This window comes from Kitasatospora sp. NPDC127121, assembly GCF_042677305.1.
Classification (GTDB): Bacteria; Actinomycetota; Actinomycetes; order Streptomycetales; family Streptomycetaceae; genus Kitasatospora.
Window position 1 is genome coordinate 431,567 of sequence record NZ_JBHXTQ010000001.1, and the last position, 55,093, is coordinate 486,659.

General features: G+C 71.3%; 54 protein-coding genes and 2 pseudogenes (2 of these 56 cut by a window edge). 29 read left to right on the plus strand and 27 right to left on the minus strand.

Features of this window, described 5'->3' with window-relative positions:
- Nucleotides 1-318: the 3' end of a hypothetical protein gene (locus ACFVHI_RS01745; protein ID WP_380334677.1), read on the plus strand. The gene continues 369 nt to the left of window position 1, outside the view; 318 of the gene's 687 nt are visible here — the last part of the coding sequence; the start codon falls outside the window, past its left edge; the stop codon is at nt 316-318.
- 80 nt (nt 319-398) lie between these two features.
- Here ACFVHI_RS01745 and ACFVHI_RS01750 read toward each other — a convergent pair whose 3' ends face one another.
- Together ACFVHI_RS01750 and ACFVHI_RS01755 are read right to left on the minus strand one after the other, a co-directional pair.
- On the minus strand, nt 399-725 hold the full coding sequence (locus ACFVHI_RS01750; RefSeq protein WP_380334680.1) for a nuclear transport factor 2 family protein: 327 nt from the start codon (nt 723-725) through the stop codon (nt 399-401).
- 73 nt (nt 726-798) lie between these two features.
- Nucleotides 799-1,983: a M20 family metallopeptidase gene (locus ACFVHI_RS01755; RefSeq protein WP_380334683.1), complete on the minus strand. Its 1,185-nt coding sequence runs from the start codon at nt 1,981-1,983 to the stop codon at nt 799-801.
- 165 nt (nt 1,984-2,148) lie between these two features.
- Here ACFVHI_RS01755 and ACFVHI_RS01760 point away from each other — a divergent pair, with 165 nt between their 5' ends.
- The 8 genes from ACFVHI_RS01760 to ACFVHI_RS01795 all read left to right on the plus strand — a co-directional run bounded on the left by ACFVHI_RS01760 (nt 2,149) and on the right by ACFVHI_RS01795 (nt 10,718).
- Nucleotides 2,149-3,240, plus strand: a complete 1,092-nt coding sequence (locus tag ACFVHI_RS01760) for an Lrp/AsnC family transcriptional regulator (RefSeq protein WP_380334690.1) — start codon at nt 2,149-2,151, stop codon at nt 3,238-3,240.
- Between the two features lie 204 nt (nt 3,241-3,444).
- Nucleotides 3,445-4,275 carry a hypothetical protein gene (locus ACFVHI_RS01765; protein WP_380334693.1) on the plus strand — a complete coding sequence of 277 codons (831 nt, stop codon included), beginning with the start codon at nt 3,445-3,447 and terminating at the stop codon, nt 4,273-4,275.
- A gap of 167 nt (nt 4,276-4,442) precedes the next feature.
- A complete protein-coding gene (locus ACFVHI_RS01770) occupies nt 4,443-5,288 on the plus strand; it encodes a PIG-L family deacetylase (RefSeq protein WP_380334696.1) in 846 nt (281 codons plus the stop codon).
- Nucleotides 5,289-5,488: 200 nt separating this feature from the next.
- Nucleotides 5,489-5,791, plus strand: coding sequence for a hypothetical protein (locus ACFVHI_RS01775; protein ID WP_380334699.1), 303 nt, complete (start codon nt 5,489-5,491; stop codon nt 5,789-5,791).
- 295 nt (nt 5,792-6,086) lie between these two features.
- A complete protein-coding gene (locus tag ACFVHI_RS01780) occupies nt 6,087-6,965 on the plus strand; it encodes an oxidoreductase (RefSeq protein ID WP_380334702.1) in 879 nt (292 codons plus the stop codon).
- Nucleotides 6,966-7,229: 264 nt separating this feature from the next.
- Entirely contained in the window at nt 7,230-8,057 is an 828-nt protein-coding gene (locus ACFVHI_RS01785) for a lipase family protein (protein WP_380334704.1), read from the plus strand.
- Between the two features lie 317 nt (nt 8,058-8,374).
- Complete coding sequence (locus tag ACFVHI_RS01790) at nt 8,375-9,409, plus strand: SMI1/KNR4 family protein (protein WP_380334707.1); 1,035 nt, start codon at nt 8,375-8,377, stop codon at nt 9,407-9,409.
- Nucleotides 9,410-9,482: 73 nt separating this feature from the next.
- Complete coding sequence (locus tag ACFVHI_RS01795; RefSeq protein ID WP_380334710.1) at nt 9,483-10,718, plus strand: epoxide hydrolase family protein; 1,236 nt, start codon at nt 9,483-9,485, stop codon at nt 10,716-10,718.
- Nucleotides 10,719-10,833: 115 nt separating this feature from the next.
- On the opposite strand, the gene ACFVHI_RS01800 is transcribed toward ACFVHI_RS01795, so the two are convergent.
- The 4 genes from ACFVHI_RS01800 to ACFVHI_RS01815 all read right to left on the minus strand — a co-directional run bounded on the left by ACFVHI_RS01800 (nt 10,834) and on the right by ACFVHI_RS01815 (nt 15,390).
- Nucleotides 10,834-12,036, minus strand: coding sequence for an alpha/beta hydrolase family protein (locus ACFVHI_RS01800; protein ID WP_380334713.1), 1,203 nt, complete (start codon nt 12,034-12,036; stop codon nt 10,834-10,836).
- Between the two features lie 212 nt (nt 12,037-12,248).
- Nucleotides 12,249-13,643 (minus strand): alpha/beta fold hydrolase, encoded by a 1,395-nt coding sequence (locus tag ACFVHI_RS01805; protein ID WP_380334715.1) that lies wholly within the window; start codon nt 13,641-13,643, stop codon nt 12,249-12,251.
- A gap of 184 nt (nt 13,644-13,827) precedes the next feature.
- Nucleotides 13,828-15,015 (minus strand): helix-turn-helix domain-containing protein, encoded by a 1,188-nt coding sequence (locus ACFVHI_RS01810; RefSeq protein WP_380334718.1) that lies wholly within the window; start codon nt 15,013-15,015, stop codon nt 13,828-13,830.
- A gap of 75 nt (nt 15,016-15,090) precedes the next feature.
- Nucleotides 15,091-15,390, minus strand: a complete 300-nt coding sequence (locus tag ACFVHI_RS01815) for a hypothetical protein (RefSeq protein WP_380334721.1) — start codon at nt 15,388-15,390, stop codon at nt 15,091-15,093.
- A 333-nt stretch (nt 15,391-15,723) separates the two neighbouring features.
- Between ACFVHI_RS01815 and ACFVHI_RS01820 the strand changes: the two genes are divergently transcribed.
- From ACFVHI_RS01820 to ACFVHI_RS01850, 7 genes are all read left to right on the plus strand, one after another.
- The gene (locus ACFVHI_RS01820) at nt 15,724-15,897 is read left to right on the plus strand and encodes a hypothetical protein (protein WP_159398674.1); all 174 of its coding nucleotides are present in this window, start codon (nt 15,724-15,726) and stop codon (nt 15,895-15,897) included.
- The gene (locus ACFVHI_RS01825; RefSeq protein WP_063352091.1) at nt 15,894-16,139 is read left to right on the plus strand and encodes a hypothetical protein; all 246 of its coding nucleotides are present in this window, start codon (nt 15,894-15,896) and stop codon (nt 16,137-16,139) included. Before ACFVHI_RS01820 ends, ACFVHI_RS01825 begins: the two co-directional genes overlap by 4 nt.
- 290 nt (nt 16,140-16,429) lie before the next feature.
- Nucleotides 16,430-16,570, plus strand: coding sequence for an albusnodin family lasso peptide (locus ACFVHI_RS01830; RefSeq protein WP_159398675.1), 141 nt, complete (start codon nt 16,430-16,432; stop codon nt 16,568-16,570).
- A gap of 78 nt (nt 16,571-16,648) precedes the next feature.
- Entirely contained in the window at nt 16,649-18,460 is a 1,812-nt protein-coding gene (locus ACFVHI_RS01835; protein WP_380334725.1) for an albusnodin/ikarugamycin family macrolactam cyclase, read from the plus strand.
- Nucleotides 18,453-19,187, plus strand: coding sequence for a lasso peptide biosynthesis B2 protein (locus ACFVHI_RS01840; protein ID WP_380334728.1), 735 nt, complete (start codon nt 18,453-18,455; stop codon nt 19,185-19,187). Before ACFVHI_RS01835 ends, ACFVHI_RS01840 begins: the two co-directional genes overlap by 8 nt.
- Complete coding sequence (locus tag ACFVHI_RS01845; RefSeq protein WP_079136483.1) at nt 19,177-19,746, plus strand: GNAT family N-acetyltransferase; 570 nt, start codon at nt 19,177-19,179, stop codon at nt 19,744-19,746. The genes ACFVHI_RS01840 and ACFVHI_RS01845 overlap by 11 nt, the downstream gene beginning before the upstream one ends.
- Before the next feature lie 82 nt (nt 19,747-19,828).
- A complete protein-coding gene (locus ACFVHI_RS01850; protein ID WP_380334731.1) occupies nt 19,829-20,092 on the plus strand; it encodes a hypothetical protein in 264 nt (87 codons plus the stop codon).
- A 390-nt stretch (nt 20,093-20,482) separates the two neighbouring features.
- Here the strand turns inward: ACFVHI_RS01850 and ACFVHI_RS01855 are convergent, their stop codons facing one another.
- The 6 genes and pseudogenes from ACFVHI_RS01855 to ACFVHI_RS01880 all read right to left on the minus strand — a co-directional run bounded on the left by ACFVHI_RS01855 (nt 20,483) and on the right by ACFVHI_RS01880 (nt 28,648).
- Nucleotides 20,483-22,162 carry a multicopper oxidase family protein gene (locus ACFVHI_RS01855; RefSeq protein WP_380334734.1) on the minus strand — a complete coding sequence of 560 codons (1,680 nt, stop codon included), beginning with the start codon at nt 22,160-22,162 and terminating at the stop codon, nt 20,483-20,485.
- Nucleotides 22,163-22,499: 337 nt separating this feature from the next.
- Nucleotides 22,500-23,564, minus strand: a pseudogene (locus tag ACFVHI_RS01860) (type III polyketide synthase); the annotation flags it as partial.
- Nucleotides 23,565-23,898: 334 nt separating this feature from the next.
- Complete coding sequence (locus ACFVHI_RS01865) at nt 23,899-25,104, minus strand: cytochrome P450 (protein ID WP_380334736.1); 1,206 nt, start codon at nt 25,102-25,104, stop codon at nt 23,899-23,901.
- A 199-nt stretch (nt 25,105-25,303) separates the two neighbouring features.
- A complete protein-coding gene (locus ACFVHI_RS01870) occupies nt 25,304-27,079 on the minus strand; it encodes a glycoside hydrolase family 3 protein (RefSeq protein WP_380334739.1) in 1,776 nt (591 codons plus the stop codon).
- On the minus strand, nt 27,073-27,876 hold the full coding sequence (locus ACFVHI_RS01875; RefSeq protein ID WP_380334742.1) for a tyrosine-protein phosphatase: 804 nt from the start codon (nt 27,874-27,876) through the stop codon (nt 27,073-27,075). Before ACFVHI_RS01875 ends, ACFVHI_RS01870 begins: the two co-directional genes overlap by 7 nt.
- Nucleotides 27,877-28,045: 169 nt before the next feature.
- A complete protein-coding gene (locus ACFVHI_RS01880) occupies nt 28,046-28,648 on the minus strand; it encodes a TetR family transcriptional regulator (RefSeq protein ID WP_063352100.1) in 603 nt (200 codons plus the stop codon).
- 247 nt (nt 28,649-28,895) lie between these two features.
- Here ACFVHI_RS01880 and ACFVHI_RS01885 point away from each other — a divergent pair, with 247 nt between their 5' ends.
- From ACFVHI_RS01885 to ACFVHI_RS01910, 6 genes are all read left to right on the plus strand, one after another.
- Complete coding sequence (locus ACFVHI_RS01885) at nt 28,896-30,449, plus strand: ABC transporter substrate-binding protein (RefSeq protein ID WP_380334744.1); 1,554 nt, start codon at nt 28,896-28,898, stop codon at nt 30,447-30,449.
- Nucleotides 30,446-31,414, plus strand: coding sequence for an ABC transporter permease (locus ACFVHI_RS01890; RefSeq protein ID WP_063352102.1), 969 nt, complete (start codon nt 30,446-30,448; stop codon nt 31,412-31,414). Before ACFVHI_RS01885 ends, ACFVHI_RS01890 begins: the two co-directional genes overlap by 4 nt.
- The gene (locus ACFVHI_RS01895) at nt 31,401-32,279 is read left to right on the plus strand and encodes an ABC transporter permease (protein WP_380334747.1); all 879 of its coding nucleotides are present in this window, start codon (nt 31,401-31,403) and stop codon (nt 32,277-32,279) included. Before ACFVHI_RS01890 ends, ACFVHI_RS01895 begins: the two co-directional genes overlap by 14 nt.
- Nucleotides 32,276-33,415: an ABC transporter ATP-binding protein gene (locus ACFVHI_RS01900; protein WP_380334749.1), complete on the plus strand. Its 1,140-nt coding sequence runs from the start codon at nt 32,276-32,278 to the stop codon at nt 33,413-33,415. Before ACFVHI_RS01895 ends, ACFVHI_RS01900 begins: the two co-directional genes overlap by 4 nt.
- Nucleotides 33,412-34,434 (plus strand): ABC transporter ATP-binding protein, encoded by a 1,023-nt coding sequence (locus ACFVHI_RS01905; RefSeq protein WP_380334751.1) that lies wholly within the window; start codon nt 33,412-33,414, stop codon nt 34,432-34,434. Before ACFVHI_RS01900 ends, ACFVHI_RS01905 begins: the two co-directional genes overlap by 4 nt.
- 279 nt (nt 34,435-34,713) lie before the next feature.
- On the plus strand, nt 34,714-35,061 hold the full coding sequence (locus tag ACFVHI_RS01910; RefSeq protein ID WP_380334754.1) for a hypothetical protein: 348 nt from the start codon (nt 34,714-34,716) through the stop codon (nt 35,059-35,061).
- A 275-nt stretch (nt 35,062-35,336) separates the two neighbouring features.
- Here the strand turns inward: ACFVHI_RS01910 and ACFVHI_RS01915 are convergent, their stop codons facing one another.
- The 3 genes and pseudogenes from ACFVHI_RS01915 to ACFVHI_RS01925 all read right to left on the minus strand — a co-directional run bounded on the left by ACFVHI_RS01915 (nt 35,337) and on the right by ACFVHI_RS01925 (nt 36,875).
- Nucleotides 35,337-35,645, minus strand: a complete 309-nt coding sequence (locus tag ACFVHI_RS01915; protein ID WP_063352105.1) for a hypothetical protein — start codon at nt 35,643-35,645, stop codon at nt 35,337-35,339.
- A 286-nt stretch (nt 35,646-35,931) separates the two neighbouring features.
- Nucleotides 35,932-36,264, minus strand: a pseudogene (locus ACFVHI_RS01920) (hypothetical protein); the annotation flags it as partial.
- A gap of 233 nt (nt 36,265-36,497) precedes the next feature.
- Entirely contained in the window at nt 36,498-36,875 is a 378-nt protein-coding gene (locus ACFVHI_RS01925; protein ID WP_380334757.1) for a hypothetical protein, read from the minus strand.
- A 752-nt stretch (nt 36,876-37,627) separates the two neighbouring features.
- On the opposite strand from ACFVHI_RS01925, the gene ACFVHI_RS01930 reads away from it, so the two are divergent.
- Both ACFVHI_RS01930 and ACFVHI_RS01935 read left to right on the plus strand, forming a co-directional pair.
- Nucleotides 37,628-37,990: a YciI family protein gene (locus ACFVHI_RS01930; RefSeq protein ID WP_063352108.1), complete on the plus strand. Its 363-nt coding sequence runs from the start codon at nt 37,628-37,630 to the stop codon at nt 37,988-37,990.
- On the plus strand, nt 37,987-39,240 hold the full coding sequence (locus ACFVHI_RS01935; protein ID WP_380334760.1) for an RNA polymerase sigma factor: 1,254 nt from the start codon (nt 37,987-37,989) through the stop codon (nt 39,238-39,240). The genes ACFVHI_RS01930 and ACFVHI_RS01935 overlap by 4 nt, the downstream gene beginning before the upstream one ends.
- A 74-nt stretch (nt 39,241-39,314) precedes the next feature.
- Here ACFVHI_RS01935 and ACFVHI_RS01940 read toward each other — a convergent pair whose 3' ends face one another.
- The 4 genes from ACFVHI_RS01940 to ACFVHI_RS01955 all read right to left on the minus strand — a co-directional run bounded on the left by ACFVHI_RS01940 (nt 39,315) and on the right by ACFVHI_RS01955 (nt 42,703).
- Nucleotides 39,315-39,917, minus strand: a complete 603-nt coding sequence (locus ACFVHI_RS01940) for a group II intron maturase-specific domain-containing protein (protein ID WP_380334763.1) — start codon at nt 39,915-39,917, stop codon at nt 39,315-39,317.
- 861 nt (nt 39,918-40,778) lie between these two features.
- The gene (locus ACFVHI_RS01945; protein ID WP_380334766.1) at nt 40,779-41,216 is read right to left on the minus strand and encodes a hypothetical protein; all 438 of its coding nucleotides are present in this window, start codon (nt 41,214-41,216) and stop codon (nt 40,779-40,781) included.
- A gap of 417 nt (nt 41,217-41,633) precedes the next feature.
- On the minus strand, nt 41,634-42,347 hold the full coding sequence (locus ACFVHI_RS01950) for a cation diffusion facilitator family transporter (RefSeq protein WP_380334769.1): 714 nt from the start codon (nt 42,345-42,347) through the stop codon (nt 41,634-41,636).
- Complete coding sequence (locus tag ACFVHI_RS01955) at nt 42,344-42,703, minus strand: ArsR/SmtB family transcription factor (RefSeq protein WP_380334919.1); 360 nt, start codon at nt 42,701-42,703, stop codon at nt 42,344-42,346. The genes ACFVHI_RS01950 and ACFVHI_RS01955 overlap by 4 nt, the downstream gene beginning before the upstream one ends.
- 378 nt (nt 42,704-43,081) lie before the next feature.
- On the opposite strand from ACFVHI_RS01955, the gene ACFVHI_RS01960 reads away from it, so the two are divergent.
- A complete protein-coding gene (locus ACFVHI_RS01960) occupies nt 43,082-43,672 on the plus strand; it encodes a hypothetical protein (protein WP_380334772.1) in 591 nt (196 codons plus the stop codon).
- A gap of 512 nt (nt 43,673-44,184) precedes the next feature.
- On the opposite strand, the gene ACFVHI_RS01965 is transcribed toward ACFVHI_RS01960, so the two are convergent.
- From ACFVHI_RS01965 to ACFVHI_RS01975, 3 genes are all read right to left on the minus strand, one after another.
- On the minus strand, nt 44,185-44,889 hold the full coding sequence (locus ACFVHI_RS01965; protein WP_380334775.1) for a hypothetical protein: 705 nt from the start codon (nt 44,887-44,889) through the stop codon (nt 44,185-44,187).
- Nucleotides 44,889-45,509: a SigE family RNA polymerase sigma factor gene (locus ACFVHI_RS01970; protein WP_079136487.1), complete on the minus strand. Its 621-nt coding sequence runs from the start codon at nt 45,507-45,509 to the stop codon at nt 44,889-44,891. Before ACFVHI_RS01970 ends, ACFVHI_RS01965 begins: the two co-directional genes overlap by 1 nt.
- A gap of 156 nt (nt 45,510-45,665) precedes the next feature.
- Nucleotides 45,666-46,559: a LysR family transcriptional regulator gene (locus ACFVHI_RS01975; protein WP_380334778.1), complete on the minus strand. Its 894-nt coding sequence runs from the start codon at nt 46,557-46,559 to the stop codon at nt 45,666-45,668.
- Nucleotides 46,560-46,689: 130 nt separating this feature from the next.
- On the opposite strand from ACFVHI_RS01975, the gene ACFVHI_RS01980 reads away from it, so the two are divergent.
- Entirely contained in the window at nt 46,690-47,778 is a 1,089-nt protein-coding gene (locus ACFVHI_RS01980) for an alcohol dehydrogenase catalytic domain-containing protein (protein ID WP_380334781.1), read from the plus strand.
- A gap of 77 nt (nt 47,779-47,855) precedes the next feature.
- On the opposite strand, the gene ACFVHI_RS01985 is transcribed toward ACFVHI_RS01980, so the two are convergent.
- Together ACFVHI_RS01985 and ACFVHI_RS01990 are read right to left on the minus strand one after the other, a co-directional pair.
- A complete protein-coding gene (locus ACFVHI_RS01985; RefSeq protein ID WP_063352115.1) occupies nt 47,856-48,371 on the minus strand; it encodes a PH domain-containing protein in 516 nt (171 codons plus the stop codon).
- 483 nt (nt 48,372-48,854) lie between these two features.
- Nucleotides 48,855-50,090, minus strand: coding sequence for a GDSL-type esterase/lipase family protein (locus ACFVHI_RS01990; RefSeq protein ID WP_380334784.1), 1,236 nt, complete (start codon nt 50,088-50,090; stop codon nt 48,855-48,857).
- A gap of 248 nt (nt 50,091-50,338) precedes the next feature.
- On the opposite strand from ACFVHI_RS01990, the gene ACFVHI_RS01995 reads away from it, so the two are divergent.
- Nucleotides 50,339-51,142, plus strand: a complete 804-nt coding sequence (locus tag ACFVHI_RS01995; RefSeq protein ID WP_380334787.1) for a GntR family transcriptional regulator — start codon at nt 50,339-50,341, stop codon at nt 51,140-51,142.
- Nucleotides 51,143-51,368: 226 nt separating this feature from the next.
- On the opposite strand, the gene ACFVHI_RS02000 is transcribed toward ACFVHI_RS01995, so the two are convergent.
- On the minus strand, nt 51,369-52,244 hold the full coding sequence (locus ACFVHI_RS02000) for an SGNH/GDSL hydrolase family protein (protein WP_380334790.1): 876 nt from the start codon (nt 52,242-52,244) through the stop codon (nt 51,369-51,371).
- A gap of 552 nt (nt 52,245-52,796) precedes the next feature.
- Between ACFVHI_RS02000 and ACFVHI_RS02005 the strand changes: the two genes are divergently transcribed.
- Nucleotides 52,797-53,177, plus strand: coding sequence for a peptidase inhibitor family I36 protein (locus ACFVHI_RS02005; protein WP_063352119.1), 381 nt, complete (start codon nt 52,797-52,799; stop codon nt 53,175-53,177).
- A 97-nt stretch (nt 53,178-53,274) separates the two neighbouring features.
- On the opposite strand, the gene ACFVHI_RS02010 is transcribed toward ACFVHI_RS02005, so the two are convergent.
- Nucleotides 53,275-53,586 (minus strand): terpene synthase family protein, encoded by a 312-nt coding sequence (locus ACFVHI_RS02010; RefSeq protein ID WP_380334922.1) that lies wholly within the window; start codon nt 53,584-53,586, stop codon nt 53,275-53,277.
- Nucleotides 53,570-54,433, minus strand: a complete 864-nt coding sequence (locus ACFVHI_RS02015; RefSeq protein ID WP_380334792.1) for a helix-turn-helix transcriptional regulator — start codon at nt 54,431-54,433, stop codon at nt 53,570-53,572. The genes ACFVHI_RS02010 and ACFVHI_RS02015 overlap by 17 nt, the downstream gene beginning before the upstream one ends.
- A 174-nt stretch (nt 54,434-54,607) precedes the next feature.
- On the opposite strand from ACFVHI_RS02015, the gene ACFVHI_RS02020 reads away from it, so the two are divergent.
- On the plus strand, nt 54,608-55,093 hold the 5' portion of the coding sequence (locus tag ACFVHI_RS02020) for an alpha/beta hydrolase (protein ID WP_380334794.1). It continues 438 nt past the right edge of the window; 486 of the gene's 924 nt are visible here — the first part of the coding sequence; it begins with the start codon at nt 54,608-54,610; its stop codon lies off the right edge, out of view.

Below are 55,093 nucleotides of genomic sequence, written 5' to 3' on the forward strand. Positions count from 1 at the left end.
AAGGCCAAGCCGGGCATCACCTGCACGCTCCCCGCGACCCACCCCACCATCGCGTTCGGCTCGCGCGGCATCGAGGCCGCCAACGCCGAACAGTCCACCGGCGAACCGATCACCCTGAGCGGCGCCAAGGTCGCGTACGCGGGCATCATGACGAAGACCACCAACACCAACCAGGCAATCCAGTTCACCGACGTCATCGTGGGCATCGGCAACGCCGACCCCAACCCGGCCAGCATCGCCGTCGGCACCACGCCGGTCGACAAGCCGATCGTCACCAACTGGCACACCGTTGCGAAGGACGCCGTCCCCGGTCTCTGACGGCCGTTCACCGGAGGGGCGCGGGCCGGCCGTACGACGGCGGCGACGGCCGCCGTACGGGCCTGCGCTGTTGCGCTGGTTCAGCTCAGGAAGTCGACGCGGTCGATGAGGCCTTCGCGCACCCGGTAGGCCACCAGGACGCGGACCGGCTCGTCGGCCAGGCCGTGGGCGACTTCGTGGTCGACCACCCAGTCGCCTTCGCTGAGCCGCCCCACGATCTCCGCCCGGCAGCGGCCCTTGGCGAACTGTCCGGCGTACCTGTCGCGCAGAGCCTGCCGGCCATGGAGTTGGGTGCCGTCGGCCCGGTGGATCGTGATGTCCTCGGCGTAGGTGGCGACGAAGGCGTCGATGTCGTGGCTGTTGTAGGCGGCGAGCTGCTGCTCGACCACGTCGCGCGGTTCGGTCATGTGGTTGATCGTTTCTTCCTCGGTGTACGGGTTGCGGGTTCAGCAGGGTTGCGTGCTACGGGTTCGACCGGGCTCAGGCCGCGAGACGGCGGGTGGCGAGTTCGGCGTAGAGCGCGGCCCCGTCGGGGAGCACCGCGTCGTCGAACTCCGCGTAGGGCGAGTGGTTGACCGGCAGGTCGTCGGGGTCGGTCCCCTTCGGGGCGGCGCCGAGCCACACGAGCGATCCCGGCACGGCGTCCAGGACCCGGGAGAAGTCCTCCGACCCGGTCATCGGGTTCGGCATCGGCTGGAAGCGCTCCTCGCCGAAGACCTCCCGGACGGTGTCCGCCAGGAAGTCGGTCTCGGCCCCGTCGGTCACGGTCACCGGGTACTGGGGAAGGAACTCGACCTCGGCCCGCAGGCCGTGGGCGGCCGCGATGGCCCTGACCAGCTCGACCGTGGTGTCGGCGACCTTGGACTGCGCCTCGGCGGAGAAGGTGCGCACGGTCGCCTCGAAGTAGGCGGTCTCGGGGATGATGTTGCGCTGGGTGCCGGCCTGGATCAGCCCGACGGTGACCACCACCGGATCGAACACGTCGAAGCGGCGGGTCACCATGGTCTGCAGGGCGGTGACCATCTCGCAGGCCGCCGGGATGGGGTCCTTGGCCCGGTGCGGCACCGAACCGTGGCCGCCCGCACCGTGGACGGTGACGTTCAGCGCAGCGGAAGCGGCCATGATCGGCCCGCGCCGGGAGCCGAACTCCCCGTGCCGCATGGCCGACGACACGTGCAGGGCGTAGGCGGCGACCGGGCGCCTTCCTGCCGCGTCGAGCACGCCCTCGGCCAGCATGGCCCCGGCCCCGTCCCACCCCTCCTCGCCCGGCTGGAACATGAAGACCACGTCGCCGTGGAGCTGTTCCCGCCGTGCGGCCAGCAGGTGTGCGGCACCCGCGAGCATGGTGGTGTGCAGATCGTGTCCGCAGGCGTGCATGGCCCCGTTGTCGGCGGCGAACGGCAGCGGGGCCTTCTCGGCGACCGGCAGGCCGTCCATGTCCCCGCGCAGCAGCACCGCCGGCCCCGGTCGGCCGCCGCGCAGCACCGCGGTGACCGAACTCAGCGCCGAGCCCTGGCTCACCTCCAGCGGCAGGCCGTCCAGGGCCCGCAGCACCCGCTCCTGGGTGCGCGGCAGGGCCAGGCCCAACTCGGGGAACCGGTGCAGGTCGTGGCGCAGCCGGACCAGGTCCGGGGCCAGAGCGAGAGCGTCGTCGTGCAGGGACACGGGCACCTCCGTCGATCCCGCGCGTGGCGGGAACTTGTGCAGAGCGATCTTGTTCCGTGATTCTGGATCTCGCGGCGGGATTTGCCCGCGATTTCGCAGGATCACGCCACCAGGAGGCCCTTCGATGCACGAATCCACCGGCAGCCGACGGTGACCGGCTCCGAGATGCCCGACACCGCGACGACCGGCACCGAGGTGACCGGCACCGCGACGACCGGCGCCGAGGTGACGGTGGACGAGCTGGACCTCGCCCTGGTGAACGCGCTGCAGCTGCGGCCCCGCGCACCCTGGTCGCTGCTCGGCCAGACCCTCGGGATCAGCCCGGTCACCGCCGCCCGCCGCTGGCGCCGACTCTCGCAGGCCGGGATCGCCTGGGTGACCGCCTACGGTCTGCCGCACCCCGAGGACCGCGGGTGCGTCGCCTACCTCGACCTCGACTGCGCTCCCGGCCGGCTCCGGCAGATCGCCGACGAACTGGCCGAGGACCCGCACGTGATGAGCATCGAACACGTCGCCCAGGGCTGCGACCTCGTCGTCACCGTGGCCTTCACCGACCTGGCGACGGTCTCCCGGTACACCGCCGAGCGGCTCGGCCCACTCCCCGGGGTCAACGCCGTCCGCGTCCACCTGGCGACCGGCTTCTACGCCGAGGGGATCCGCTGGCGACTGGACTCGCTGGACCAGGCCCAGCGCGTGGAACTGCACGACGATCACCTGGCCGGCTACGGGACGCCGTCCGGCGTGCGAGCCGAAGTCCGGGAAGAAAACCGGGAGTTGCTCATCAGACTGGGCGTCGACGGCCGCCTCGGCCAAGCCGAGCTGGCCGCCGCCACCGGGCTCAGCCCGTCCACGCTGCGCCGGCGCCTCGACCGGCTGGCCGCCTCCGACGCGATCCGCTTCCGCTGCGAGATCGCCGCCCGCGACGCCGGCCGGCCGGTCCTGGCGACCTTCCGGGCCGACCTCCCCCCGGAGCGGCTCGACGAGGTCGGCCCCCAGCTCGCCAGACTCCCCGAGGTCCGGCTGTGCGTGTCCGTCACCGGCCCGCACAACCTCCTGCTCTCCGTCTGGCAGCGCTCCCTCGCCGACGTCCAGCGGCTGGAAACCGCTCTCGCCCGCAGGTTCCCCGACCTGCGGGTGGCCGAGCGCCGCGTGTCGCTGCGCACCGTGAAGCGGATGGGCCGAATCCTCGACGGGGACGGACGCGCGGTCCGCGCCGTTCCGCTGGACATCTGGCGGGATCCGATCCCGCTCTCCTGACGGCCGTTCAGGTCGGTCCCTGCTGCAGCGCGCCGTCACCAGGAGCTGCGGGCCGCCTCGCGCAGGCCCGGCGGCCCGCCCGTGTGTTCCGGCCATTTCCGGGCGTAGGCGCCCGTACCGGCCGCCCCGGTGGGCAGGATGGCCGACGGCCCGCGCCACTGCCCGGCCGGGCCCCGCAGACCGATCGGAAGGCAGGGACCAGCCATGCCCACGAGCGCACGGCGATGCACCGTGGCGGCGACCGTCTGCGCCGCACTCATCGGCGCAGTCGGCCTCCTCGCACCATCCGCCCAGGCCCAGGCCCCGACCTCCGTACCGGCACCGGCGACCGTGTCGTCGGCGGCGGACCGGCCCCGGGACACCACCACGCCCCCGGGCACCGAGGGACAGTCCACCACGGTCACCCGTCCCGACGGCACCCAGGCGCGGTTCGCGGTCTTCTCGACCGCCGACGGCACCGGCGGGACCATCTGGTACCGGACGCAGTCGTCCTCCGGCGGCCCGTTCGGCGCCTGGAGCCAGGTCAACGGCATGAGCCTCAGCTACCGGAACCAGGTCCTCACCGCCGCCGCGGACGCCGACGGCGCCCTGGAGGTGTTCACCATCGGGTACCAGTCGTCGGTCCTGGTACGGATGCACCAGGCGGGCCCGGACGGGCCGTGGTCGGCGCCCGAGCCCTTCGGCCCCGCCGGGGGGCTGGTGCCGAGGTTCTTCGGGGTGCCGGTGGCCTTCCAGCGGGCGAACGGCACGCTGGCCTTCTTCGAGGTCTACCAGGGCTCGGCCAGCCCGCAGTTGTACGTCAACGAGCAGAGCACCCCCGGCGTCTGGGGCTCCTGGACCAACCTGGGCACCGGTCCGCTGTCGGAGGCGGTGGCCACCCCCTCCTCCGTCATCGAGGCGGCCGACGGGAGGCTGACGGTGCTCGCGCACATGTGGAACGGCCCCTCGTTGTCCGCCGAGATCTCCGAGCAGGCCCCGGGCGGCGCCTGGGGCCCCTGGCGCGACTGCCGCAACGGCGGCTGCACCACCGGCTGACCGCCGGCGGCCACGCCCGGAAGCTCCACGTGGCGGCCGGGAGGCCGAACACACCGCCCCCCACCGGGATGCCCGGCGGCCTCGACCACCCCCGGGCCCGAGCCGCCCGAGGCGCTGGCGCAGACTGGGAGACGAACACCCGACCGACCGACCGGAGGACGACACCCATGGCCGACCGGCCCCTGACGCTGATGGCAGTCCACGCCCACCCCGACGACGAGGCCACCTCGACCGGCGGCGTCCTCGCCCGCTACGCCGCCGAGGGCATCCGCACCGTCCTCGTCACCTGTACCGACGGCGCCTGCGGCGACGGCCCCGGCGGCGCCAAGCCGGGCGAGGAGGGCCACGACCCCGCCGCCATCGCCGAACTGCGCCGCCAGGAACTCGAAGCCAGCTGCCGGATCCTCGGGGTCGACCACCTCGAACTGCTCGGCTACGGCGACTCCGGGATGATGGGCTGGCCCGCCAACGACGCTCCTGGATCGTTCTGGAGCACCCCCGTCGCCGACGGCGCCGCCCGGCTCGCCGACCTGATGCTCCGCTACCGGCCCGACGTCGTCGTGACCTACGACGAGAACGGCTTCTACGGCCACCCCGACCACATCCAGGCCAACCGCATCACCATGGCCGCCCTCACCCAGGCCGCCCTGACGCCCAAGGTGTACTGGACCACGGCGCCGCACTCGATGATGCAGCGCTTCGGCGAGCTCATGCGCGAGTTCGGCACCGACGGGGGCGACGGGGGCGACCCGGAGCCCACCGGGGAGGCCGTGGAGCTGCCCCCGATCGGGCTGCCCGACGAGGAGATCACCACCTGGGTGGACGCCACCGCCTTCGGCGGGCAGAAGTACGACGCGCTGCTCGCGCACGCCAGCCAGGGCGAGAACATCTTCTTCCTGAAGATGGGCCGGGAGCGGTTCACCGAACTGATGGGCGTGGAGACGTTCGTCCGGGTCCTCGACACCACCGGCGCGGCGCTGCCCGAGAAGGACCTGTTCACCGGCCTGCGCTGAGCCCCAGAGCAGGCCCGGGGCCTCGGACTGAACGATGCAGGCCACGCCCGGAAGGGCGTGGCCTGCATCGCTCCCGCTTGGGGGCAGTTGGCGAGGAATGAGCCTCGGGGCCGATGGCCGCAGCTTCCGTCGTCGTCGCGCAAGGGTCGGACGTCATGGGTCCGGACCCGACACGACCCCTGATCGACAAAGATGAGCGCATGGACAGCGAACCTCTACAGATCCCGCTCGATCAGCTCCGACGCGCCTTCGAGCTGGCACTGCACCACATCGAAGCCTCAGCCGGCAGCACAGTAGCCGTCGAACGTGACTACTTCTGGTCCGTCCCCGGCGACGAACTCTACGACGTCCCCAACGAACCGAAGACGATCACCATAGGGCAGCTCTCCGAGTCCTGGCACCACCTTGAGCACCTACTCACCGACCCGGACCGGATCGTGGGCTACCACCTGGTCTGGCTCGCCGACGTCCTCCGCGCGATCGGACAGGACCACGTCGGATAGCCATCGCCCCAGCCAGCGAGGCGGTGCCGGCGCCGGCACCGTGATCTCTGAAGGTTGTCGAAGTCGATGGCGCCGAGCATCAGCGGGCTGTAGTAGGCCAGGCATGGCGTGTCCGCCCCTGCGGGGCTGCACTCGGTGAGGATGCCGATCAGCCGGGGTGTCCCTGCCACGCCCAGGAACACCGGGGTGCCGCCCCGCCCACCCCCGCTCCCCCAGAGTTAGGAGTCACGCCGGGCTGTCCACGAGCATCCGATTCGTCGGCCCCGGCCTCAGCGAAGCCGACGAAAGGCACGACGTGACCACCAGCGCTCCCGGCGGCACCCTCACCCTGGCCCCCGACCTCGCCCTCAGCCGGATGGGCTACGGCGCCATGCAGTTGGCCGGCCCCGGCGTCTTCGGTCCCCCCAGGGACCGCGACCAGGCCTTGGCGGTCCTGCGCGAAGCCGTCGAGCTGGGCATCACCCACATCGACACCAGCGACTACTACGGACCGTTCGTCGTCAACGAACTCATCAAGGAAGCCCTGCACCCCTACCCGGCCGGACTGCACATCGTCACCAAGGTCGGCGCCCGCCGCGACGAGACCGGCGACTGGATCCCCTCGCAGGAACCCGCGGACCTCAAGGCCCAGGTCCACGACAACCTCCGGCACCTCGGCCTGGAGGCCCTGGACGTCGTCAACCTGCGCCTGGACTCGGTGGAAAACATCTCCGATGCGCCCATCGCCGAGCAGTTCGGCGCCTTGGCCGACCTGCGCCGTCAGGGGCTGATCCGCCACCTGGGCATCAGCGGCGTCTCCGACGCCCAGCTCACCGAGGCGCAGGCCATCGCCCCGGTCGTCACCGTGCAGAACCTCTACAACCTGGCCAACCGGCAGGACGACTCACTCGTGGACCGCTGCGCGGGCCAGAACATCGCCTTCGCCTCTTTCTTCCCCTTGGGCGGCTTCAGCCCGTTCCAGTCCCAGGTGCTCAACGATGTCGCCGCCCGTCTCGACGCCTCCCCGCAACAGGTCGCACTGGCCTGGCTGTTGCAGCGCTCGGCAACCACCGTCCTGATCCCCGGCACCTCCTCCGTCGCCCACCTGCGCGAGAACATCGCCGCGGCCGACCTGGTGCTGCCCGCCGACGCGGTCGCCGAACTCGACACCATCGGCTCCGCGAGATCGCGGTAGTCCTCAACGCGGCTGGCAGCGCTGCCACTTCGACTTCGCCGACGTCACGCCGATCATCGGGGACCACGGCCGTCGAGCCCATGGGCGGTGTTGCGAACGCCGCGGATCCCGCGCCCGGCGGCGGTTCCCGCACAGCCCGCCGGGATCCGGGTTCCGCCGCGGTTGCGCCCGTACGGGTGGCCTTCAGCGCTTCCGGCTCCCCTCCGTTCGCATACGGCACTAGGTTGCTGGGCGACCCGCTGGCCCGCTTCCCGGAGGACACCGATGGCCATCCCCGCTCTGGACCACTCGACGACCCGCTATTCCCTCCCCCACGCCTACTGGATGGCGCAGGCCGCCGGACTGGCCGTGCTGGACCGGGTCGGCATCGAGAACAAGGCCCACGCCTGGGGCTTCGACGAGGTGCGGCACTTCGAGTCGACGCACCAGATGCCGTTCCCGATCGAGGACACCCAGGCCTACACCATGGCCAGCGACCGCATGATCGTCACCGGCTTCCGGGGCACCGAGGTCCTGAAGATCTACGACTGGCTCACCGACGTCAGCACCCCGCCCGTTCCCGGACCGGCGAACAAGGGCTTCGTCCACTACGGCTTCCACCAGGCCCTGCGGTCCGTCTACCCCGAGATCCGCGACACCATCCGGGGACTGCGCACCAACGGGCAGAGCGTCTGGTTCACCGGCCACAGCCTCGGCGGCGCCCTCGCCATGCTGGCCGGCGCCTGCTGGTACTTCGAGGAGCCTCGCCAACTCCCCGACGGCGTCTACACCTTCGGCCAGCCCCGCACCTGTGAACGCCTTCTCGCCGCCGCCCACAACACGGCTTTCAGGGACCGCTGCTACCGCTTCGTCAACAACAACGACATCGTCCCCCAGCTCCCGCCCGAGCCGGCCTTCACCCACGTCAACGCACTCCATTACTTCGACGCCGACGGAGAGCTCCACGAGGCCATGCCGCTCATCGCCGGGCTGAAGGACCGGGCGAAGGGCTACCGCCAGGACATGTTCGCCCCCGAGACCGACGGCATCAAGGACCACCACCTGCGCAACTACCTCGCCGCGTTCGAGAAGAACCTCGCCACAGCCGCCTGATCGCAGGACACCCGGGGCCGACCCCACAGGGCCGGGCCCGACCCGACGTCCGCTCCACAGCCCAACGGGAGGCTGCGGCGGACGGCGAGGAGTCCGGGCTTCGTGGGCGAAGCGGCCGTGACCGGCACGGGGTCTGCACGGTGTCCTGCTTCGCCCGGAGCCGGGTTGATGTCTCGTTGGGCCGACCACCTCGCCGCCCATCAGTACGGCTCAGTACGGCGACGCGTCAGTGCCGCCTGACTCTGCCCTTCTCCGAAGCCGCCGTCGGCCGGGCATCGAACGTACAATCGCCGGACGAGTAGGTGCGGGAGGGCGCAGTGGGACACTTCGAGGGCTTCGACGTCACCGGGTTCTGGGACGACTCGGCCTACGCGCTGGAGCAGTACGTGGAGGAGGCCCCACCCTCGCCGCAGCTGATCGCGTCCTTGGAGGAGGAGCTCAGCGGATACCGTCTGCCCGACTCCTACATCGCGCTGATGACCGCGCACAACGGCGGCACCCCGGCCCGGACCTGCTTCCCCATGCCCGAGGCGACGTCCTGGGCCGACGACTACATCGAGATCACCGGAATCCGGGGCGTCGGGCGGACTCGTCCGCAGTCGCTCGGCGGCGAGTTCGGCAGCCGGTTCTGGATCGACAGGTGGGAGTACCCCGACATCGGTGTCTACTTCGCCGCCATGCCCTCGGGCGGCCACGACATGCTCGCCCTCGACTACCGCGCGTGCGGCAGGCACGGCGAGCCGACCGTGGTGCACGTCAGCCAGGAGGCCGACTTCGCGATCACCTTGGTCGCGGAGAACTTCGAGGCGTTCGTCACGGGCCTGGTCGACGAGTCCGTCTACGACACCTCGGAGCAGGACCGGCTCGCCGACCTGGCCGCGGTGCGCGACGGCAGCTTCTCCCCCGTCCTGCTGCGCGCCTTCCGCGAGGTCGCGGACGTTCTGCCCGACGCGGACCGGCGAATGCGGGCGCTCGCCGAGGCCCTCGTGCACGACAAGGGGTTCTTCGCCCTGCACGCCGACGCGCGCTCCACGCTCATGTACGACTACCTGTTCTGGCTGTTCAGCAGCTTCAACCGGGTCGACTCCTTCGAGCGGTACCTCAGAACGCCTGCGCAGGACGAGCCTTCCTACGCGCTGCCGGACTACGGGCTCATGATCGCCTTCGGCCTCGAGTCCGAGCAGTACGGCTTCCGCACCGGCGGATACGCCCCCGGCTTCCTCGAGGACTGGTGGAACTCCCGTATCGCCTCGGGTCAGATCGTCGAGACTGCCGACGGCTATCGGTTGACCGACGCCACCATCACCACGCTGCTCGACGGACTCGCCACCGTGGCCGGGCAGGACGGGTAGCCGTGTTCGCCGGGCCAGTTGGTGCCCGTCCGGCGGCGGCACCGCTTCCTCCTCCCCGGAAAGGAACCACGCCATGACCGCCCCGCACGCCTTTCCCCTGAAACCCACCCCGATCCATGTGCCCGACGAGGTCCTCGACGATCTGCGCACGCGTCTCGCACTGACCCGTGCCCCGCTGGACGAGGGGAACGAGGACTGGTCCTACGGCGTCCCGGACAGCTACCTCCGTGAACTGGTCGCCTACTGGCGGGACGGGTACGACTGGCGCAAGGCCGAGGCCGCCATCAACGCCCACGAGCACTACCAGGTGAGCGTCGGCGGCGTCCCGGTGCACTTCCTGCGCAAGCCCGGCCGCGGCCCCCACCCGATCCCGTTGATCCTCACCCACGGCTGGCCGTGGACGTTCTGGCACTGGGCGAAGGTGATCGACCCGCTCGCCGACCCGGCCGCGTTCGGCGGCGACCCCGCCGACGCGTTCGACGTCATCGTGCCATCCCTGCCCGGCTTCGGCTTCCCCGGCCCGCTCACCGGCTTTCCGGACGTCAACTTCTGGAAGGTCTCCGACCTCTGGCACACCCTGATGACCGAGACCCTGGGATACGGGAAGTACGCCGCCGGGGGCTGCGACATCGGCGGGATCGTCTCCAGCCAGCTCGGCCACAAGTACGCCGACGAGCTGTACGGCATCCACATCGGCTCCGGGCTGCCGCTCGACTTCTTCACCGGCCCCCGCGCCTGGGACTTCGCCCGGAACCGGCCCCTCACCGACGACCAGCCCGCCGACGTCCGCGCCCGCACCATCGAGCTGGACCAACGCTCGGCGTCCCACCTCGCCGTGCACACGCTCGACGGCGCCACCCTGGCCCACGGGTTGAGCGACTCGCCCGCCGGACTGCTCGCCTGGCTGCTGGAGCGGTGGAACGCCTGGAGCGACAACGGCGGAGACGTCGAATCCGTCTTCACCAAGGACGACCTGCTCACCCACGCCACGATCTACTGGGTGAACAACTCAATCGCCACGTCGATGCGCTACTACGCCAACGCCAACCGCTACCCCTGGACCCCCGCCCACGACCGCACCCCGGTCGTACAGGCCCCGGTAGGCCTCACCCTCGTCACGTACGAGAACCCGCCCGGCATCCACACCGCCGACGAACGCGTCCGGGCGTTCAGGACCGGCCCGCAGGCCGACTGGTTCAACCACGTCAACGTCAACGCCCACGACCACGGCGGCCACTTCATCCCCTGGGAGAACCCCGACGCCTGGGTGGACGACCTGCGCCGCACCTTCCACGACCGCAGGCCCTGAACAGCCCTGCGGGCTCGCCCGGCGACGGGCCGGGCGAGCGTTGCCCCGCGCGTTGCCCCGCGCGGGGGCGGGCGCGGGGCGTGCGCGGGGGCGACGGCGGGATCAGACGGTGGGATCAGGGGTGCTGGAAGGCGACCTCCGGGTCGGCCGGTGACGGGCCGTCGAGCAGTGGCTGCGGGATGCCACGCAGGTGCAGGTCGAAGAAGGCCCCGACGTAGGCGCGGGTGATCTCCTCCGCGCGCTGCGCCGGGATCGGCACGGCGGGGCCGGCCACGCCCAGCTGTGCGGCGAGGACGGGCAGGTCGGTGAAGCTGGAGTGGTCGGAGCCGGCGATGGTCAGCCACCGCTTCCAGCCGTCCAGGCGCGCCCAGTCGCGGTCCCAGCTGGTGTCCGCGCCGCCCGGGCTGTGGTTGGCCAGGGTGCCGAACATGAGGAAGGGGCGGCCCTGGAGGCCGGTGGCGGGGACCGGCGCGAGGAAGGTTCCGTCCATGTTCACCCCGGCTCGTACCCGGTCGTCAACAGCCATGGTCGCGGCGGCGGCGTCACCGCCGATGGAGTGCCCGGCCATGCCGATCCGCCGCGGGTCGATCATGCCGGCGTATCGCCACGGTGAATGACGGTCGGTCAACTGATCAACGACGAAGGAGAGATCCGTGGCCCGGCTCCGGGCTATCGCCTCCAGAGCGTCGAGGGTGGGGGTCTGGTCGCAGACGGCGCAGGTGCGGGTCCGTCCGTCGGGGAAGGTCACACCGGTGGACTCGTAGGTGTGGTCGACCAGCGCGACGACGTACCCGCGACTGGCCAGGTCCTCAGCGAGGCCGGTGAGGGTGGCGCGCGGCAGCCCGAGGCCGGGCGAGAGCACCAGCAGGGGGAACCTGCCGCGCTCCGGCCGGGCGTCGGCGTGCGCGTAGGTGCGGGTGCCGCCGAGTGCTTCGGCCGGGACGGCGCCGCCCTGAGCCGCCTGCTGAAGCAGCAGCCGGGCCTCCTCGGTGGTCATGTAGGGGGCCGGTCCGCCGGTCCCGGGCCGGGCCGGGTAGTACGTCGACACCATCAGTTCCCGGGCGCCCGCGGCCGGCACCCAGGGATCCCGGCGGTGCTGGTCGACGAGGTGCAGGGTGCCGCGTCCGATCGCGTGCGGACCCGTCGGGCGGGGCAGCTCCAGCTGGACGCCGGACCTGTCCGAGGCTGCGGAGGGGGCCGCGGAGGGAGCTGTGGCGGAGGGCCCGGGCGCGGCGAACGCCGTACCCGCTCCGATGATCGGCAGCGGCAGGACGAGCGTGAGCACGGCGGCCAGGGCAGCACGACGGATTCTGGTCATGCCGGCGACGCTAGTTCGCGGGCGCAGTAGTTGACATCCCCTCAGGGGAGGACGGGGAAGGGGACAAGGCATCCCAGCGGAGGAGGGCCGGGCATCCCAGCGGAGGAGGGCGGACGGGCCGGCGCAACAGGCGGGCCGGCGCAACAGGCCGGATGGGCCGCGGCGGCGGGCCGTTCCGTCCCCCGTGCGGAACGGCCCGCCGACGGCTCCCGCTACTTCAGCAGGAAGTCGTACACCGCCTGCCGTCCGGCCGGGTTCGCCGCCCGGTTCTGCACCGAGTGCGCCGCCCCGGGCACGATCACGATCTGCGGGTCGCGTGCCAACTCGGCCTGCTGGTAGAGCACTTCGTACGGCGTGGACAGGTCCCGGTCGCCGCCGAGCAGCAGCACCGGCACGTCCGGCAGCTTGCGGCGTTCCGACGGCGCCGGCGGCACCTGCTCGCGCGGCCAGTCGAGGCAGACCAGGAGGCTGCCGAGCCCGGTCGCGGTCGCCGGGTCGTACGGCCAGGTCTGCTCGGCGGTCAGCCGCTGCCGGGTGCGCTCCAGCGCCGCCGCGCGGCCCGCGACCGGGGTGTCGGTGGTGCCCCACGGGAAGCGCGAGTCGGCGCACAGGGCGGCGGAGTGCAGCCCCTGGCTGAGCTCCTCGGCCGAGGCCGCGTCGACCTGTCGGCGGACCAGGTCGAAGAAGTCCTGGAGCTTCGCGGGCTGCCCGGCGGCGGCCTCGTGCAGGATCTCCGGGACCCCGCCGTAGTTCGGGTCGATGAACTCATAGCCGGTGAGCGCGCTCAGGATCTGCGCCCCGTTGCCGTACCGCCGAACCGTGGCGGCGAGGTCGGCGGCCGGGTCGGTGGTGCAGCCGGTGGCCTGGCAGGCGGCCCGCAGGACCCGGGCGCTCGCGGGCAGAGCGGCCAGGTCGAGGGGGTCGAAACCCTGTTGCGGCACCACCGAGTCGAGCACCAGCCGGGCCACGTGCGCCGGGTGGGCGAGCGCGTACCGCTCGGCGACGAAGCTGCCGTACGAGACGCCGTCCAGGGTGAGGCGCCGGTCGCCGAGGGCGCGGCGCAGCAGGTCGATGTCGGCGACGGTGTCCGCCGTGCTGTAGTGGCGGGCGTTGGGGCCGAGGGCGGCGGCGCAGTCGGCGATCGACTGCTTGCGCGGCAGGGCGAGGTCGGAGGAGCCCATGTCCTCCTGGAGGCCCGGGCACTGGAGCGCGCCCCGGCCGGTGCCGCGCTGGTCGTACATCACCAGGCGGTAGTCCTTGAGGACGGGCTCCAGCTTGCCCGCCATCCGCTTGATCGCCGGGACGCCGGGCTGGCCGGGGCCGCCGGTGAGGAACAGCAGGTCGCCCTTGGGCGCCGTGGTGTTGCCGGTGACGGCCACCTCAAGGTCGAGGGTGCCGGGGGTGGCGCCGCTGTGGTCGAACGGGACGGTGAGGGTCCCGCAGCTGAACTCGGGTGCGTCCGGGCAGGGCGCCTGGCCGGTGATCCCGCCGACGCGGGCCGGTCCGGCCGTGGCGGCGAAGCCGACTGCGGGGGTGGCCAGGGTGGTGCCGGCGACCACCGCGACGGCGCCCAGCAGGGCGGCGATACGGCCGCGCGTGCTCGTCATGTTCGTCCTTCCGCTCGCGCCGCGTCCGTGCTGACGCGGTCACGGAACCAGCCTGCGCCCCGGGGCTCTTCGACGGGGAGCGTTCGGGCGGGATTCGACCTGAACGGACCGTGCGCGACCGGCCCCGCCGGCCGATGGCACCAGGCCCCATCCCCTCCTGAGCGCGGCCCTCGCCATGCAAGCCTTAAGACGCCAGCCCTGCCCGCTTCGCCATAGCGAGCAGACCGGGCTTGGAGCGTTGGTGCATGACGATCAGCACCCGCAGCACTTCGCGACCCATCGGGTGTATCTGTGCCATCTGCGGAGCGACGGCATGGGCGGCGTTGAGAGCTTCCTCGGCACCGGCGTAGTCGCGCACGGCCAACCGGGCGCGTGCAACGTCGATGTACAAGCGGCCTAGGCGGTTTGGCTTCAACCCCGCGGGTGGGGATGCGATCAGTGAACCGGACATCTGGACAGCGCGGTCGGGGGCGTCGAGTTCGACGTGGGACGCCAGCTCGTACAGTGCGGTGTTTCCCCGGCCGAACGTCAGATGGTGCTGCACCAGGTCCCTGCCGTCCGGAAGCGTCTCGGCCAGGGTCCATGCGTGCCGCAGGTGGTCACGGGTGGCGTTGGCGTCCTTGGCTCTCGACGCCAGCACGACGCCGCGCAGATGGAGAGAGCCGAGGTGGATGGTCCGAAAGGGGCCACTCGCGGGTACGGCCTCGTAGCGGCTGATAGCCCTCTCGATGATGGCCAACCCGTCCTCATACTGGCCAGCAGACTGGTACGTGCCCGCCTCATTCCACGCTGCTGCTGCCTCGGCAGACGGGTTCCAGGTCTGCTGTGCGGCCCACATCTGGCGAGAGACGATCATGTCGGCAAGATCGGGCTGTGCGAGTCGGTGTGCAACCGTGTACGCGCAGCTGTACACATCCGCGACGTAGCCCCATGCCGTCGCCTCGCCTCGGGAGTCGAGAGCGGAGGCGGTCGTTTGGCCGAGTAGTGCGGGCAGCATCCGCAGCAATTCCAGGTACTGAGTGCTGGCCCTCAGGTCAGCGGCGGTCTGAACGGCCCCAGTGGTCTCAGCTGGGGAGAGTGGACTCTCTCGCGGAAGAGTGTGGCGACGAACAGTGTTCCGAAGCTCGTTGAGCAGGTCCATCTGCTCGGCCGGGCCGACGAAGGGATTCCCGTAGACGCGGGCGGTGGTGACATGGAGAACCCGAGCGACGGCAGCCACCACCGGAGGGGTCGCAGGCCTGAGCCCAGTTTCGATCTTGGAAAGGTAAGAAAGCGTGATGCCGGCTTCCCGGGCAAGTTTGGCCTGACTCAGGCCGCGCGCTTTCCGGAGTACCGCGATGTTCTCACCAGCTGACGGCGCTGTGCTCCCCATGCGCTCAATCATCCCAGTTCGACGACTAGATGATGGCACATCAGGTTCCGCAAGGGTCGTTGTGCAAGTTTTGTGTTAACTGATCTTGGTCATCCGCCGTTGAATGATTGCAGTCAGTAAGCAAGCGATCACCTTCCAGCCCTCGGGCAACGCCTCGCCGGTACTCGCGTACCGATCGGGAGGCAGCCCGATGCAGTCTCCGTGCGCACAGGCCGGGGCTCCTTCCCGGCCGTACCGGAAGCCGTCGGCCGGGTTGAACGGGTAATCCGCACTGGGGCGTTCGAGCACATCGAACGCCCCAGCGCGGAACCGAAGGCTAGGACAGATCCAGCAGGCGTCGTGGTCGTCGTCGTTGATGAACGGCTCGGCAGGCATGACCGCAAAGTAACCCCTTCCCCTGCGGCCTCGACGAAGGAGGACAGACCGATGGCCAGACGCACCACCCCTCGGGTGTACCGCGAAGTCGTGACGGGACCCACGAAGGTCGAGAAGGCCAGCCCCCCACCCGCTGGACGACTACAGGGCGGCTCAGGTCCTCGACAGGGGCCGCTCCCCGGGCGACATGCTTCAGATCGCTGCCGTGAAGTCCACGTGCTCCTGCAAGGACTGCGTGGCGTACAGGAAGTCCGTGCGAGCCAGGCTCTGACGACGCACGTGTGACGCGTGGCTAGACACCCCCATCCAACTCCCCAACGGAGAAGTGCAACTGTGAAAGTCAGTGTGATCCAGGGCGACCCGGTCCGGCACCGCACGGACGGTTGGACGGGCACCGTCGCGGGGACCCCGAGCAGGCTGGCCAACCACGCCTGGGTGAACCGGGACAGCTCCGCCGACCCGTACCCGGAGATGGTCCTCCTACGCGACTTGGAGTCCGCGGATTGAGCACCCCGCCGACCGGTTGGCTCACGGGCGATGGGTACGTCGTGGACCGGCCCGACGGCTACCGCGAGGGGACCTGCTGGGTCTGCCGCCGGGAGACGCTGGTCTGCGCGGGCACCTCGCTCCAGGCCCCCGGTGACGCCCAAAGCACCTGCCACGCGATCTGTAGCGACTGCATCATCCGCGCCCGGACGCCCCACCGCCGTGCCGCGTTGCGGGCCGCGCTCGACAAGCACCCGGCGTAGGTCCCGTGTCGAGACGAGGAGAACCCCCGTCGATGATGGCCAGGACGACTGCCGGGACACAGCCAGGCAGTGCGCCCATGGGGACCCGACCCCCGTGACGGTCGCTGTCGCCTACACGGTCTCACTGCTCGCGGCAAGACGGTTTACGCGGATCTGCACCTCGGTCGGCGGCCTCGAAGCCGCTGATCCCTAAAGCTCCCAGCCCAGTTGGATGAGGAAGTCCTCTGGGCTGGGCTCCACCGGGAATCCCCGGTGGAACGTTGCACCACCTGGCAGGAAGGAACCGAGAGATGAACGTGTACGAGCCCATCGTCACCGCCGACGAGGACGAGATGACCGTCACCGTGATCGGCGACGCGGCGGCCCTCACCATGGGCGGCACCTCCGACGGCGGCGAGGGCAAGCGGCACGTGTACCAGTACGCCGGCTGATCCTCCTTCTGCGGTGCGGCCCTTCGGGGCCGCACCGCTCCCGCTTTCCGCCATTGATTCGCCAAGGAGAGGGCCACCATGGCTTTCGGGGGCTTCAGCAGCTCCGCAACGAGCACGCCACACCCGTTGGGAGCGACACGGCTGCATCCGCAGTCGAGCGTATGGATGACCGGCATGACGCCGGCTCAGCTCTACCGCACGGAGGGTGGCCCGGCCCGCCGGCTGTTCGTCCTCGGGCCGAGCGGTGCGCGGCTGGCGGATCTGAAGGCGTTGGGCGCTGGGCCTCTGCCCGCCGATCTGGCGTGGCGCTGGCCGGGGGCCTACGCGGTGGTGAGCGAGGCCGGACACGAAACCGTGATCTTCACCGACCCGGCTGCCGCGCAGCCGGTCTATGTCTCCCGCTTCGGTTCGGGGTGGGCCTGGTCGTCGTCGGCGCGGCTGCTCGCGGGGCTCAACAGGGCTCCTGTCGATACGCGGCGGCTCGTGACAGCGGTATTCGCGCCGCTGCTCCCCGCTCTCGTTGCGGGACGGTCGTACTTCTCCGGGGTCGAGCAGTTGCCGCCGGGCGCGCGTATCCGGCTCGCTCCGGGCACAGCACCCCAGATCACGAACCTATGGCTGCCGCAGCCGGACATCGGACCCGAGCCAGCCGGGCGCTTCCGGGTCGAGCTTGAGAAGGCGGTGGGCCTAGGACTGGGCGACGGCCCGTTCAGTACTGACCTGTCGGGCGGACTCGACTCATCGTCCATCACCCTCCTGGCGGCTCGCCAAGCACCCGACAACGTGTGCGTCACCGCCGTCACGGTCCACCCTGAAGGGGACGAGTCGGGGGCTGACCTTCGGTTCGCTCGGCTCGTGGCGAACTCGATGCCCGGCAGGATCAAGCATCACCTACTACCGGCGCAACGCGAGCATCTGCCCTACACCGGGATCACCGACGTGCCCACCGCTGATGAACCGGCCCCGTCCACAATGGCCTGGGCTGGGCTGCTTCGGCAGTTGGAGTGGATGGCCGAGCGATTCGACACCACGCTTCATCTGACCGGTGATGGCGGGGACAGCGTCTGCTCGCAGCCGCCGGTCCACATCGCGGATCTGGTTCGACACCGACAGCTCCGGGCCGCCTTCCACCAGGCCGCGGGCTGGGCCCGGCTCCGGCATCTTCCGCTCTCGAACATCCTCCGGCAGGCAGTCGCGTCGGCTCGACTCTCCCGGACCGACGCGCTGTCCGTACTCGCCGCACAGATCGTTCAAGGCTCGCCCCCGGCGGCCGGCACCGTTCACTGGTTCCCGCCCGTGCAGCTCCCTGCCTGGGCAGGTGTCGAGACCCTGCCGCAACTGCGGGGTGAGATCGAGCGGGTGGCCGCCACCCCGGACCCGCTCGTGGGACTCGATGCCGGGGTCCGTACGGTCATAGACGAGATTCGTGAGGTGGCCCGGACGGCGCAGGCGGATGCCGCGCTGGCGGAGGAAATCGGTATCCGACTTCGCAACCCGTTCCTGGACGCCAGCGTGGTCAACTCCCTGCTGCGCGTCCCGCTCGAAGCCCGCCCACCCGTGTACGCCTACAAGCCGCAACTGGTGCGGGCGATGAGTGATCTGCTGCCGGCCCCACTCTCCGCCCGCAGTACCAAGGGCTCGTTCAACGCCGACTTCTACACCGGTCGGCGGGAGAACCTGGATGCCCTGCTCGGCCTGGCGAACGGATTCCTCTCCGCCCTCGGTCTGGTCGATCCCCGAGCCCTTCGCCGCGTGCTGAAGCAGGCCGCGATGGGCATGCCCGTGCCGATGGGGATTCTGGATCGGACACTCGCCGTCGAGGCTTGGCTTCTGGCGCTTGACCGCGAGTCGGAGCCGCAATGGATCGAGGGAGTGGGCGACCGTGACTGACTCGCCTTCGTTCGTGAGCATGCCCCGCCATGTCCGTGGTCTGGACTTCGGGCACGCCGTTGTTCTGGTGAACTACTACAACGGCCAGGTCAGCACGCTCCCCGCGTCGGCCGGCGCGGCTCTCCGTCACGCGGCGGAGTTCGGCAACGCCCGGCACCTCCCGGAGCCGCTGTTGAAGTCGCTGCTGGCGGCAGGCTTGCTGGGCGTGGCTGACCGGCCTCGGCCGTGGCGGAGCGTCCGCGAGGTGGAGGCGCCGAAGGCAAGCTGGGGCGGCGACGAGTTCCGGGCCGGGCTGGCTCCTCCCGTGCCCGTCCCGCGCACCCGGACACTGGCGGCGGCTGCCGCCCTCTCGGTGGTCCACGCTGTGAAGGCCGCAGGCCCGGAGCATGAGGCGATGGGCCGTGTTCTCAAGCTGGTTCACTCCGCCAGCACGACGGGGCGGAGAAGGCCGGCGACCGCCAGCGAAGCCGAACAGGCCGTCCACGCGGTACGTAGCGCGGGCTGGTACTCGCCCGGACGAACCAACTGCCTGGAGGAGTCGGCTGCCGCGATGCTGCTGCTCCAGCTGACGGGTAAGGCCGCAGTTTGGCGTCATGGCGTCGCGCCTGACCCGATACGGTTGCACGCCTGGATCGAGACCGTTGACGGCACGCCCGTCGCCGAGTCCACGTCAGTTGGGTTGTTCACAGCGATTCTTAGCGTCCCCGGAGCACACCATGTCCGTTGAACAGATGATCTGGCTTTCCGATGGCATCTGCGGGCTCGGCCCCCTTCGGTCCGACCTGGCAGAGCAGTACTGGCGCTGGGAGGAGGCCCCGAGTTCCCTGATCGGGTTCGGCCGCCCGGTTCCCGAGTCGCTGCAAAGCCGGACCCAGGGACTTCAGCAGCAGCTCGCCGGCAGGAACATCAGGTTCACCGTCTACGACCTTACGGACGCCGAGAACCCGGTGCCCAGCGGCATGACCACGCTTCAGCCCGACAACTACGTCCGCACCGCCGAATACATCCTCGTCATCGCGCCCGAGGCGCGCGGCAAGGGCCTCGCCACCCGAGCCACCCGGCTGACGCTGGACTTCGGGTTCCACGTCGCCAACGTCCGGTCCATCTGGCTCAAGGTGCTCGCGCCCAACAAGGCCGCAGTCCAGGTCTACGCGAAGGCCGGCTTCAAGCACGTCGGCGCGATGCGCCAGGCCGGGTACTGGCGCGGCGCGGTGTGCGACGAGCTGATCATGGACGCGTTGGCCTCGGAGTTCTCGGGTCCCAGCGTCTTGGCATCCGCGGACTGACCGGCGAGCCCTGACCATCTCGCACCCCCGCCGCCCTCAACCCCCAACGGCGGGCCCGCCTCCGCCCTCCTCAGGAGTAGCTATGTGGGCCACCACTGAACAAGACCGGCAGGCCATGCTCAAGGCACTCGTGATCGCCGCGCTGCCGGCCATCGCCCTCCGGTACGACTCCGGCGTCGGCGTCAGAAGGCTCGCGACGGTTTACGGGTGCGATTCCAACTGGCTCCAGGCCCAGATGATCAAGGCCGGGTACCGCGTCCGCCCGCTTGACGAAGCAACCGGGCTGCGCCCCGCCCCCTGGCCGTGGATGCCTATCAGCATGCCGGGGCGGAAGACGATGCCCTGACTGAACCCCCGCTCAAACTGGGGCTTCCTAGCTCATGCGGCGAGCGCGTAACTGGCGAGCTACTTACGTTCCCGAAGGCGTAGAGGAAGACGCCGGACTCGACGAGTTCGCGGGCGCCGGCCACCGGGTCGCGGGTGTCCGGGTGCAGGCCCGCGCGGCGGAGCATCTCGGCGAAGTGCGGCGCGCCGGAGGGATCGTCCGTACTGATCCTGGACGACGGTGGCCGGCGGTATCCCGGACTTCTGGGACGCCGCCGGTTCAGCATCGGTACGTCGCCAACCGTCGGGACGGCGAGCGCGGACCGCCGCCCGGGGCCGTCCCGGGGCCGTCACGGAGCCGTCCGTCGGGCTCAACCCCTCGTCCGGACCTGCCTGCCGTTCGGTTCCGGATTCACCGCAGTCCCCAGTGCCGGCGGTGGCGGCCCGCGTGGTGGTGGTGCCGGTTGCGCCGTCGCCACCGCCGTCGACCGGCTCCGGCCGCCGAGGCCCCGGACGCCGACGCTCCAGTGGACCGGGACGAGTCGGCGAAGGCGTCCTCCGACTCCCGACCGGAGTCCTTCGATCCCGCGGGCAGCACGTCGATCCGGCCCATCTGGCCGTGCGAGGAGTGCACCATGTGGTGGCAGTGGTAGACGTACTCGCCCGGATATTCGCCCCAGGTCATGGCGATCCGGACGCTCTCCCCCGGGTGGACCGTGATGGTGTCCTTCAGCCCGGCCTCGGCCGGGCCGACCGGCACCCCGTCACGGTCCAGCACGCGGAACTGCACCAGGTGGGTGTGGAAGGAGTGGGGGGCGTGGAAGACCCCGGCCGGCGGGCGGGTGAGGTGGTTGCGGATCGTCCAGATCTCGCTGCTGCCGACGGTGGTCCGCACGTCGGTCCGCTTCGGGTCGTACTTGCGCCCGTTGATCCTGGCGTCCGGGAAGGTCGTCAGCGCGAACTCCCGGTGCACCGTCGCCTTCGGGATCGGCGGCAGGGTGGCGAGGACGTCCGGAATCCGGCTCCGGTCCTCGGCCGTCCGGGTGATGTCGAAGCGCAGCACCTCGGTCCGCTCGCTCTCCAGCGCGGCCGTGTTCTCCAGCACCACCGATCCGCCGACCGGGTAGCGGGCGAAGTCGACCACGATCTCGGCGCGCTCCGCGCCGGTCAGGGTCAGCTCGTGCAGCGTCACCGGCGCGGCGAGCAGTCCGCCGTCGGAGGCGATCTGGGTGAACGGCTGGCCGTCGGCGAGGCGCAGCGACACATGCCGGTTGGGCGAGACGTTGAAGACCCGCAGCCGGTACTTGCGCGCGGCCACCTGGAAGTAAGGCCGCTCCTTGCCGTTGACCAGCATGTGCGGGCACGCGTACGGGTCGGTGTAGACCAGCCTGCCGTCGGTCTCGATCCGGGCGTCCCGGATCAGCAGCGGGATGTCGAACTCGCCGTTCGGCAGCGGCAGGCCGCTCTCGTGCGGGTCGCTGAGCAGGTAGGCGCCGGCCAGGCCGCGGTAGACGTTCTCGGCCTCCAGCTCGTGCGCGTGGTCGTGGTACCAGAGCGAGGCGGCCACCTGCTCGTTGGGGTAGCGGTACTCGCGGGTCTCGCCGGGCTTGACGAGGTCCATCGGCAGGCCGTCGTAGCGCGAGTGCACCTGGCCGCCGTGCAGGTGGACGGAGGTGTGCACGCGCAGGTCGTTGGTCTGCTGGACCACCACCTCCCGCCCTCTGACCGCCCGGATGGTCGGACCGGGGAAGCAGCCGCCGAAGGTCCGGACGGTGGTCAGCAGCCCCTTGACGATCTCCGCCTGGGTATCGGCCATCCGTAGCCGGTACAGGTCCGAGGAGTCCGTCCGCGACACCGGGTTCAGCACGGGGGGCACCGGCATGGCGTGCTCGAAGGGGGTGATCCGGGCGGCCGACCGCTTGGCCTCCGACCTGGGCGGCGCGGCGTGCGCGGCCGGAGCGGCTTGCGTGGCCGGCGCGGCCGACAACGCCAGGGACGAGACCCGGGCCCCGCCCGGTGCGCGGTCCCAGGGGAAGAGGACCGCCGGGCCGCCTATCGCGGCGGCTTTCAAGAGGTCTCGTCGGTTCAGCATTCCCGGTCTTTCCGTCCAGGGCCGGGCGGTCGGTACGCCGCCGGGCCAGTGGTCGCCGGTCGTGGCTTCCGGCGGCCCTGCTCGGTGGCCGCCGCGCGCACGCCGGCGCGGGCCGGGCGTGTCGGACCGTAGCGCCGACGCGACGTTCCGTCACTGCCCGTTGGCTCAGTATCGGCGAGCTTCGCGCGCTCCGCAGCGCGACCGCACCTGCCCGGGCCCTGACCCGGCGCCCGGCGCCCGGCGCCCTGCCCCCTGCCCCCTGCCCCCTGCCCCCTGCCCCCGGCCCCCTGAACGACGGACGCGGGGCCGGGCACCTGGTGCCCGGCCCGGCCGCCGTTCAGGATTCCGGCGACGCCCAGGTGCCCAGGGACATCTCGGCGGTGATCCCCGGGCCGAACCCGGCCAGCAGCCCTTGGTGCCCGTCGAGGGCCGACTTCTCGTCGAACATCCGGGCCAGGGCGTCGAGCACGACCGCACTGGCGATGTTGCCGTACTGGGTGAGGGTGGCCCGGCTGAAGCGGAACGCCTCTGGCGGCACCTCCAGGAAGCGGCTGAGGTCGTCCAGGATGCGTGGGCCGCCGGCGTGGACGATGTAGAAGTCCAGCGTGCCCACGTCCCACTGGTGCTGCTCCGCCACCGCGCGCAGGGCCGGGCTGAGCGGCTCCATCGTCCCCGGCACCCTCTTGTCCAGCTGGAAGTGGAATCCGGTGGGGCGGACCGCGTAGGAGATCCACTCCTCGGTGTCCGGGATGAGGTACGAGCCGTTGCGTTCCAGCCGCATTCCGGTCCCGCCCTCGCCCCGGACCACGGCGGCGGCGATCCCGTCGCCGAACAGGCCGTTGGACAGCAGCGAGCCCACGCCCAGGTCCGTGGGCTGGTAGCACAGCGAGCAGAACTCGCAGGCCACGATCAGCACGTTGGCGCCCGGGTAGGCCGAACAGAAGTCATGGGCCCGGTTCACCGCCGCACCGCCGCCCGCACACCCCAGTTGGGCGATCGGCAGCTGCCGGGTCTCCGGCCGGAAGCCCAGCCTGTTGATCAGCCACGCCGTGAGCGACGGCATCATGAAACCGGTGCACGACACATAGACGATCAAGTCGATCTGGGACGCCTCCACTTGGGCCTGTTCGAGGGCCCTGATCACCACCGCCGGGACGCGGGCCTTCGACTCCGCCGCGAAGACGGCACTGCGCTCGTCCCACCCCGGGTGCTTCAGCACCACCTCGATGGGCTGGATCAGGTGCCGCTTGCGCACTCCGGTGTTCTTGATGAGACGCAGCGCCAGTTCGAGCTGTGGATGGTCGGGGTGGAGCCTGCGCGCCAGCTCGATGGTCTCCTCGTTGGTGATGACGTGCTCGGGTACGTCTATCGCCGGTTTGCACAGAACTGCCACGGCACTTCCTCCAGACGAGCGGTGTTCCCGGTGCGACCCTGGCGGGGCGGGATTTCACCACTCGACGGCAGCCGCTGCGAGCCGGACGCGCGGAGGGCGCGGGCGGCGGGACGCACCGGGCGGGACCCAACTCAGCGGCCGACGAGCCGACCGAGCGAGGATCGGTTGATCGCGGTGCGGACGGTCGTACTGGCCGCAAGTTGGTTCAGGCCACCTAGCCCAATTTACGGAAGGCGGGCCCGTCCCGCATGTCGGCCCGCACACCCCGGGGTGTGCGGGCCGATGTACGCGGTGTTTCCGGCAGCGGGTGGCTGCGGGCGGCCGCCGGAGCGTGGGGGCACCGTCACCAGGTGACCGGCAGCGCCAGCGGATAGCGCCAGATGGACGTGGTGTTCCACGCCAGCTCGGCGGCCGGCTTCGCCAGCGCGATCCTGGGGAAGCGCTCCAGCAGCGTCCCGAGGGCGACTTCGAGTTCGGTGACGGCCAGCGGCGCGCCGAGGCAGTGGTGCGCACCCCAGCCGAAGGTCATGTGGGAGGGGCTGGTCCGCTCCAGGTCCAGCTCGTCGGGCCGGTCGAACCTGCGGCCGTCCCGGTTGGCCGTCAGGTAGGAGACGTGCACGATGTCCCCCGCCGGGATCGTCACCCCGCTCAGCTCCACGTCCTCAAGGGCCACCCGGGGGATGCCGACGCCCTTGCGGAAGGGGATGAAGCGCAGCAGCTCCTGGAGCGTCCGGGCGAGCGTCTCGGGCCGCTCGCGCAGTGCGGCGAGCACGTCGGGCCGGCTGAGGATGGTGTACGAGAGGTTGCCGAGCTCGTACGTCGTGGTGTCCTGGCCCGTGATCAGCAGGACCATGGCCATCACGGTGAGTTCCTGCTCGTCGAGGACCTCGTCGCCGTCGCGGGCTGTGGCCAGCACGCTGATCAGGTCGTCGCCGGGGTTCCTGCGCCGTTCGGCGGTCAGCTCGGCGAAGTACGCCCGCAGGTCGGCCTTGGCCCGTACCGCGTTCGGCTTGTTGGCCAGGCTCACGTCCATCATCGTCCGGGCGTTGGCGCGCAGCTGGGCGCTGTCGGCCTCGGGGATCTCCAGAACCTCGCAGATCGTGATCAGCGGGAGCGGATGGGCCAGGTGCTCCATGAGGTCGGCCGGGGGGCCCTGGTCCCGCATGCGGTCCAGCAGCCCGTTCACCACGTGCTGGGTGCGCTCCCTCATCCGCTCGATGTGGTCGGGGGTGAAGCCCTTGGACACCAGGCTGCGCAGGCGGGCGCTGGCGGGCGGGTCCATGACGTTGATCGCCTCGGCCTGGACGATCGGCTCCGGGGTCATGCGCGGGAAGTCCCGGCCGACGATGGCGTGGCGGCTGAACCGCCGGTCGGTGGTGACCGTGCGCACGTCGTCGTACCCCGTGACGAGCCAGGCCTCCCCCTCGCCGTAGGGCAGGCGGATACGGCTGACCGGTGCGTCGTTCATGAGCTGCCGGAGCGTCGGGTCGAACTCTAGGGTCTCGGCGAAGTCGAACGGGCAGTTCCGTGCGCTGGAGTCGGTGGACATGCGGACCTCCAGGTCTGGGCCGCGCGGGCCGGATGGGGGAGGCGGACGAAATGCACCGGTACCCGATCGCGCAGCCGCACACACCGGTGGAGGGGCGAGAGCGCCGGTAATTCATCCGGTCTGATCAGCGGCTCGGATCCACCCGCACCGGGGCCTGCCACTGGTGATGGCAGGCCCCGGCGGCCCCGGCCAGGGTGCCTCAGATCTCCCCGGTGGCCCGGTGCCCGTGCCGGAAGAGCGGGGCGCGGGTGTCGAAGGGCACGTCCTCGCGGCAGGCGGCGACGGCGGCGTCCGAGCGGGGCAGGTCGAACGGGAGCGTCGCGGTCATCGGGGCCCGGCCGAGCGCGGCGTCCAGCACGACCTCGTCCGCGGCGCCGAACTCGCCGATCAGCAGCGCCGCGTGCGGGGCGAGCGGGGTGAGCACGGCGGGCCGCTCCAGCTGGGCGGCGAACACCGTGGGCACGGCGGCGGCCAGCGCGGTGAGGCGGTCGACCTCGGCCGGCTCGAACTCCAGCGAGCCGCTGTGGAAGTGCTGCTCCAGCATCCCTTCGCGCCGCTCGTACGGGGTGGCGAGGCGGATCACGGCCAGCTCGGCCCGCTCCGGGTCCTCGACGAGGGTGCCGTACCCGGCGGCGACGGCGGGGTCGACGCCCTCGACGTACAGCCGGGTGGCGGTGCGCGGCCCGCCGGCCAGGTGGACCACCGAGCGGCGCTGGACCTCGCGGCCGAGCGCCCGGCCCTCCGGGGCGCCGACCAGGTCGGCGGCGGCCTCCGGGTCGACGTACGGGTCGGCGAAGAGGCCGAGGCGGAACTTGTCGCGCAGGATGCGGCGGACCGACTCGTCGAGCCGGGCCTCGGTGACCGCGCCGGAGCGGACGGCGGCCAGGATCAGCTCCGGGTCCGTCTCGCCGCCGAGCTGGTCGGCGCCCGCGTCCAGGGTGAGCACGACCTGCTCGGCGACGGACAGCTCCTCGACGCCCCAGTGCCGCGGGGGCAGTGTGACCACTCCGGGGACGTCCATGCCGGTGATGGCGTTGAAGTCGGTGCAGACCACGCCGTCGAAGCCGTAGCGACCGCGCAGCAGGCCGGTGATGACGTCCCGGTTGAAGTTGGCGCCGACCTCGGCGAGGCCGCTGCCGGAGGGGATCGCGTAGGCGGGCATGATCTGCGCGGTGCCCGCGGCGAAGGCCGCCTCGAAGGGGCGCAGGTGGGTCTCGAACTCGCCGCCGGGGTAGACCAGTCGGCGCCCGGCGGCGAAGTGCGAGTCCTCGCCGCCGGCCTGCGGGCCGCCGCCGGGGAAGTGCTTGGTCATGCAGGCGACGCTGTCCGGGCCGATCGGCCCGCCCTGGAGACCCTCGATGTAGGCGGTGATCATCCGCGAGGCACGCTCCGGGTCCTCCCCGAAGGTGCCGCTGATCCGGGCCCAGCGGGGCTCGGTGGCGAGGTCGGCCATCGGGTGGATGGCGACCCGGATGCCGACGGCGCACAGCTCGCGGCGGATCAGGTCGGCGTAGCGGCGCACCAGGTCGGGGTCGTCGGTGGCGGCGAGGCCGATCGGCTCGGGGCCGGTGCTGAAGCCGCCGCCGGTGTGGGCGGTGGCCGGGTTGGCGGTGAAGCCGTGCCGGGGGTCGGAGGAGAGGGTGACGGGGATGCCCAGCCGGCCGGCCGCGGCGAGGTCCTGGACGTGGTTGTTCCACTCGGCCATCGCGCGCGGGTCGGGGACGGCCATCATGGCGAAGTGGGTGAGGCCGCGCTCGGTGATCAGGCGGGCGCCGGAGGGGAACGGGCCCTGGTCGCCGGGGAGCATCCGGCCGTGCAGCATCAGCGCGGCCTTCTCCTGCAAGGTCATCCGGGTGAGGAGGTCCTCGACCCGCTCCTCGACGGGCAGCCGCGGGTCCTCGTAGGGCTCCATGGTGCCGTTGTGGTTGAGGTCGCGGAAGGGCGTGCCGTCGGTGTGCCGCAGCAGGGTCAGCATGCCGTCACCTCGGCGGTGTTCGACGCGGCGGTACGGGCGGCGGTACCGGCCTCGGTACGGGCAGCGGTGCGGGCGGCGGCCTTGGCGCGGAAGGCGTCCAGGGTCTCGGCGCCGACCCCGCAGGCGGTCAGGAAGCCCTCGGCACCGCCGTGCTTGGCGCGGACCAGGTCGAGGAAGGTGCTCATCGCCCCGGCGGGAGCCTCCAGCAGCGGGGCGGGGACGACCATCCGGCCGGCCTCGACCTCGTTGAGAGCGGCCCGGTTGCGGTCGGCGAGGCCGGCCCAGATCTGCTCGATCGCCTCGTTGGTGCGGGCGTAGTCGGCGACGATCTCCTCGGCGGGCACCCCGAGCAGCTCCAGCAGCAGCGCGGTGAGCAGCCCGGTGCGGTCCTTGCCGGCCGCGCAGTGCACCAGCACGCCGCCCGGGCGGACGGCGGCCTCGACGGCGGCGGCCAGCCCCTGCGGCGCGGACTCGGCCATCAGCAGGTAGAAGGCGCCGAGGTCCTCGGCGGTGGTCATGGCCCGCATGGCCTGCGCCAGTTCGTCGTTGGTCGGCTCGATCCGGGCGGGGACGACGGCGATGCCGGCGGCCTCGGCGGCGGCCCAGTCCTCGGGGCGGCTCTCGGGCTCGCCCCGGAGGTCGACGACGGTGGTGATGCCGTGCTCGCGCAGCTGGGCGACGACGGTCTCGTCGGCGGCGGGGAAGGGCTGGGCGGAGCGGAACAGGGTGCCGGGGCGGATCCACCGGCCGGCGGGGTCGGCGAGCGCTGCGGGGTCGCGGAAGTTGACCAGGGACATGCGGGGGCCTTTCGGGAAGTGCGAAGCAGGTGGTGAAGGTGCGCGGCGGGCCGCGCGAAGGGGGGGGAGGGGAGCGGAAAAGGGCGTGCGGTGCCGTCCGGACGGCCGGCGGCATCGCCCAGGGGTGTCGCGGTGACGGGGTGTAGGGGTGTAAGGCTGTCGGCTCGGGTCAGCCGGCGGTGTCGAGCACGTCCCGGTAGGCCTGGCGCCATTCGGCCACCGTGCCGGTCTCGGACGCGATCAGGACGTGGTGGCGCACCATGCCGCCGAACTGCGCGCCGAGCGCGGTCGGGCGCAGGTCGGTGGCCGGGTCGACGCCGAGCCGCTCGGCCGCGATGGTGACGGTGCGTTCGGTGAAGCCGTCGATCACGACCACGGCGTAGTTGTGCACGGAACCCTGCACCTCGATCAGGCTCCGGCGCAGCCGGCGGCGGCGCTCGGTGTGCTCGACGGGCTCTTCGAGCCGGCCGCCGGTGGCGGTCAGCGCGTGGTCGAGCGCGGCCCAGAGCGGGAGTTCGGCGGGGGCGGCGGCGAAGGCGTCGAGGATGGCCTGGCCGAAGTCCCAGCCGAACAGCAGCGCCTCCTTGGCCGGGTAGTAGCGGAAGAACGTGCGGTGGGCGATGTCGGCGCGGCGGCAGATCTGGTCCACGGTGGTGCGCTCGAAGCCCTGCTCCTCGAAGAGGTCGAGTGCCGCGGTGCGGATGCTGTCGCGGGTACGCGCCTTCTTGCGGTCGCGCATGCCCTGCTCCGCCGCGGTGTCCGTCCCCTGCATGGTTCTTCCGTTTCCTCTCGGTGAGTTGAGTGTGGATGGGGCCGCCGAGGGGGCGGCTGTCAGTACCGAATCACGTCCGACCGTGCTCGCTCAAGGCGAGTACCGACTCTTCCGGGTCTCGTCATCTGAAATTTGCACAACTGCCTTTTGGCAGTACTGCCACTTCCGGAATGGTGTGGGGCGTCGGCGGCCGCACTCCCCCAGGCCGCCCCCGCTCCCCTCCCCCCCTCCCCCGAACCGAGGAACCATGAAGCGGCACACCCACCTCCTGGTAGCGGCGGCCTGCACGGCCGCGCTCACCCTCACCGCCTGCTCCGCCTCCGACGACGCGCTCTCCGGCGCCGGCGCCGGAAACACCGGCGCGGCGAACGACGGGCCGGCCGTGGACGGCGGCACGCTCAAGATCGGCCTGGACCGGCCGTTCGCCAAGCTCGACCCGGCCGACGGCACCCTGACCTCGATGCCGATGATGGTCCTCGCCAACGCCCTGTACGACCCGCTGATGGTCAACGGCGACAACGGCGCCGTCCAGCCCTACCTCGCCAAGTCCTTCACCCCCAACGCGGACGCCACGGTCTGGACCCTCGACCTGCACGAGGGCGTGAAGTTCAGCGACGGCAAGCCGCTGGACGCCCAGGCCGTCGCCGACCACGTCACCCGGCTCGCCAAGCCGGAGAGCAAGTGCGCCTGCGCCATCGACGCAGCCACCATCGGCGCCACCACCGTCTCCGGCCCGACCACCCTCACCTTCACCCTCAAGGCGCCCGACGCCGCCTTCCCCAACCTGTTCACCCGCTCCCTCGGCTACGTCTCCGAGGCCCCGGCCGGCGACTCCCCCGCCGTCGGCTCCGGCCCGTACACCGTGGAGAGCGTGCAGCCCGGAGTCTCCGTCACCCTCGCCCGCAACCCCGCGTACTGGGGCGCCAAGGGCCACGCCGACAAGCTCGTCTACCGGGTGCTCACCGACACCGACAGCCGCTACCAGTCGCTGCGCTCCGGCGACACCGACCTGATCTGGACCGAGACGCCCGGCCAGCTCAAGCAGGCCGCCGCCGACGGGCTGCGCAGCGCCACCGGGCCCGGCGGCACCACCACCATCGTCTTCAACACCACGTCGGCGCCCTTCGACGACGTACGGGTCCGCCGGGCCGTGCAGTACGCGATCGACCGCGAGGCCCTGGAGAAGGTCGTCTCCCTCGACCAGGGCGCCGTCTCGGACGGCCCGATCGGCTCCCGCTCCCCGTACCGCACCGCCGCCGAGTACCCGGCCCACGACGTGGCCAAGGCCCGGGCCCTGCTCGCCGAGTCCGGCCACCCCGACCTCGCCTTCGACTACCTCGTCGACAGCCGCCCCGAGGGCCAGCAGCGCGCCACCGTGCTCCAGCAGATGCTCGGCGAGGCCGGGATCAAGGTGACCATCAAGCCGCTCGACGCCACTGGCCTGGGCACCGCGATGCTCCAGCGCAAGTTCCAGGTGATCGACTTCCCCACCAGCATGTTCGGCGACACCGACACCGCGCTCACCAGCCTCTACCTTCCCAACTCGCCGTACAACTTCATGAGTTGGTCCGACCCGGAGACCTCGAAGACGATCGCCGAGGGCCGCGCCTCGACCGACACCGCCAAGCGTGCGGCCGCCTACCAGCAGGCCGCCCGGCGGGTCGTCAGCGAGGTGCCGATGGCCTTCCTCACCGAGAACACCGTCGGCTTCCTCGGCTCCGCCAAGGTCGGCGGACTGCCCGACCTGTCCAAGCGCACCGTCCTCAACGTCTCCCCCGCCCCCCTGTGGGTGAAGCGATGACCCCCCGCACCCGCACCGCGCTGCGCCACGGCGGGCGGCTCGGCCGCGCCGCGGCCGTGCTGCTGCTGGTCACCGTCGCCGCCCTGTACCTGCCCCACCTGATGCCGGGCTCCCCCGCCGTCGCCGCCCTCGGCCCCACCGCCACCCCCGAGCAGATCTCCGCCTACGAGGCCGGGCTCGGCCTGGACCGCAACCTGCTCGCCGCCACCTGGCAGTGGATCGCCGACGCCCTGCACGGCGACCTCGGCCACTCGCTGTCCACCGGAGCCGCCGTCACCACCGAACTCGCCGACCGCATCCCCGTCACCCTCGAACTCTTCCTCGCCGCCCAGCTGGTGGCACTCGCCCTGGCCGTGCCCGTCGCCCTGCTCTCCGCCTGGCGCCCCGGCGGCACCTTCGACCGGATCGCCACCGCCGGCACCTTCGGCTGGCTCGCCGTCCCCGGCTTCGCCCTCGGCCTGCTGCTCATCTGGATCGCCGCCGTCCAACTGCGCGTCCTGCCCGCCACCGGCTGGACCCCGTTCACCGAGGACCCGGCCGAAAACCTGCGCCACCTGGTGCTGCCCGCCCTCACCCTCGGCCTCACCGAGGCCGCCGTGTTCACCCGCACCCTGCGCGGACAACTGCTCGACACCCTCGACCAGCCGTACATCGCCGCCGCCCGCAGCCGCGGCATGGGCACCACCCGGTTGCTGCTGCGCCGCGCCCTGCGTCCCTCCAGCCTGCCGCTGGTCACCCTAGTCGGCATCGGCATCGGCACCTCGCTGGGCGGCTCGGTGCTGGTCGAGTCGCTGTTCGCGGTGCCCGGCGTCGGCAGCCTGGCCGCCGGGGCCATCTCCGGCCGGGACTTCCCCGTCGTCCAGGCCGTGGTGGTGGTCAGCGCCGTCGGCGTGGTCGCGGCCACCTTCGCGGTCGACCTGCTGTACCGCACGATCGACCCGAGGATCGCCCATGAGCACCGCTGAGACCACCGCCGTGACCGCCGAGGCGGCCCCGGCGCGCACCGCCCGCCGGCGGCCCCCCGCCGGCGTCCTCGCCGCCGGGGCCTGGCTGGCCGTGGTCGCCCTCGCCGCCCTGCTGCTGCCCCTGCTGCCCGGCTTCGACCCGCTGCACGGCGACTTCGCCCACCCCGCCGCCGCCCCCGGCCCCGGCCACTGGCTGGGCACCGACAGCGCCGGACGGGACGTCCTGCAGCGCACCGTCGCCGGCGCCCGCGCCTCCTTCACCGTCGCCGCCCTCACCATCCTGGTCGGCCTGCTCGGCGGCGGAACGCTCGGCCTCGCCGCCGGCTGGTTCCGCGGCCCGCTCGACAAGGCGATCGGCTTCGCGACCGACCTGCTGATGTCCGTACCCAGCCTGATCCTGGTGATGATCGTGGTCTCGCTGCGCGGCCCCAGCCTCACCGTGATCGGCACACTGATCGGGCTGTTCACCGTCCCCCACTTCACCCGGGTGGTGCGCGCCGTCGTGCTCTCGCTCAGCGAGCGCGGCTTCGTCCAGGCCGCCCGCATGCTCGGCACCGCCCCGCTGCGCATCCTGCGCCGCGACATCGTCCCGCACGTCGTGCCGGCCGCCCTCACCTTCGCCTTCACCGCCACCACCGTCGCCATCGTCGCCGAGGGCTCGCTCAGCTTCCTCGGCTTCGGACTGCGCCCGCCGGAGCCCTCCTGGGGCGGCATCATCGCCGAGGGGCGCACGGCCCTCGGCACCGCGCCGTGGATCTCGCTGGCACCCGCGGCCGTGCTCTGCCTGACCGTCCTCGCCCTCAACTACCTCGGGGAGCACCTGCGTTCGGGTGGCCCCGCCGGCCCGAAGGGAGCGCGCGGATGACCTCCGCCCCCGACCTCGACTCCCCTGCCCTTGCCGTCCCGGCGCTCGACGAACCTGCCCTCGACGTCCCGGTGCTCGACGTCCGCTCGCTGGACACCGTCCTGCACACCCCCGACGGCCGCGCCCTGCACGTCCTGCACGGCGTCAGCCTCACCATCGCGGCCGGCGAGTGCCTCGGCGTGGTCGGCGAGTCCGGCTCCGGCAAGTCCGTGCTCGCCCGCGCCGTCCTCGGCGTCGAGTCCCGCACCACCAAGGCCGTCGCCACCGGCGAGATCCGACTGAACGGCGAGGACCTGCTCGCCGCCTCCCGCACCCGCCGCGCCGAACTGCTCGGCACCGGCATCGCCATGGTCCACCAGGACCCGATGACCTCGCTCAACCCGGTGGTCCGGATCGCCGACCAGGTCACCGAGTCCCTCACCAACCGGCGCCGGCTCTCCCGGCGCGAACGGCTGCGCACCGCCACCGAGTTGCTCGCCGCCGTCGACGTCCCCGACCCCGCCCGGCGGGCCCGCGCCCACCCGCACGAGCTCTCCGGCGGCCTGCGCCAGCGCGTCGGCATCGCCGCCGCCCTGGCCGGCGAACCCGCCCTGCTGCTCGCCGACGAACCCACCACCGCCCTCGACGTCACCGTCCAGCGCACCGTCCTCGACCTGCTCGACCAGCACCGGCGCAGCCGCGGCCTCGCCACCCTGCTGATCACCCACGACATCGGTCTGCTGTACGGGCGGGCCCGCCGGATCGCCGTCATGTACGGCGGCCGGATCGTGGAGACCGGCCCCACCGAGGCCGTCACCCGCCACCCCCGCCACCCCTACACCGCGGCCCTGCTGCGCTCCGTACCGCGGGTCACCGGCCCGCTGCGCCGTACCCTGCCCGCGATCCCCGGCTCGCCGCCCGACCTCACCCGGCCCACCCCCGGCTGCCCCTTCGCCCCGCGCTGCGAACTGGCGACGGACCTCTGCACCACGACCGCGCCCCCCACCCACACCGCGGCGGACGGCCACACCGCCGCCTGCCACTTCCCGCTCACCGCGCCATCTGACGCGCCTTCGTCCTCGCATTCGTCCTCCCCTTCGCCCTCGCCCTCGTCCTCGCCCGATTCCTCGCCCGACGAACTGGAGCCCGCGGCGTGACCACCGCCCCCGACGCCGCTGCCCCCGCAGCCGTCACCCCCGACGCCGCCGCTCCCGGAACGGCCGTCCTGGAGGCCACCGGCCTCAGCGTCGTCCACCGCACCCGCTCCGGCCCGCTGCACGCCGTCAGCGGCGTCGACCTGGCCCTCCACCCGCGCCGCACCCTCGCCCTGGTCGGCGAGTCCGGCTCCGGCAAGAGCAGCATCGCCAAGGCCCTGCTGCGGCTGCCCCCGCCCACCACCGGCACCGTCACCCTCGACGGCACCGACCTCGCCACCCTCTCCCCGCGCGCCCTGCGAGCCGTCCGGCCCCGCCTCCAGATGGTGTTCCAGGACCCGCTCTCCTCCCTCAACCCGCACCGCCGGGTCCGCGACCTGGTCGCCGAACCCCTCGACGCCCATCCCGACCCGGCCCGCGACCGCGAGCAGGTCGTCACCGAGCAGCTGTCGGCCGTCGGCCTGCCGCCCGCCCTGTTCGGCGACCGCCGCCCCCACCAGCTCTCCGGCGGGCAGGCCCAACGCGTCGCCATCGCCCGGGCCCTGGCCGCCGGACCGCGCGTCCTGATCGCCGACGAGGCGGTCTCCGCCCTCGACGTCTCGGCCCAGGCCACCGTGCTCAACCTGCTGCGCGGGCTCACCGAGGAACGCGGACTGGCCGGCCTCTTCATCTCCCACGACCTCGGCGTGGTCCGCGCGGTGAGCGACGAGGTGGCCGTGCTCCAACTCGGCCGCATCTGCGAACGCGGCCCCACCGAAGCCGTCCTCGCCGCCCCGGCCCACCCCTACACCGCCGCCCTGCTCGCCGCCGTCCCCGAACCCGGCCGCCCGCTGCGCGACACCGGCCTCCTCCCCACCGACCCGCCCTCCCCCCTCGCCCCGCCCAGCGGCTGCCGCTTCCGCACCCGCTGCCCCCTGGCCGACACCCGCTGCGCCACCGAGGAACCGCAGCTGCGGGAGGTGGCACCAGGCCGCACGGTGGCCTGCCACCGACCGCTGATCGACGCTGCCACAGCGTCCTGACCAGCCGGACGCACCACGGGCCCCCGGGCCGGGAGCCCCACTCCCGCCCCAGGGGCCCGTTCTGTTCCGTTCCGTTCCGACCGCGGACGGGCCGGCGTCCAGGGCGCGCCGTCGGCGGAAGCGACGGACGACGCCCCTGCCGGGCTGTCACCTGGCAGGGGCAAGGCCTTCGCGCCCCGTTCGCACCCCTTCACGCCGGTGACGATTCGCGTACGCAGCCTTACCGTTGGCTGCGATCACGGGCCGCACCCGGCGACCCGGCGTACCGGAGGTCCCATCATGCGACGCCTCGTCACGACGATCGGTACCCTCATCGCCGCGGGGACGCTGGCCGTGGCCGTCCCCACGTCCGCCCAGGCCGCCACGGGCACCCTGACGTTCTACAACGTGATCTTCCCCGACGGGTCGGGCAGCGGCCCGGACGTACCGTACCTCGACCCGGCCCCCGGCTGCTACGACGTCCCGAGGGAGGCGCACGGGCCCCTGTCAGGCGTGAACAACGCGACGGACAGCACGGTCCGCTTCTACTGGGGCGAGGACTGCACCGGCGGATCGCTGTTCAGCGTGTCGGCCGGCCGTTCGGTCAGGTTCAACTCGCACCCGCGCTCCTTCAGGGTCGAGAGCTGACCGCAGACCCGAACGCAGCCACTCCGGCCCCCGCGGCCGAAACGCGGGCAACTCGGAGACAGAACCGGCCAGTTGGACAGCGACGACGCCGCTGTCCACACCGTCCGATCTGCGGCAACGAGAGCAAGCCGACCGAGCCGGGCGGCCCGGCTGGAGCCTCACCATGTAGTTGTCGGGCGTCTCGTCGTAGCACGTGGCCAGGCTCCGCCACGCTCGGATCCCGTGGGAGACCGGTTTCCCGCCCGCGCTGCCGCGCCTCTTTCGGTACGTCCCGGTCAGACAGCGGAGAGGTGCAGCTTGAACGGCGAACCGTTGGAGCTGGGCGTCCAGCCGTTCGACCGCCCGGCCCGAATACCTGCGGCGACTTCGCGCGGCAGGACGACCTCAGCCGGCAGCATGTTCGGTTCGAGCACGGCCGGCCGACCGGTCTCCACGACGAGCGTCGTTCCGGGACAGGCCGCGTCCTCCACCATGTAACCCAAGGTGATGCCGTCGTAGTCGCAGCACGGTTTCCTGCTCACTCGCCAGCGGTACTCGACGCCGTCGACGACAATACGACGGGACCCTTTCTTCGCCAGTGCCACTCTTTGCCCTTCGGCCTTCGACTGCTCGTATATGTGAATCGCCAGTCTCCCTGTACGGCACACGCGTGTCACCGGGTTTGGCCCAGAGCTGATCACGCAAGGCCGAGGAGCGCGAGGGGGCGGTGTGCGTCGCGCGCGTTGCGGCGGAGGCCGGCCGCAATGTTCCTGACGCCGCTCAGCCGTAGGGCTCCAACAGCGAGATTGCGCCAGGTCGCCATGGCGCGGGGGCGTTCCCGGTCCGCAGTTGGGAGGCGTCCTCGGCGAAGGTCGTGTCGCGGACGTGGTGCAGGGCCTCGATCTTCCAGTGGTTCCGGATCAGTTGCGCGAGCTGGGCGGGAGTGGCCTGTTCGGCGGTCAGGCTGGTGACCGCGCAGATGGTCGCGATGGTGGTCTTGCCGGTCTTGCGGTCGGTGCGGCGGCGCTTGACCTGGACCGCCTGGCAGGCGCCGGGGAAAAGCAGGTTGTTGACAGTGGCGACCTTGATCCGGCGGATCTCGGAGCGGCCATGTCCCGTTCCCCGGGTACGTCCCTGGAGTGGAATGTCCTTCCGTCGAACAACCCGGCCAGCGGCTATTGGGGGGCTGGCCAAGGCGCCTGCGACACCCACCCGGGGCAACATCCCGGTCTCGCTCGTCGTCGAGTAGTCGCGGGGATTTCTGAACGGCGGGCGACCGCAGGCCCCTTCGGCCTGTCGGCCGCCCGTCGTCCGCGTTCGCGCCCACGGCGGCGCTACGACAGCGATGGCGCTACGACAGCGGCAGCGCCCGTCTGAGCGCACCGAAGGCCTCGTCCAACAGGGCCCGATGGTCGGGGTCGACCGCCGCCGCGCTCTCCCCCACCCCGGCGCAGGGGTCAGTTCTCGGGTGGTGGGGCGGCGGCGAGGAGTTCACGCTTCACGTGCTCGTAGTCGGCCCGGGCCCGCGGGTCGCCGTGGTCGTAGTCGGCCCAGAAGCCGGGGCGCTGCCAACGGGCGTCCGCGAGGCGGGTACTGCCGCCGTCGATGACCAGGGTCCAGCCAGGTGGTATTCGGGTGTCCACTGTCTCGAAGTGGGCGGGGTCCCAGAGCAGTCCGGGATCGGGCACCTCGGGGCCGAGCACGCGAATCTGGCAATCGATGTCGTATGCGACCATCTCCGCAACCGGGTAGACACCGCCCACCCGGATCCCGTCGAACTCCGCGACCGGAACGTCGGCCGCGGGGTGGATGATCTGCAGGCATCTGACTCTCATGAGAGCAGTCTCGCCCCGGCCGGTCCCCGGCCGTTGTCCGGGGCGCCGCGACGGATCCAGCGAGGCGACCAGGCTCTGCCTCGGGAACAGGCGCGGCCGGCCCGGACCGGATCATCCGAGATGACGGACGAATCGGACCGGATCACCTGAGACAGGGACCGGATCGATGGACACGGGGCACTGGTCGAGCCCGGCAAGCGGTGGGATTCTCACCGAGCGCGGCAGCTTCGGCGCGCGAGTCAGCTCCAGTAGCTGCCGCTGATCGCTGCTGCCTCCCACCTCTGGAGCTTGAGTCGCTGCCTGCAGGAGGTGGTGGCTGCCGTCGCCCAGTCCCGGAAGGCTTCGGAGTCTCCTGCCAGTCCGTGGAGTTGCCGGGCGCAGTCCTGAGCTTGGACCGTCCAAGGCGCGAAGGCATCCTCGGCCAGGACCTGGTCGAGGCGATACCGCGCGATGGAGGTATCACCAGATAGCCCGGCAGCGATCCCGGCGTGGTAGTTGCCCCAGTAGCCAGCGTACGGGTCAATCTGCACAGTCGGGTACGCGCGAACGTGCACCGGTGCGGGTGGCGGTCCCTGGGCGGAGGGCGCCGGGTAGGTTGATCGTTTGTGCGTTCGGGCGGTTCAGCCCGCCACCACGGTTCGGAAGAACAGCCGACGGAATTGTTTCGTGCCGGATGTCGAGGACCTGTGCCCGGCTCCGACTGAGGGGTGCAAGCGCGCCGAGTGGGCGCGCGGGACACAAGGGGACACCTGATGAAGTACGTTGCGATGATCTACGGCAACCAGGCCAAGTGGGACTCCTTCCCGGCCGATGCCTGGCCCGAGGCGATCGCCAAGCAGGACGCGTTCAACAGGAAGTACCGCGACAGCGGTGAACTGCTGGGCGCCTACGGCCTGGCGGACGCGGCCAACGCGCAGCTGGTGCGCCGAAAGGACGGCGTCCCGGCGGTCACCGACGGGCCGTACCTGGAGACCAAGGAGTACATCGCCAGCTTCTACATGCTGGACTGCGAGTCCCTGGAGCGCGCGCAGGAGATCGCCGCCGACATGCCCTTCGCGGACATCGAGCCGGTCGAGCTGTGGCCGGTGCTGCACGACGCCGCGACGGACCTGTGACCGAGAGGCCCGGCGTCGAGGACCTGCTGCGCGAACTGGCGCCGCAGGTCCTCGGCGCGCTCATCCGCCGGTACGGCGTCTTCGACGCATGCGAGGACGCCGTCCAGGAGGCGCTGCTGGCCGCCGCCCTCCAGTGGCCCGCCGAGGGAACGCCGGACAATCCCCGGGGATGGCTGGTCACCATCGCTTCCCGCCGGCTGGTCGACCAGGTCCGCAGTGAGCAGGCGCGCCGGCGCCGCGAGGACCGGATCGCCCTGGCCACTCCGCAGGCCGAGCTGCTGAGCCGCGCCGCCGACGCCGAACCGGACACGGACCGGGACGACTCCCTGGCGCTACTGTTCCTGTGCTGCCACCCGGCACTGTCCGAGCCCAGCCGGATCGCCCTGACACTGCGCGCGATCGGCGGCCTGACCACCGCCCAGATCGCCGCGGCCTTCCTCGTCCCCGAGGCGACCATGGCCCAGCGCATCAGCCGCGCCAAACAAACCGTCAAAACCTCCGCCACCCCGCTGTGCATGCCGAGGGCAGCCGACCGGGCCGAACGGCTGGAGGCGGTGCTCCACGTGCTGTACCTGATCTTCAACGAGGGCTACACCGCCACCGACGGCGCCGACCTGACCGCGCCGGCCCTGTCGGCCGAGGCGATCCGGCTCACCCACCTGCTGCACCGCCTGCTGCCCGACCACACCGAAACGGCCGGGCTGCTTGCCCTGATGCTGCTCACCGACGCGCGCCGCCCCGCCCGCACCGGACCCGACGGCGACCTGGTGCCGCTGGCCGAGCAGGACCGCACCCGCTGGAACCGCCGGCTTGTCGCGGAGGGCCTCGACCTGATCAGCCGCACCCTGCCCCGCGGACAGGTGGGCCCGTACCAACTGCAGGCGGCCATCGCCGCCGTCCACGACGAGGCCGAGCACGTCGACGCCACCGACTGGCCGCAGATCCTCACCCTCTACGACCTGCTGGAGCACCTCGCACCGAACCCGATGGTCACCCTCAACCGCGCGGTAGCCGTCGCCATGGTGCACGGACCCGCTGCCGGACTCGACCTGCTGGCGGCACTGGAATCCGACAAACGGACGGCCCGCCACCACCGCCTGCTCGCCGCCCGCGCCCACTTCCTGGAACAGCTCGGCGACCTCGACGCAGCGGCCCACGCCTATCGCGAGGCAGCCCGACGCGCCACCAGCACACCGGAACGACGCCACCTCACAACCCGCGCGGCACGCCTCGCCCCCGAGCAGAACTGACCGGCAAAGCCGAACCACCAACGGAACTCGGGCACCACCGCTGTGCACGTTCGGCTGTACTCGCCTGTGCACATTCAGGTGTACGCCGACGAGGCGTCCACGGTGAGGCGCCAGTGCGCGAACATGCAGGGATATCGCTGGGCGATCTCCCGCAGTTTCGCGATGGCCTTCCGCTTGGCCTTGAGCCGCTTGTACTTCTGGCGGATCCAGCGCACCAGGTAGGCGTTGATGCGCATCAAGAAGGGATGCAGCTCCCACGGCCGGAAGCGGCCGAAGTAGTTGATCCAGCCCGCCACCATGGGGTTGACCCATCGGGCGAGCTCATTGACGGAAAGATCGGAGCGGGTGTGCAGCTGCCAGGAGCGCACCTCCCGGCCGATCCTCGCCAGAGCGTCCTGGCTGACCGCCGGCTCGAACGACAGGAAGAGCCTGCCGTGCCGAGTCCGGTTTCGCCTGGCGCGGAACGTGTACCCGAGGAACGTGAACGCCTCGTGCTCGTAGGAGCCTTGGCGGGATCCGTTCTTGCAGTACACGATCCGGGTCCTGTCCGGGTGCAGACGCAGCCCGACCTCGACCGTCCTGTCCGTGAGCGCGGCCAGCACCTCACGGGCCTGGCGCTCGGTGACGCAGTGCAGCACCGCATCGTCCGCATAGCGTTCGAACCAGACGGCCTCCACCGTGCGACTTGGGAATGACCACCGCGCGCACCGGAGGTGGAAAGCAGGAGCCCGACGACATCCGGTTCCAGACCTTGTACAGATTGTTCTGAAGGTCCTTCTCGAAGTCGGCGATGCTCTGCCCGTCCACCCCAGGAGCGCCCTTGTTCGCCCTGACTTCCTCCCACGCCCCCTTGACTTCCCACTTCGAAATATCAAACGGCTTGACCTGAGACTTCAACTGGCCCATCGAACTCCTCCCGGAGAACATCCGGTTGATGCGATCAACACAGTCACGAACGACCCGGCCCCTTCGCTCCACCCCCGTTACAGGGGCTTCACCGCTACTACGGGCCGGTCCGCCAGCAGGACCCGCGTCGGTACTCGACCCCTCGCAGTGTCCGCTGCTTGGGGCACTCCCTCTCGCCCACCGCTGTGCGGCGGGCAGTATCGGACCTGCCTTCTCCTGTTCCATGCGGAAGCCGCAGACCGAACTCACGTCGCCTACATACCGGACACCACCTGGCCAATAGGCGAACACCCGCCAGGCTCATCCCGGAGTTCGTCTCACACCCCGGTTCTGATGTCATCTGTCTGTCTTTCGACACGTCAGCAGCGATTCACTTGCGTTCGTCTTCCCGGTCCCCACCTGACGCCTCTTACGACACCTTTTCCTCATCGCTCACCACGACGGTCTTCAGCCAACGCAGCATGAGGTGGTTTGGAGCCTCCCCCCGCAGGGCGACTCCGAAGGGCCAAAACCTTCATCATCCGCACAGCACCATTCCTGGAAGCTGTCCTACAACCAACTCCCTTTCATGTTCAGGACACAAGAGACGGGACAACCCTCGCTGCCACTGAAAAGGATCTTGGCCGTGTCGGTCAGTTCGGGATGGACGGCAGCACGGCGACAGCCGAGAGAGCGAACGGCAGGCCCTGGTTCTCGACGAAGACGGCGTCGCGGACAGCCTGCGCGATGACGGGGTGGGTGGGGGCGTCGAGGTAGCGGGCGGTGGAGTCGAGCGGGGCGATGCGGCGTTCGGCGATCAGGTTGCGCAGGGCACCGGGGAGGTTGTCCAGGCTGTCGCGCACCTCCCTCAGGCCGAAGGTGTTGGCCAGCCCTACCGCCGCGGACCGGGCCTTGAGTAGGTTGGTCGGCAGGTTCTGGGCGGTGGCCTTGGCCAGGTAGTAGGTGACGGGCTGGATCGCCCAAGCCAGCGCCGTGTGCGGGTCGCCGTCGTCGGGGCCGGGCGGCCCGAAGGCGCCCGGGCCGAGGTTGAGGCCGTCGCCTCGATGTGGATGGCGTCGGCGAGGCGACACAGGATCGGCTCCACCGCGGTCCGGGCAGCCGACACGTCAGCCGGAGTGGCGACGACGGGGATCAGGTCGAGGTCTGAGGTGATGTGTCCGCTGCGCCCGGTGCGGTGGTCGCCGCGGGCGAGGGAGCCGGACAGCGCCACCGACATCCCGGTCACGCCGTCGAATTCGCGGGCCAGCTGTTGGAGAAGCAGGGGCAGGTCGTGGGATTTCACGGCGTTCCTCGGGTTCCAGGGTCGCCACGATCCGATGTGGACCCGCCAGGCCGGGTTCCGGGCCGGTCGGAGCCCGGAGCCCCGTGATCGGGCAGCGAGTGGCCGAGGAAGCGCCGGTGGCTGGCTGACGTCCCCGCCAACGCCCGAAGGGCGGCCCCGGCCGGGTGGCTGGGACCGCCCTTCGGGCGTTGTTGGTGCTGGTGGTTCAGCAGCCGCACTCCTCGCCGCGCCAGGCCTCGATGCCCTCGCGCACCGCGAGGCCGGCCACCAGGAGGCCGACGACGGGGTCGAGCCACCACAGGCCGAACAGCGTGTTGGCGAGCAGGCCGACCAGGACGGCGGCGGCCAGGTAGGCGCACAGCAGATTCTGGGTGCCCTCGCCGGAGGTGGCGCCGGAGTCGAGGATCTTGCCAAGGCGGCGCTTGGCCCGGCCCAGCAGCGGCATCACGATCAGCGAGGACGCCGACAGCGCGATGCCGAGCCAGCTGGTCGACGGCTTCTCGCCCGCGATCAGGGTCGAGATCGCGTCGTAGGCGATGTAGGGGGCGAGCAGGAAGAAGGTGACCGCCACGGCCTTCTGGGCCTTGCCCTCAGCGTCCTCGGACAGGGTCCGGGAGCCGCTGAACCGCCAGACGATGATCACCGAGGCCAAGCCCTCGATCACGGAGTCCAGGCCGAAGCCGAGCAACGCAACGGAGGAGGCCAGCACCGCGGCGACGATGGCGACCGCGCCCTCGGCGGCCATGTAGGCCAGGGACAGCCAGGACAGCAGCTTGGCCTTGCGGGCGGCGGCGTGCCAGGCGTCGTCCCGCTCGATGGGCGGGCGGCAGCAGGCGTCGGTGCAGCTGGGCTCGCAGTGGCAGCCGCCGGGTTCCTCGGCGATGGTCAGCTCCTCGACGCTGGTCTCGGGGGCGCTCATTCGCCTGCTCCGTCCGGGGTGCCGTAGGTGGGGCAGAGGGCGACCGCGTCGCCGGTCGCGGCCAGCACGGTTTCGGCCGCCGCGAGCAGGTCGACCAGGGACGGCTGGGTCAGTGTGAAGACCGAGGCCCGGCCGACCGGGCGGGAGTCGACGAGTCCGCACTCGCGCAGGCACGCCAGGTGCTTGGAGACCGTGGACTGGGCCAGGCCGAGCTGCTCGACCAGGTCGACCACGCGGGCCTCGCTCACCGCGAGGTGGCGCAAGATCGCCAGGCGGGCCGGATCGCCGAGCGAGCGGAACAGGGCCGCCGCCGGCGCGAGCTCCACCCGGTCGACAGTCGGAGAGGGAGTTGTCATCGTCACATGACGATGTTATCGGATGTCCTGCCTCAATTGATCTTTGTCGGCGGGATGGCGCCTGAACTGGGCTGATGCAACGGGATGTGAGAGCAGGCAAGCTGACTGGTCTCACATCCCGTTGTCGCTCAGGCGGGTTTGCCGCCGAGTTTCTCGGGTTCGGTTGCCGCTGGCCTGTGTCTGCGCACACGGTTGTTGGTCGTCGTGCCGGTCGGTCTGGTCCGCCGCAAGAGACTACTGTGGGGAAGGATTTGCACAATCTGACGGACCGCCAGAAGAGGCGGGGGCGAGCATGCGTTCCGCAGCTCCTGCGACCAGGTGCTGCCGCCCATTCCACCAGCAGTCCACACAGACCACCCACACGAGGAGAAGTCACCTATGTCAGAGGAGACAGCCGAGGCGGCAGCCGACGAGCCGTTCCTGATGTCCGTCGTGGACGTCCACTCTCCCTCGGGGGGCGGAAGCGTTGTACGGGGCCGCATCGAACTCGGCAGCGTCAAGGCGGGGGACGAAGTCGAGATCGTCGGCGGTGGCAAGTCCCTCGTGGCCAAATGTGCAGGGGTCGAGGTGGACCGTACGGCCAACGGAGAACAGGACGGGAAGGCCGTGGCCGTGCTGCTGCGTGACGTGGCCGCCAAGGACATCGAACCGGGCCAGGTCCTGGCCAAGCCGGGCAGCTTCACCGCACGCACCACCTTCAAGGCCAACGTCTACGTGCTGAGCGCGGACGAAGGCGGCCGCGACGTCTCCATCACCACGGGATATCGGCCCAAGTTCGTCATTCGCGAAGACATCATCGACGGATCCATCAAGCTACCGGACGGGATTGAAAGGGCAACGCCCGGCGAGAGCACCGACCTGACTGCCACTCTGGACCGCGGGATTGTCTTGGTGAAGGGCCTGCGCTTCTCGTTCCAGCACGGCCCAGGAATCGTGGCGAATGGAGCCGTTACCGAGGTCATCTCGTAGGTGCAGGGCCGCGTTCGTGCTCCGGTCGGCATCCGCCCCGAAGGCCTTCACCGTCACGGCCTGGCGCTTGAAGTGAACGAAGCCACGTAGCAGACGGTGGCCAGGCTGTCTCAGGTTTCGTTGTCGGCCACCGGCGGATCCGGCAACGGAACCTGAGACAGCGACACCGAGAGGTGAGACGCGACCCCATGGGCTCACCTTGGCTGGACCCCTTCGGAGTCCACGACGAAGACGACCCGGAGCGCGAAGAACGCCTTCACCACCGTGGTGGTGAAGGCGTTGACGCAGGACCCACACCCACTACTCGTCGACGCGCGGCCCCCGCCCTTGAAGTATCGACCGGCGCGGCCGGTGGAGGTCAGTGGTCGCCGAAGAAGATCTCCCGGACCTCGCGCACCGCGTAGAAGGCGATCACGAACCCGCTGGCGGGGTCGGCCCACCACCAGCCGAGCGTGCTGTTGAGGACCAGGCCGACCGGCCGGGCACCGTCGGGATCGCGGCGGCGGTCTGATTCAGGAGGTCAGCGTCTTGCTCGCCAGCACCTTCCCCTGGGCGTCGTACGCGGCGAGCTTGACGCCTTCGAACGGGTATGCCGTCGAACCGTTGGGGGTCTTGCGGCTGGGCGGCCCCCAGACATAGCCGCTGGCGTAGCCCGGGTTGCCGGGAAGTGAGGCAACGGTGGCCCAGGACACCTGGCCGTCCATCTCGATGGTCATCCGGGCCACCCGCCCGGGCCCGTGGTAGATGAGGTTGTACAGACCCTCCTGGTACTGCGGGGGGTTCCCGTAGTACTGCATGACGATCTCGGTCGCTCCGCCCGCCCAGGAGTGCCCGCCGCACCCCGGACCGCTGCGGTAGGCGGGGGCGTCGTGGATGCAGATCTCCTGGTCGTTCAGTTGCATCCACCAGTCCTGGCGGCCCAACGACAGTTGCTGGCCGGGCTCCACCACCACGGCCTCGGGAGCCGGCCCCTCCGGTACGGCCAGGGCCTGCGAGGCCGGCCCGACGGTCTGGACCGCGCGCTGCGCGGACAGTACCGCGCCCGTGCCGGCCACCACCGCGAGCGCGGCCACCACAGCCGACGCGCCCATCGCCACCCGGCGCCCGCGCTGCTGCTTGCGCACCTGGACGTGCACGGGTCCGGCAGACCAGTCCGCCACCGCGACCCGGGCCGCTTCATCTCGCAGAGCGCCGCGCATCATGTTCTCGGTGTCCATCACCTGTTGTCTCCGTTCGTGCCGTCGCTCGTTGAACCGGTGTCCGCCGCATACGGGGCCAGCGCCGGGTGTCCGCGCAGTTTCGCCAGGCCTCGGCTGGCCTGGCTCTTGACGTTGCCCAGCGAGCAGCCGAGCGCTTCGGCGACCTGGTACTCGCTCATGTCCTCCCAGTAGCGCAGGACGACCACGGCCCGCTGGCGCTGCGGCAGTTCCGCCAGCGCCTGGAGCAGCACCGAGCGTTCCTCGACGTCGTGGTGGCCACCGCCCGCGGTGTGCGCCCGATCGGGCAGGACGGGCATGAGCAGTTGCCTGACCCGGCGCCGCCGGTGACGGCTCAGGTTGTTGTTCACCAGGGCCCGGCGGATATAGGCGTCCGGCTCCTCCAGGCGGCTGATCCGGGACCAGTTCCTGAAGACCTTCGCGAAAGTCGCCTGCACCACGTCCTCGGCCTCGTGGTAGTCGCCGGTGAGCAGGTAGGCGGTGCGCACCAACTGCCGCCAGCGCGCGGCGGCGAACCCCTCGAAGTCAAGCTCCCGCAGGCCGGGGCCGCCCGCGGAAGCCGGTGCCGTGACGGACGGGGGCGGGTCCTCTACTGGGATGTGCAATACGCTCACGGTCATCCGATTCCTCTTCGCGTCCGTGCGACGACCCGACCGGGCCATCGCTCTGCCCTACTCACCGCCGCGCCACCGAGAAGGTTGCACACGGGCGCCGACAGCTGGTGCACGGCGAGTCGGTGGTCTCGGCGCCGGGGCCGGGGGCCCCGGCGGCGCGTATCAGGCGGTCGAGGTGATGGCTCGGGTGACGGCCGTGATCGGCGGGGTCGGGCGGCCGGGGAGTCGCGCCACGAGGACCCGGCGGAGCTCGGGAGGTGCGCCTTCGACGTGCAGCAGGCTCACCCCGGGCGGCAGCACCGGGGAGAGCCGGGACGGCACCGTTGTCACCCCGAAGCCGCCGGCGACCAGTTGGAGCTTCGTCAGCCAGTCGCGCGCGCTGTGGACGATGTGCGGCCGTGCGGGCAGGCCGGGCCAGACGCCGAGCAGTGGCTCGGAGTTCGAGGCCGGGGCGGCGATCCACGGGGCGTCGGCCAGTTCGTCGACGTGCACCGCGGTGCGGCCGGCGAACGCTCCGGTCGAAGGCGCCGCCACGACCAGTTCGGTGTCCGCGACGGTCTCGACGTGCAGGCGCGGCGACTCGCCGTCCAAGGGCCGGTGGGGCGGGCGGGACGTCAGGACGGCGAGGTCGATCGAGCCCGCGCGCAGTGCCCGGACCAGGGTGGGGGTGGTGCCCTCGGTCGTCGTGACCGTGATCTGCGGGTCGGTTGCCGCGAGGCGGGCGAGTACGGGAGGCAGGATGGCCGCGCCCGCGCTCAGGAACAGTCCCAGCCGCACCAGTTCGGTCCGCGGGGCGGTGCCGGTGAGGTCGCGCTCGGCCGCCGTCAGGCAGTCCAGGATCGTACGGGCGTGGCGTAGCAGGGTCAGGCCCGCTGGGGTGAGCCGCACCCCGTCGGGGCGGCGTTCGAACAGGGTGGCGCCCGCGCTTCGTTCGAGGGAGGCGGCCTGGCGTGAGACCGCCGACTGGGTGTAGCCGAGCCGGGCGGCTGCGGCGGTGAAGCTGCCGGACTCGGCGATCTGTTGCAGGACCCGCAGGCCCGTGCTGGAGATGTCCATGCGGCATACGCATACCACGGATGCCTGTTCGTCGCTTCCCGCATTCCCCCCGGGCTCCTAGTGTCGATCGCGACGATCGCGACGAACTCGATGAACACGGACGAACGCGGACGAACATGGAGGTCATCACGTGCGAGCAGCAGTCCTGACGCAGTTCGGCGCCCCGCTCACGGTGCGGGAGGTGCCCGACCCCGAGACCGGCGGCGGCGAGGTGGTGGTCGAGGTACTCGCCACCTGCGTGGCCCCGTACGCGGCCGAGGTCTTCAGCGGCGAGCGGAACTACCCCCTGGTCCCTCCCGTCGTGCCCGGGATCGGCGGGGTGGGACGGGTCGTCCACGTGGGCCCGGACGCCACCCGGCTGCGCCCCGGCGACCTGGTGTGGTGCGACTGCACGGTGCGCTCGCGGGACGACGCCCTGACGCCCGACATCACGCTCCAGGGCTGGAGCTCCCGCGGCGAGGGCGGCGCGCGGCTCGCCCGGCACCTGCACGACGGGTCGTTCGCCGAACTCATGCGGGTCCCGACGGAGAACGTCTTCCCGCTGCCCACGGCGGCGGGGGACGACCCGGCGCGCTGGGCCGCGCTCGGCGTGCACGTCATCCCTTACGGCGGGCTGCTGGCCGGCGGGCTCGCAGCCGGTGAGACGCTGCTCGTCAGCGGGGCCACCGGCAACCTCGGCAGCAGTGCGGTCGCGGTCGCGCTCGCCATGGGGGCGGGCCGCGTGGTCGCCCCCGGCCGCAACCGGGCCGCGCTCGACCTCCTCGCCGACCGGTTCGGTCCGCGGGTGCGCCCGGTCCCGCTGAGCGGGGACGAGGCCGGCGACCGCGCGGCGATGTCCGCGGCGGGCGGCGGCCCGATCGACATGGTGATCGACCTGCTGCCGCCGAGCGCACCCAGCTCGGCGGCGCGCACGGCAGCCATGACCGTGCGCGAGTACGGCCGCGTCGTTCTCATGGGCGGCGTCGGCATGCTCGGCGGCGACGACCTCGCGCTCCCGTACCCGTGGATCATGCGCAACTCGGTTACCGTGCGCGGCCAGTGGATGTACCCGCGTACGGCGAACGTCGGCATCATCCGGCTCCTCGCCTCGGGCACCCTGGACCTCGCCCCCGAACGGGTCCGGTCGTTCGGCCTCAGCGCCGTCAACGACGCCGTCACGTACGCCGCCTCACACGGTGGCCCGTTCGACCGCACCGCCCTCACCCCACCGGCTCGCTGACAGGACCGACCGATCTCCCCATGGCAGCGCCACGGCCCAACGCCCGTCAGGAGAACCGGGCCGACGCATCCAGGTGGCTACTGGGCCAGCACTACGGTGAAGACGAAGAGGACGACGGCGAGGGCGATGGTGCACAGCACCGCGACCCTCACGGGCGTCAGCCGGTCCCGGAACCGCTTCTCCGGCAGGACGCGCTGGCTCGGACTGGTGTTGTGCTTCCACCAGTCGACGACCCGCCGGAAGTCGGCGTCGAAGTCCTCCGACGGGTGGAGGTCGCTGGCCATCACAGTGGACATCCAGTGGCGCCGGCCATCGGTGGTGTGGATCCGGGCCACACGTGTGGGCGCGCCGCGGCCTTGGAACTCCGACACGTCGATCCAGGAGATCTGTTGCCAGGAGTAGGTGCGGCCACGGCCGAACCCCCAGCAGATGGTGACTCCGTCGGTGCCGACCCTGCTCCAGTACCGCATGGAGATGAGGCGGCTCGCGGCGGCCAGTACCACGGTCCCGCCGACGAGTAGGAGCATGGGGCCGAGGCCGAGGTGGAACTTCAGGTGGCCGGCGACGAGTTCGACCGTGACGACGATGAGCACCGGCCCGAGATCGGACCAGTCTGGGCGGAATCTGTCTTTTCCCCGGAAGATCAGTTCTTTCACACTGCGCACACTACGCCGCCCTCAACCCGGCCTCGCAGGGGGATGGTTCGACGGCCGCGTAGCTCCCGTCAGGGCCGGTCGAATACCGACAAGTCGGCTGGTACCGCACCTGGTTGTGCCGGCTCGCGCTGAACCTCGCGCTGAACGACGACGCTGCCCGGCTTCCCGGCTTCTCCGAGAATCCGCCCCAGGCCCGGTCAGCCGGCACCGGCGCATCGCCCTGATCCGCAAGGTCGTGATCAGCGACGAGCTCCCGCCCATGGAGGGGGTCGCCACCGCACTGATCCTGCTCTATGCCCAGCCCATCCGGCGGCTGGTCCGGCTCACCCATCCGCGAGGTCCAGCACGAAGCCGATCAGGTCGCACTCCGGCTCGGCGATCCACCCACCCCAGTCCCCGAGCCCTTCACCGGCATACTCCTCAACTACATCCACACCGCACGGCCGAACCGGCCGAACAGCACCGCTCCGGCCAGTGGCTGAAGGGGCCCGGGGTGGTGAAGGTGAGGGTGGCGAAGCGTTGGGCCATGTGCTGGTGGGTAACGGCGTCCGGGTGGAGTTGGTCGGGCAGCGGGAGGCCGGCGGCGTCGGCCGGTCCGTAGAGGTCGCGACCGTCGAGGTAGTGGAGGTTCGGGTCATCGGCGGCCCGCTGTTCGACGATGCGGGCCAGTTCGTCCCGGATGACGCCCAGCGTCAGCTTTCCGCTCGCGCGCTCCGCGGGGTCGCCCGTTGCCCGGAAGCGGAGTTGTCCGGTGCTGAGAGCGGTGAGGTCGATCGTGCTGGGGCCGGGTGTGTCCTCGACCATGGGGCACAGGATGGGCGAGACGACGAGCAGGGGCGTTCGGGGGTGGCCGTCGCGGATGGTGTCGAGGAAGCCGTGGACGGCGGGGGTGAAAGCACGCAGGCGCATCAGGTCGTGGTTGACCACGTTGATGCCGATCTTGACGCTGATCAGGTCGGCGGGGGTGTCCCGCATGGTGCGCGCGGTGAAGGGGTCGAGCAGGGCGCTGCCGCCCAGGCCCAGGTTGATCAGTTCCACGTCGCCGAGGGCAGCGGCCAGGGCGGGCCAGGTGCTGGTGGGGCCGGCGGCGTCGGAGCCGTGGCTGATGGAACTTCCGTGGTGCAGCCACACCTTGCGGCCTCGGTCCGGCACGGGCTCGATGGGGGCGTCGGTCCGCAGTGCGACGAGTTCGGTGGTCTCGTTGTACGGCAGCCAGATCTCGACGTCCTTGGCCCGGTCGGGCAGGTCGCTGAAGCGGAGGGTGCCGGCGGTGCCCGGGAGGCGCTCGGCGGTCCTGGTGGTGATGTCGATGGTCAGCGTGTCGCCGCCGGTCACGACGGCCTGACCGGCCAGACGGCCGTCGACGAGCAGGTCGTAGACGCCGTCCGGGCGCGCCGGGGCACCCACGTAGGCGGTCTTGGTGGGCAGGGTGTCCAGTTCGACGGCGGTGGCCCGGGTGCGGAAGGCCAGCCGTACACCGGAGGGCTGGGACTCTGCCCTGGCCAGCTGCGGGTCGGCGCACTGGGCGCGGGCCCAGGCGGGCAGTCGGTGCGGCAGCAGGCCGCGCTCAGTCTGCTCCAGGTCGAGGGCTCCGCGCAGGAGGTTCGCGGTGATGGGTGTGGTGATCCAGGCGTGCGGATCGTGCTGGTGGTGCATGGTGTCGGCCTGCCCGTCGGGGTTGTCGTGGTGTTGCGATTCATTCGATGGGGGTGCCGGGGGGCGGGGCCCTTCACCAGGCGGCTGTGCAGGGTCTGCTGGGGCTCCGGCCAGGCATCTAGATGTCTAGCCGTCCAGATGCCGCAGATGCTATCCCTCGCCGAGCCGCACCCGGTTGAACAACAGGAGAACTTCACGGATGCGAACCCGGACTGGACCCAGGGCGCCGGATCCGTAGGATTCGCCACGTGCCGACACCACGAAACAACGGTCCGTTGTACCTCCAGTTCGCCCGCGCCATCCAGGAGCGCATCGACACCGGCGAGTACCCCCCGGGCTCCCGACTGCCGAGCGAGCCGGAGCTGTGCGGGCAATTCGGCGCCAACCGATTGACCGTCCGCCAGGCGATCGCCGAGCTCGACCGCGCGGGCGCGATCGAGATCCGGCGGGGGGTCGGCACCTTCGTACGCCGGCCGGTCGTGCGGGCCACGATCGATGTCGACCCGAACAGCGCCCGCCTCGATGTCGGCAGCCAGAGCGTGCCCGTGCCCGTGCGCGGCCTGAAGGGCACCGAGGAACGGGCCGTGGAGGTGTCGGTCGGCTCGGACACGGCGCCCGACCGGCAGGCGGCCGAGCACCTGCGGCTGCCCACGAGCGCGCTGACCCGCATCGACACCGTGATCGTGATCTCCGCCCAGCCCTGGGCCGTGAACAGCTACTGGGTGGCCACGCACCTGCTGCCCACAGGCTTCGCGGAGTCGACGGAGTCGCGGAACACCACGGTGGCGGTGGCCGAGGCGATCGGTATCGAACTTGAATACGACTGGCGCTCGTTCAGCGCGATCGCCGCCGACATCGCCGACGCGCAGCGACTCGACGTCGCGGCCGGCAGTCCGCTGCTCCTGCGCGAGGGGGTCAGCTGCGCACCGGACGGACGGCCGATCCTCTACGTACGCCGGCGGATCTACGGCGAGAACGCCAGCTTCGTCATGCGCTACCGCGAGTGGCGCCAGGCGGACCAGGACTCGGGCAGCGCGGATACCAGCGGCTGAGGCGCACCTCGTTGCGCGGGGACTTCCACCTCCCTCCCGCCACCTCCCTCCCGTCGCAAGTGATCCGGGCCGCATTTGAGGCTGCGACCAAGCGCGACCAGGCGTGACCAGGCGTGACCAGGCCTGACCGGAACAACCGGGACGTCGGGGGCGAGGGCCCGGTGGCCCGGCAGCCTCGGTGAGGCCGCCGGGCCATCGACCCGTTGCGGTCTGCGGCCTCGGACCCTCAGCTGACGCCGGCGGCCCGCAGCGCGGCTTCGACGGCCGCAGCGGAGTGTTGCTGACCGACCGCGTTCGGGTGGAACGGCGCGTAGGCGCCGGCGGGGACGAGCGGCTCGATCCAGCGGGTGGACGTGCTCTGGCAGGCGTCGTGCCCGACGCTCGGGGTGTAGGTGTCGACGTAGGTGGCGTCGTTGCTCTGGGCGGCGTGCCGCAGCATGGAGTTGAGGGCCAGTTCGATGCCGTCGAGGTAGGCGGTGTCCTTGGTGGTGAGGGTCAGTTGCGGCCGGCAGTTGCCGCTCTGCGGCAGGATGTCCGGGTAGCCGACGACGAAGACCTTGGCCTGCGGCGCGAGTCGGTGGATCTGCTGGAGGGCCCCGGCGATGTTCACCTCGTCCGAGGCGATGGCGTCGGCGAAGGTCGATTTGTAGAAGTCCGCGCACGGCGAGCCGATGTCGAACACGGTGAGCGCGTCGATGACCTCGCAGCCGCGGACGGCAGTGCTGAAGGTGTTGTTGTCGTTGCCTCCTATGCCCAGGGTGACCACCGATGTGGACGGGGTCAGCGCGTCGAACTGCGGCGGTGAGTCCGGCGACTGGGCGAGCGTCATGTCTCGGGCCTGCGCGCCGGAGCAGCTGACGTCGGCGAGTTGCAGCCCGAGGTTCCGGGCCAAGACGTGGGGGTAGTTGTCGACGCCCTGGCGGCAGGCGGACGGTGTGCCGGGGGCGGGGGCGGTCAGTGTTCCGACGGCGGTGTAGGAGTCACCCAGGGCGACATAGGCGCCCTGGATCGGGGACGCCTGGGCCGGGTTGGCCAGGGCCAGTGCAGTGGTGAGGGCGAGGCAGGCCGCGGCTGCGACGCCGGCGGTCTTCGTGGGGGTCATCGGGGGTCCCTTCCCGTTCTCGTGACTACTGGTCAGAAGGTGTGCGGGCGCCCATGGTTCGAGTGGGCTTACTTCACCAGGAAGCCGCGCAGGTCCCACCGAGGCCCCGGCGGGACATCTACACATCTAGATGTCGCAGATGCTATCCCTCGCCGAGTACCGCCATGTTGAACAGCAGGAGAACTTCACGGAGTTGCTCCCCGACTCCGCGATCAGAGCGCCGGTTCCAGGTCGTCCAGGCGTGGCACATCCTGTGGCTGTCGGCGCTGCTGATCACGGCGCTGTGATCGTTGCTCTCACGTCCCGCGCCGGGGCGACGTGCTGTCCAGTGACAGCCGGCCCGGCACCGGGCGTGGCGCGCGGGGCTCATGTGGCACGGCGCGCACCTCCGGGCTGTCAAGAGGTGGTAGCGCAGGGACGAACCGTGCGGGGCGGCGTACGCAAGGGCACGCCTATGCGAATTGGTTAGTCCGACTGAGCGACTCCCAGGCGCTTCAGCCGTGGAAACCGCAGGTTTGCCAGCAATCTATTGGCGAAGAAGGGAGCGCATCCATGCGCCGACTGGCCACTCTGGCCGCCACTCTGTCCTTGGCGGCCGGGCTCATCGCCACAGCTCCAGCGGTACACGCCAGCACCGAACATGCGTCCACCAAGGCCGCGTCCAGCAACTGCCGCGCCAACAAGATCTGCTTCTACAAAGGCGCCGACTACGGCGGCGACTGGTGGGACTTCGAGCCGCCGTCGTTCGGATGCCACGACGCGGACTCCTACGGGGGCAACTACAACCATCCGCTCAGCGTGTGGAATAACACCCGCTACACGATCAGCCTGTACGACGGCAACTGCTTCGGCTCCAACCTCGTCGCGACTGTTGGGCCCGGCGAGGGTATCGCCAACCTGACCGGGACTGTCTCGGGCTACAAGTACGTGTGACCGGGAGATTCGACCGCAAGCAGTCCACCCCCGCCCCGGCATGGGCCTGTCAGAGCCCGTGCCGGGGCGTCGCGCTGCGCGATCTGCCGCGCTTCCGTCAACAGCCGGTCCATGTGGGCTGGTTCCGGAACCTCGATGTGGCCGATCGGTTCGGCCAGGTCCACCGTCCGATGGGCGCCGATCGTCTCCCGCGCAGCCGCAGGTGCTCCTCGACCGTGGGCATGGCCCCTCGGTGCCGGTGTTCCGCCTCGGTGACGTACCCCTGGCGGTACCGGCGCCAGTGCTCGGCGGGGCGATGGCGCCACTGCAGGGGCATGCCCTCGCTGCTGCGCCGCCACAGGTCGGCGAACGCCCGTCCAACGACGGTTCCGTGCAGGCTCCGTGCGCGAGCGTCATCCGCGCGGAGCAGGTGCCCACTGGAGGAGGAATCGCAGTCCCTCGTGGGCCGGGGAGCCGGGAGGGGCGGTGTAGGCGATGAGTTGCTGGTCGGGCCGGGTGTCGACGGTGAACTGCTGGACGTCGAGGGTCAGGGGGCCGGCCAGCGGGTGGGCGTAGGTCTTGGTGAGCTGCCGGGGGCCGCGCACCCGGTGGTCGGCCCACCAGGCCCGGAAGTTCGCGTCGCAGGCTGTCAACTCGCCGATCAGTGAAGTGAGTTCACGGTCCTCCGGGCGGCGGCCGGCTTCCATGCGCAGCGTGGCGACGCAGTCGCACGCGGCGCGGGGCCAGTCCGCGTACAGCGCGCGGTAGGCGTCGTCGAGGAAGGTGAGGCGGATCAGGTTGCGCTCCCCGGGGGCGAGTGCGCCGAAGTCGGTGAGCAGGGCAGTGGCCGCGTGGTTCCAGGCCAGGACGTCCAGGCGCCGGTTGAGGACCATGGCGGGAACGTCGTGCATGGTCGCCAGGAGCTGCCGCAGTTGCGGGTCCACGGGCGGGCGGCCGGACGGTGGGGCGGCGGGTGCCGGGGCCGCGTCGGCCAACGCGAAGAGGTAGGCGCGTTCGTCCGGCGCCAGGCGCAGCGCGTCGGCGAGCGCGTCGAGGACCGACCGGGAGACGCGCCGGGTGCGTCCCTGCTCCAGGCGGACGACGTAGTCGACGCTCACGTGGGCGAGCTGCGCCAGTTCCTCGCGGCGCAGGCCCGGCACCCGGCGCAGCCGTCCGTCGTCGGGGAAGCCGGCCCCGTGGGGGTCGAGGGCGGCGCGGCGGGCGCGCAGGAAGTCCCCCAGCTCGTTGTCGCGGGAGGGCTGGTCGCGGACGGTCATGGTTCCAGTGTCCGGCACGGGAGCGGCCTCGTACCTGGTACCGGCGTGCATAGGCAGCGTCCTCCCTGGCACCCCCGCACACCCCGGCGCCACGGTGGAGGAGCGGCCACCGAAGAGGGCCCCGGAGCCGGCCCCGCGCCGACCCGCCCGTCGCACGACGACCGGAGCAGCACCGTGATCACCGATGTGACCTTCCACAGCGCCGGCCTGGACCTCGCCGGCCACCTGTACACCCCCGACGACGGCGGCACCGGCAGCCCCCGCCCGGCGATCGTCGTCGGCCACCCCGGCGGCGGGGTGAAGGAGCAGGCCGCCGGCCTGTACGCCCGGCGCCTGGCCGAGCGCGGCTTCGTCACCCTCGCCTTCGACGCCGCCTTCCAGGGCGCGAGCGAGGGCGAGCCGCGCGGCCTGGAGGACCCGGCGCACCGGATCGAGGACCTCAAGGCCGCCGTCTCCTTCCTCACCACCCGCGCCGAGGCCGACACGGGCCGGATCGGGGCGCTGGGCATCTGCGCCTCCGGCGGCTACGCCCTGGCCGCCGCCTCGACCGACCAGCGGATCAGGGCCGTCGCCACCGTCAGCGCCACCGACATGGCCCGTCAGTTCCGCGACGGCGCCGACGGCACCCAGGATCCGGCCGTCTTCCGGGCCATGCTCGAA

What these genes read in the sequence shown, in the direction of transcription:
- ACFVHI_RS01910 (WP_380334754.1), top strand. Translation starts at nt 34,714, where the DNA reads ATGCGACGCCTCGTCACGACGATCGGTACCCTCATCGCCGCGGGGACG.
- ACFVHI_RS01870 (WP_380334739.1), bottom strand. Translation starts at nt 27,079, where the DNA reads ATGCTGACCCTGCTGCGGCACACCGACGGCACGCCCTTCCGCGACCTC.
- ACFVHI_RS01775 (WP_380334699.1), top strand. Translation starts at nt 5,489, where the DNA reads ATGGACAGCGAACCTCTACAGATCCCGCTCGATCAGCTCCGACGCGCC.
- ACFVHI_RS02000 (WP_380334790.1), bottom strand. Translation starts at nt 52,244, where the DNA reads ATGACCCCCACGAAGACCGCCGGCGTCGCAGCCGCGGCCTGCCTCGCC.
- ACFVHI_RS01865 (WP_380334736.1), bottom strand. Translation starts at nt 25,104, where the DNA reads ATGTCCACCGACTCCAGCGCACGGAACTGCCCGTTCGACTTCGCCGAG.
- ACFVHI_RS01900 (WP_380334749.1), top strand. Translation starts at nt 32,276, where the DNA reads ATGACCTCCGCCCCCGACCTCGACTCCCCTGCCCTTGCCGTCCCGGCG.
- ACFVHI_RS01765 (WP_380334693.1), top strand. Translation starts at nt 3,445, where the DNA reads ATGCCCACGAGCGCACGGCGATGCACCGTGGCGGCGACCGTCTGCGCC.
- ACFVHI_RS01965 (WP_380334775.1), bottom strand. Translation starts at nt 44,889, where the DNA reads ATGGACACCGAGAACATGATGCGCGGCGCTCTGCGAGATGAAGCGGCC.
- ACFVHI_RS01975 (WP_380334778.1), bottom strand. Translation starts at nt 46,559, where the DNA reads ATGGACATCTCCAGCACGGGCCTGCGGGTCCTGCAACAGATCGCCGAG.
- ACFVHI_RS01830 (WP_159398675.1), top strand. Translation starts at nt 16,430, where the DNA reads ATGAACGTGTACGAGCCCATCGTCACCGCCGACGAGGACGAGATGACC.
- ACFVHI_RS01895 (WP_380334747.1), top strand. Translation starts at nt 31,401, where the DNA reads ATGAGCACCGCTGAGACCACCGCCGTGACCGCCGAGGCGGCCCCGGCG.
- ACFVHI_RS01875 (WP_380334742.1), bottom strand. Translation starts at nt 27,876, where the DNA reads ATGTCCCTGGTCAACTTCCGCGACCCCGCAGCGCTCGCCGACCCCGCC.
- ACFVHI_RS01990 (WP_380334784.1), bottom strand. Translation starts at nt 50,090, where the DNA reads ATGCACCACCAGCACGATCCGCACGCCTGGATCACCACACCCATCACC.
- ACFVHI_RS01970 (WP_079136487.1), bottom strand. Translation starts at nt 45,509, where the DNA reads ATGACCGTGAGCGTATTGCACATCCCAGTAGAGGACCCGCCCCCGTCC.
- ACFVHI_RS01805 (WP_380334715.1), bottom strand. Translation starts at nt 13,643, where the DNA reads ATGACGAGCACGCGCGGCCGTATCGCCGCCCTGCTGGGCGCCGTCGCG.
- ACFVHI_RS01810 (WP_380334718.1), bottom strand. Translation starts at nt 15,015, where the DNA reads ATGGGGAGCACAGCGCCGTCAGCTGGTGAGAACATCGCGGTACTCCGG.
- ACFVHI_RS01855 (WP_380334734.1), bottom strand. Translation starts at nt 22,162, where the DNA reads ATGCTGAACCGACGAGACCTCTTGAAAGCCGCCGCGATAGGCGGCCCG.
- ACFVHI_RS01850 (WP_380334731.1), top strand. Translation starts at nt 19,829, where the DNA reads ATGTGGGCCACCACTGAACAAGACCGGCAGGCCATGCTCAAGGCACTC.
- ACFVHI_RS01885 (WP_380334744.1), top strand. Translation starts at nt 28,896, where the DNA reads ATGAAGCGGCACACCCACCTCCTGGTAGCGGCGGCCTGCACGGCCGCG.
- ACFVHI_RS01815 (WP_380334721.1), bottom strand. Translation starts at nt 15,390, where the DNA reads ATGCCTGCCGAGCCGTTCATCAACGACGACGACCACGACGCCTGCTGG.
- ACFVHI_RS01760 (WP_380334690.1), top strand. Translation starts at nt 2,149, where the DNA reads ATGCCCGACACCGCGACGACCGGCACCGAGGTGACCGGCACCGCGACG.
- ACFVHI_RS01785 (WP_380334704.1), top strand. Translation starts at nt 7,230, where the DNA reads ATGGCCATCCCCGCTCTGGACCACTCGACGACCCGCTATTCCCTCCCC.
- ACFVHI_RS01770 (WP_380334696.1), top strand. Translation starts at nt 4,443, where the DNA reads ATGGCCGACCGGCCCCTGACGCTGATGGCAGTCCACGCCCACCCCGAC.
- ACFVHI_RS01930 (WP_063352108.1), top strand. Translation starts at nt 37,628, where the DNA reads ATGAAGTACGTTGCGATGATCTACGGCAACCAGGCCAAGTGGGACTCC.
- ACFVHI_RS01795 (WP_380334710.1), top strand. Translation starts at nt 9,483, where the DNA reads ATGACCGCCCCGCACGCCTTTCCCCTGAAACCCACCCCGATCCATGTG.
- ACFVHI_RS01960 (WP_380334772.1), top strand. Translation starts at nt 43,082, where the DNA reads ATGTCAGAGGAGACAGCCGAGGCGGCAGCCGACGAGCCGTTCCTGATG.
- ACFVHI_RS01880 (WP_063352100.1), bottom strand. Translation starts at nt 28,648, where the DNA reads ATGCAGGGGACGGACACCGCGGCGGAGCAGGGCATGCGCGACCGCAAG.
- ACFVHI_RS01950 (WP_380334769.1), bottom strand. Translation starts at nt 42,347, where the DNA reads ATGAGCGCCCCCGAGACCAGCGTCGAGGAGCTGACCATCGCCGAGGAA.
- ACFVHI_RS01890 (WP_063352102.1), top strand. Translation starts at nt 30,446, where the DNA reads ATGACCCCCCGCACCCGCACCGCGCTGCGCCACGGCGGGCGGCTCGGC.
- ACFVHI_RS01750 (WP_380334680.1), bottom strand. Translation starts at nt 725, where the DNA reads ATGACCGAACCGCGCGACGTGGTCGAGCAGCAGCTCGCCGCCTACAAC.
- ACFVHI_RS01925 (WP_380334757.1), bottom strand. Translation starts at nt 36,875, where the DNA reads ATGAGAGTCAGATGCCTGCAGATCATCCACCCCGCGGCCGACGTTCCG.
- ACFVHI_RS01845 (WP_079136483.1), top strand. Translation starts at nt 19,177, where the DNA reads ATGTCCGTTGAACAGATGATCTGGCTTTCCGATGGCATCTGCGGGCTC.
- ACFVHI_RS01835 (WP_380334725.1), top strand. Translation starts at nt 16,649, where the DNA reads ATGGCTTTCGGGGGCTTCAGCAGCTCCGCAACGAGCACGCCACACCCG.
- ACFVHI_RS01800 (WP_380334713.1), bottom strand. Translation starts at nt 12,036, where the DNA reads ATGACCAGAATCCGTCGTGCTGCCCTGGCCGCCGTGCTCACGCTCGTC.
- ACFVHI_RS02005 (WP_063352119.1), top strand. Translation starts at nt 52,797, where the DNA reads ATGCGCCGACTGGCCACTCTGGCCGCCACTCTGTCCTTGGCGGCCGGG.
- ACFVHI_RS01955 (WP_380334919.1), bottom strand. Translation starts at nt 42,703, where the DNA reads ATGACAACTCCCTCTCCGACTGTCGACCGGGTGGAGCTCGCGCCGGCG.
- ACFVHI_RS02015 (WP_380334792.1), bottom strand. Translation starts at nt 54,433, where the DNA reads ATGACCGTCCGCGACCAGCCCTCCCGCGACAACGAGCTGGGGGACTTC.